The sequence below is a fragment of the Pseudomonas sp. RC4D1 genome, assembly GCF_018390395.1.
Taxonomy (GTDB): Bacteria; Pseudomonadota; Gammaproteobacteria; order Pseudomonadales; family Pseudomonadaceae; genus Aquipseudomonas; species Aquipseudomonas danubii.
In genome coordinates this window covers 3278629-3334226 of the sequence record NZ_JAHBAW010000001.1, presented here as the reverse complement: position 1 = coordinate 3334226, position 55598 = coordinate 3278629, and the positions used below count along the sequence as shown (strand labels likewise).

Sequence of the window (55598 nt, the reverse complement as noted above, 5' to 3'; positions counted from 1 at the left end):
GCCCTGGGCGTTAGGCAGGCTGAGGCTGTGCTCGCCCTGCTTGAGACGCAGGCGGGCGACCTGGGTGTTGTCCGGCAGGGTGCGCCAGGTGCGGGTATCGGCCCCTTCGGTCACCGCCGAAGCCAGGCCCACGGCCAAGCCGGCCAGGGGATTGACCTCGTTGAGGTTCTTTTGCGCCACGCCACGGGTCACTGCACGCACGGTGGTGCGCAGGATGATCCCCGGCATGTCGTCACGCAGGGCGCGGCGGGACATGGCGGTGGTGCTGTTGAGCAGAGTCAGGTTCTGCTGCTGACCATCGATGCCGATCTGGGTGAAGGTCTGGGTCGAGGTATCGGCCTTGATCACCGGGAACGACAGTGGGGTGATGACCAGGTTGCCGTTGATCGGCAGCGGTAGGGGAATGCGCACCGAGTCCCGTGCTGGGGCCAGGCCGCTTTGCACCACGATCAGCACGTCGCTCTCATCGGCCGCCAGGGCCGCTACCACCGGAGCCTTGACCGGAGCCTTGGCTGCTGCCTTGCGTTTGGACTTGGCCGAGGATTTGCCCGGGGCTTCGACTTTCACCGGTTCCACGGGGGCGTCCAGGTTCAGCAGGGCCTGTTCCAGCAAGGGCGTGTTGGGACGCAGTTCCGCAGCCTTGCGGTAGCCGGGAGCCGCCAGGTCCTTCTCGCCCAGGGCTTCATAGACGAAGCCGGCCAGGTAGTGGCTGAACGCACTCTGGTAGCTGTTCTTCAGGTTGACCACATCGGGAGCATCAAGGGCTTCCACGGGATAGCCCTTGAGGTCCTTGTACTCGGTTTTAACCCCTTGCTTCTCGGCTTCGTCCTCGCGCTTGAGGTATTCCTTGTCCCGCAGTTCGGCGATCACCGCTTCGCGTTCGTGGGTCTTCTTGATCGCCATGCGGGCGCCGTCGAAGTCGTTGCTGGCCAGCAGGTTCATGGCCATCTGGGTCGTCAGCATGACCTTTTCGTAGTCATAGCCTTCGTAGCGACGGACTTTGTCGTTGACCAAGAAACTGCCGAACTGGGCCAGGTACTTGTCGGTGTCGAGCTTGACCGAGTCTTCCCAGTTGCCCACGACCTGATCGGCATGGCCCCAGGCGGCCTGGCTGCCATTGAGGTCGCCCTTGGCCCGCAGCAACTCGCCCTTTTCGAAGTAATAGAGCAGGTCCTTGTCTTCACCCTTGTTGTTTTTTTCCAGCAGGGTCAGGGCGGCATCGAGGTTGCCGGCACGCAGTTGCTGGTTGGTTTCCTGAAGCTCGTTGTCGTAGCTGCGAAAGGCCGAACAGCCTGCGAGCAGGGTGACTGCGCCGAGCGCAATCGAGGTGAGGACGCGGGATGCCATGGGTACTTCTTCTTCCCTGAATGAGACAGCCTGGCGTGCGGGTCGGGCTGGACGAACCCATTGGCAGGAACTGCGGCTACGCTGCCAATTCCTCATAAAAAGAGGAGCTTAAATGCCGTCTCGCTATAACGAGGGCGCGGCATTATAAACGTGGATTCTGGCGCTGTAATGGCTTTTTAACTTCAATTTGATTGGTGTTTGCCACTATGTGAGCGGCTGCTCATTGGTGGTCGAACCAGGCCGCCAGCGGGTTCTTTTCCAGGGGCGCGGGGGCGATGACGAACAGCTGATCGCCCACGCGCCGCAGGCTGATGACCTGGTAGCGCTGGTCCAGCTTGAAGCGCAGTTCGCCGGTCTTGCCCAGGGTCAGTCGGTGTGGGCCTTTTTTCAGGCGCAGGCGAGTTACCTGGGTGGTGTCGGGGAGGGTGCGCCAGGTGCGGGTGTCGGCATCTTCTATCAGCACGTTGAGACGCTGACGTTCCTTGGCCCGTTCCGGGTCCTTTTTAAGTTGCTGTGCTTGGAAGGAGGCGTAGGACTGGGCGCGATAGGTGGTACGCAGGATGATCCCCGGCATATCGTCACGCAGGGCGCGGCGGGACATGGCGCTGACACTGTTGAGGGCGGTCAGCTTCTGTTTGCGGCCATCCACGCTGATCTGGTTCAGGGCGCTGGTGGAGTGATCGGCCACCATGATCGGAAAGGACATCAGTGTGGGGATCGGCTGACCCTCGATGTCCACGGTCACCGGCAATTGCACCGAGCCGCGGGCGGGTGCCAGGCCGTTTTGCACGATGATCAGCAGGTCGCTTTCGTCGGCCTTAGCGGATGCCCGATCGAGGCTGCCCAGGGCCTGCTCCAGCAGCGGGGTATGGGGACGCAGCTCGATGGCCTGGCGATAACCGGCGGCGGCCAGGGCCTTTTCCCCCAGGGCTTCGTAGAGGTAGCCGGCCAGGTAATGGCTGAAGGCGCTCTGGTAGCTGTTTTTCAGCGCCAGCACTTCGGGAGCGTCCAGGGTGGCGACCGGATAGCCCTGCAGATCCTGGTAGCGCACGTTGATGCCCTGGTTGCGGGCCTGCTCTTCGAGCTGCAGGTATTGCTTGTCCCGCAGCTCGGCGATCAACGCTTCGCGTTCATGGGTTTTCTTGATCTCTATGCGCGCGCCGTCGAAGTCCTGCAGGGCCAGGTGGTTGATCGCCATCTGGGTGGTCAGCATGACCTTTTCGTAGTCATAGCCTTCGTAGCGCCGGACCTTGTCGTTGATCAGGTAGCTGCCGAACTGGGCCAGGTACTTGGCGCTGTCGAACTTCACCGATTCTTCCCAGGTGAACACCACTCGGTCAGCCCGGCGCCAGGCCAGCTGGCTGCCAATCAGGTCGCCCTTGGCCCGCAGGAGCTCGCCTTTCTCGAAGTAGTAGAGCAGGTCCTTGTCCTGCCAGGGATTGTGCTGCTCCAGCAGGTCCAGGGCGCCGTCGACATTGCCTGCTTGCAGTTGCTGGTTGGTCTGTTGCAGCTCCAGGTCGTAGTTGCGAAAGATCGAACAGCCGCTCAACAGCAGCAGGATCGACAGCAGCATGGGTATGAGGCAGCAGGTCATAGATGGTGTTTCTTCCCTGAACGAGACCTGCAAGAGGTGGCGCATTATCAGTGGCAGGCATTGGGCAGGGAAGGGCTATCGGGTCGTGGCGGCGGGCTTGAGCGCTTGTCGCACGGTTGGCGGGCGAGTGCCGTTGGGCAGGCACTGGTCGGCGCAAGTGTTGCAACAGGCGGATAAGCCTTGAGTGAAACTCATTGGGAGTGAACAATATGTTACTTCGTATTTCCGTTTGAGATTCGTTCATGACTGGCCCTTCCCGTTTACTGGCATTGCTGGTGCTGCCGCTGCTCGCGCTCTGCAGCTTCAACCTGCTGGCCGATACCGTCGATGGCGCGCCCAAGGCCCTGCATCTGCTGGATTACATTGGCGCCGATTACCCGCCCACGGTTGAAGCCGGCAAGGTCATCGACGAGTCCGAATACCGCGAGCAGGTGGAGTTTCTCGGGGTCCTGCAGGGGCTGATCGCCGACCTGCCGGCCAAGCCGGAGAAAGCCGAGCTGGAGCAGGGCATCGTCAGCTTGCGCAAGGCGGTGGACGACCGCGTCGAGGGCAGCCAGGTGGCACGCCTGGCGCGGCAGATGGGGGCCAAGCTGGCGGTGGCCTATGAGGTCAGCCAGGCGCCGGTCATCACCCCGGACCCTGCTCGCGGTGCGCCGCTGTATGCCCAGCATTGCTCGGTCTGCCATGGGGAGAAAGGCGCAGGCGATGGTCCGGCAGGTGTGGGCATGACCCCGCCGCCGGCCAATCTGCGGGATGCCGAGCGCCTTGATCGCCTGAGCCTGTACGCGGTCTACAACACCCTGGGGCTGGGGGTCGAAGGCACCGACATGCCGGCCTTCGCCGATCAGTTGGATGACCGGCAGCGCTGGGACCTGGCCACCTACATCGCCGGGTTCAGCGCCGATCCTGCGGCGGCCAAGGGCGAGCAGAGCTTCAATCTGGCCGACCTGGCCCGGCAGACGCCTGCTGAAGTGCTGGCTGCTCAGGGGCCGCAGGCAGCGGCCACTTTCCGTGCCCAGCGGGCCCAGCCGCCTCAGGTCAAGCGTGGCCCGGCGCAGTTGCTGGACTACACCGCTTCGACCCTGGACAAGAGTCTCGCGGCCTATCGCAACGGCGAGCATGAGCAAGCCTACGATCTTTCGGTAGCGGCTTACCTGGAAGGTTTCGAACTGGTGGAAAGCTCCCTGGACAACGTCGATGCCACGGTGCGCAAGGACACGGAGAAGGCCCTGATGGCCTACCGGCAGTCGTTGCAGGACGGATTGCCGGTGGCCCAGGCCGAACAGCGCCTGGACGCCGCCAAGGCCAAGCTCAAGGCGTCCGCCGAGTTGTTGGGTGGCGACAGCCTGAGCTGGTCCCTGAGTTTTATCTCCGGTTTGCTGATCCTCTTGCGCGAAGGCCTGGAAGCCATTCTGGTGCTGGCGGCGATCCTCGCGTTCCTGCGTAATACCGGCCAGCAATCGGCGGTACGCAGTGTCAACGTCGGCTGGGGCCTGGCGCTGTTGGCCGGCCTGGCCACCTGGGCCCTGGCGGCTTATGTGATCGACGTCAGCGGTTCCCAGCGGGAGCTGCTGGAGGGTGCCACGGCGTTGTTCGCCAGTGTCATGGTGCTGTGGCTCGGGGTATGGATGCACGATCGTCGGCATGCGGCGGCCTGGCAGGATTACATCAAGAGCAGCCTGGTGGGCGGCGGCGGGCGTTTCGGTTTTGCCGTGCTGGCGTTCTTCTCGGTGTACCGCGAGCTGTTCGAGGTGATCCTGTTCTACGAGACCCTGTGGCTGCAGGCAGGCCCAGCCGGGCATAACGCGGTCATGGCTGGTGGTGCCACCGCTCTGGTGTTGCTGGTGGGCCTGGCGTGGGTGATCCTGCGGGGCTCGGCCAAGCTGCCTCTGGCGCTGTTCTTCGGCATCAACGCGGCGCTGCTGTGTGCCTTGTCGGTGGTATTTGCCGGGCACGGGGTCAAGGCCTTGCAGGAAGCGGGCATCTTCGGCACCCGGCCAGTAGCCTTCTTCGATTTCGACTGGCTGGGCATTCATGCCGATGCCTACTCGCTGGGGGCTCAGGCTGTGGCGATCCTGGCGATCGTGGTGCTGTACAGTCGCAGCCGCATGAGTGAGAAGCAGCGACTGCGCGCGTCTTGAGTCGACAGCGTCGCTGATCGCGGGCGAGCCCGCTCCTGCGGGGGCTGGCTTGCCCGTTTTGCATTTTGTGAGGAGAACATCAATGCGTGTCTGGATCGATGCCGACGCTTGCCCCAAGGCGGCCAAGGATCAGGTGGTGCGCTTTGCCTTGAAGCGCCAGTTCGAGGTGGTGCTGGTGGCCGGGCAAGCGCAGATCAAGCCGGCTTTCGCCTGCGTCAAACTGATTGTGGTGCCCAGTGGCCCGGATGCTGCCGACGATTATCTGGTGGAGCATGCCGTGCCCGGTGAGCTGGTGATCTGCAGTGATGTGCCCTTGGCCGACCGCTTGGTGAAAAAGGGTGTGTCGGCCCTGGACCCGCGTGGCAAGGAGTTCGATGCGCAGAACATGGGGGAGCGCCTGGCGGTGCGTAATCTGTTCACCGATCTGCGGGAGCAGGGGCAGGTCAGTGGCGGACAGGCGCCTTATGGCGAGCGGGAGAAGCAGGCCTTCGCCAATGCTCTGGACCGGATTCTGACCCGGCTGGCGCGTCAGGCCTGAAGGAGGAACCAGCGGCTCCTCCTGAAGCGGGGTGTCAGGGAGTCACTGCTCGCCTTCGTGGGTCAGTTCCAGCACCCGGTCTACCAGCTTGTTGATCCCGGAGGCGGCTTCGCTGATGGATTGCGCCAGCATATAGGCCGGGGTGCTCACCAGTTTGCGCGCTTTGTCTTCGACGATGTCGCCTACTGCGCATTCGGTGTGGCTGGCGCCCATTTTGCCCAGGGCCGCTGCGGTATCGGCATCGTTGCCGATGGTGCAGGTCACGCCAGGACCATAGATCTTCGCCGCCAGGGCCGGAGCGATGCACATCAGGCCCACCGGTTTGCCCGCTTCGGCAAAGGCTTCGGCCAGAGCCAGGACGTCCGCCTGGACTGTGCAGTCCGCGCCTTCGGTGGCAAAGCTGGAGAGGTTCTTGGCTGCCCCGAAACCGCCGGGCACGATCAGCGCGTCGAAGTCTTCGACATTGGCCTCGCGCAGGTCCTTGACCTGGCCACGAGCAATGCGCGCCGATTCCACCAGCACGTTGCGGGTCTCGGGCATGGCTTCGCCGGTCAGATGGTTGAGCACATGCATCTGCGGGATGTTCGGGGCAAAGCACTGCACCTGGGCGCCGCGCTGGTCGAGGCGCAGCAGGGTCATCACGCTTTCGTGGATCTCGGCACCGTCGAACACGCCGCAACCGGAAAGGATCACTGCAACTTTTTTGCTCATGGTTTTTCTCCTGGTTCAGGGTGCTGACAGCATGCCAATGACCGGCGAGTTACTCCACTGGTGTCGTCGAAGCCTTGGCCTGTTCGGCGGCTTGTTCGGCATCATAGATCTGCTTGGCCAGACGGGCGTTCTTGAAGCGTCGGCGCAGCCACAGGCCGAAACCCAGTACCAGCAACGCGCCCAGCACCCACAGCTCGTACTTCTTGATGCTGCCGAGCATGCCTTCCATGACCGCGCCGAAATGGTAGGCGGCCTGGGCCAGGGCCACGGCCCAGACGGCCGCGCCGATGCCGTTGAGCAGCAGGTAGCGGCCCGGCGGATAGCCTGACAGACCAATGGCCACTGGCATCACGGTGCGCAGGCCATAGACGAAGCGGAAGCTCAGCACCCAGATATCCGGATGCTTGCGGATATGCTCCAGCGCCCGATCGCCCATCATTTGCCAGCGCGGTTTGCGCGCCAGCAACTTGCGGCCATGCTTGCGCCCCAGGAAGTACCACAGCTGGTCACCGGCGTAGCTGCCGAAGAAGGCAACCACCATCACCAGGTTGATATCCATGTATCCGCGGAACGCTAGAAACCCGGCTAGAACCAGAATGGTTTCGCCTTCGAAAAACGTACCGAGAAAGAGGGCGAAATAGCCGAAATCCTGAAGAAATTGTTGGAGCATTGTCTGGATGCTGGCGAAATGAACGCGCAGCCTACCCCTTCGACGACGTTGGGGAAAGTATCGAAATGTGTCTCGACGTGAACAATTGGGCCAATGACAATGAGTGTTGCTGTCGGTCAACAGCTTGAGCACAACTGTCATCTGTTCGTCATAATGCCCGCTTATAACTGTCACGCTCGCCCGCCAGCGCGGGCCCTGGAGTCCGCCGTGAGCTTTACCCCTGCCAGCCGCCTGTTCCCTGCCACTCGTCTGCGGCGTAACCGCCGTGATGATTTCTCGCGCCGTCTGGTGCGCGAAAACCGGCTGAGCGTGGACGACCTGATCCTGCCGGTGTTTGTGCTCGACGGTGAGAATCGCCGTGAGGCGGTGGCCTCGATGCCGGGCGTGGAGCGCTTGACCATCGACCTGTTGCTGGAAGAGGCGGCGCATTGGGTCGAGCTGGGGATTCCGGCCCTGGCGCTGTTCCCGGTGACGCCGGCCGGGCTCAAGTCCCTGGATGCGGCCGAGGCCTGGAACCCTGAAGGGATTGCCCAGCGTGCCACCCGCGCCTTGCGCGAGCGCTTCCCGGCGCTGGGCGTCATCACCGATGTGGCCCTGGACCCGTTCACCACCCATGGCCAGGACGGCATCCTCGACGAACAAGGTTATGTACAGAACGACATCACCGTCGATGCCCTGGTGCGTCAGGCCCTGTCCCACGCCGAGGCCGGCGCCCAGGTGGTGGCGCCGTCGGACATGATGGACGGGCGGGTCCAGGCGATCCGCGAAGCCCTGGAGCTGGCGGGGCACGTCAACGTGCGGATCATGGCCTACTCGGCCAAGTACGCCAGCGCCTATTACGGCCCCTTCCGCGATGCGGTGGGTTCGGCGCTGAACCTGGGCAAGGCCGACAAGGCCTCGTACCAGATGGACCCGGCCAATGGTGACGAAGCCCTGCATGAAGTGGCGGCGGACCTGGCGGAAGGGGCGGACATGGTCATGGTCAAGCCGGGCATGCCGTACCTGGATATCCTTTTTCGGGTCAAGGATGAATTCAAGGTGCCGACCTTTGTCTATCAGGTCAGCGGCGAATACGCCATGCACATGGCGGCGATCCAGAATGGCTGGTTGGGTGAAGGGGTTATTCTTGAATCCCTGACCGCTTTTAAACGTGCAGGTGCTGATGGCATCCTGACTTACTTTGCCGTTCGTGCTGCTCAATTGTTACGAGAGCAAAAATAGCCCTCCCAGGAACACGCGATGAATACTGAAGGACTCTCAGAAGTTGCCGTAAAAGACGCTCAGCCGGTGGTCGAGCCAGTGGTTGAAACCTCGCCGGAGCTCGAGCCCGTGCCCGTAGTGGCCGAGGCGCAACCGACGCCGGCCATTGTCATCCCCAACCTGGATGACAGCAGCCTGTACATTCACCGCGAACTCTCGCAACTGCAGTTCAATATCCGCGTGCTGGAACAGGCGCTGGACGAATCCTACCCGCTGCTGGAACGCCTGAAGTTCCTGCTGATCTTCTCCAGCAACCTGGACGAGTTCTTCGAGATCCGTGTCGCGGGTCTGAAGAAGCAGATCACCTTTGCCCGGGAACAGGCCGGTGCCGACGGCCTGCAACCGCACCAGGCCCTGGCCCGCATCAGCGAGCTGGTGCATGGTCATGTCGATCGCCAGTACGCGATCCTCAACGACATTCTGCTGCCGGAACTGGAGAAGCATCAGATTCGCTTCATCCGTCGCCGTCACTGGACCACCAAGCTCAAGACCTGGGTCCGGCGCTTCTTCCGCGACGAGATCGCGCCAATCATCACCCCCATCGGCCTCGACCCGACGCACCCGTTCCCGCTGCTGGTGAACAAGAGTCTGAACTTCATCGTCGAGCTGGAAGGCATCGATGCCTTCGGTCGCGATTCGGGCCTTGCGATCATCCCGGCGCCGCGTCTGTTGCCGCGCATCATCAAGGTTCCGGAAGAAGTCGGCGGCCCTGGCGACAACTATGTGTTCCTTTCGTCGATGATCCACGCCCACGCCGATGACCTGTTCCAGGGCATGAAGGTCAAAGGCTGCTATCAATTCCGCCTGACCCGTAACGCCGACCTGGCGGTGGACACCGAAGACGTCGAAGACCTGGCCCGCGCTCTGCGCGGCGAGTTGTTCTCCCGTCGCTACGGTGACGCGGTGCGTCTGGAAGTGGCCGACACCTGTCCGAAACATCTGTCGGACTACCTGCTCAAGCAGTTCAACCTGCACGAGACCGAGCTCTATCAGGTCAACGGTCCGGTGAACCTGACGCGGCTGTTCAGTATCACCGGCCTGGACAGTCATCCGGAGCTGCAATACACCCCGTTCACCCCGCAGATCCCCAAGCTGCTGCAGAACAGCGAGAATATCTTCAGCGTCATCAGCAAGCAGGACATCCTGCTGCTGCACCCGTTTGAGTCCTTCACCCCGGTGGTCGACCTGCTGCGCCAGGCCGCCAAGGACCCGCATGTGCTGGCGGTGCGCCAGACCCTGTACCGCAGTGGCGCCAACTCGGAGATCGTCGACGCCCTGGTGGACGCGGCGCGCAACGGCAAGGAAGTCACCGCGGTGATCGAACTGCGTGCGCGGTTTGACGAAGAGTCCAACCTGCAGATGGCCAGCCGCCTGCAAGCGGCCGGCGCGGTGGTGATCTACGGCGTGGTGGGCTTCAAGACCCACGCCAAGATGATGCTGATCCTGCGTCGCGAGGCCGGCGAGATCGTGCGCTATGCGCATTTGGGCACCGGTAACTACCACGCGGCCAACGCCCGCCTGTACACCGACTACAGCCTGCTGACCTCCGACGATGCCTTGTGCGAAGACGTCGGCAAACTGTTCAGTCAGCTGATCGGCATGGGCAAGACCCTGCGTATGAAGAAACTGCTGCATGCGCCGTTCACCCTGAAAAAGGGCATGCTCGACATGATCGCCCGGGAGACCCAGTTCGCCCTGGACGGCAAGCCGGCGCACATCATCGCCAAGTTCAACTCGCTGACTGATCCGAAAATCATCCGCGCGCTGTACAAGGCCAGCCAGTCCGGCGTGCGCATCGATCTGGTGGTGCGCGGCATGTGCTGCCTGCGTCCCGGGATCGCCGGGGTGTCGCACAACATCCATGTGCGCTCCATCATCGGTCGCTTCCTGGAACACACTCGGGTGTTCTACTTCCTCAACGGCGGCGAGGAGCAGATGTTCCTTTCCAGCGCCGACTGGATGGAGCGCAACCTCGACAAGCGGGTCGAGACTTGCTTCCCGGTGGAAGGCAAGAAGCTGATCCTGCGGGTCAAGAAAGAGCTGGAGAGTTATCTCACCGACAACACCCACAGCTGGAGCCTGCAGTCTGACGGCCGTTACATCCGCAACACGCCGACCGGCAACCAGAACCCGCGCAGTGCCCAGGCGACCTTGCTGGAGCGTCTTGGCAGCCCGGTGTTGCCGGTGCGCTAAGCGCCTCAAGCGTCGTAGCTAATAAAAAGGCCAGCCCGATCATCGGGCTGGCCTTTTTATTGTGGCTTGCAAGAGGCTGTAGGACTGGCTTGCCAGCGAAGGCGTCCCTGCGAGTGATACAAGGTTTCGCGGCCTCTTCGCCGGCAAGCCGGCTCCTACAGGTCCGTGGCAGGGTCAGCGAACGTTGAGCACGATGCCGACCCGGGTCAGCCATTCGGCTTCCAGGGCGAAGTCGGCCTGGGTCAGCTGGTTTTCATCCAGCCAGTGTTCCGGGAACTCCACATCCAGATGGTCGCCTTCGGCGCTCAGGCTCACCTGAGGCATCTGCTGGGTGCCACGGATGTGATGGAACAGGATGGCGAAGCGCAGCAGCACGCACAGGCGGATCAGCTTGATGCCGTCATCGCCGAACTCGGCGAACTTCTCCTTGGGAATGTTGCGGCGGTGGCCGCGCACCAGCAGCGCCAGCATCTGCTGGTCTTCTCGGGAGAAGCCGGCCAGGTCCGAGTGCTCGATCAGGTAGGCGCCATGCTTGTGGTAGTGGTAGTGAGCGATATCCAGCCCCACTTCGTGGACCTTGGCGGCCCAGCCCAGCAGCTCGCGCCAGACACCGTCCTCCAGGTCCCAGTCCGCCGCCACCTGGTCGAAGGCGCGCAGGGCCTTGCCTTCGACTCGCGAGGCTTGCTCCAGGTCCACGTGGTAGCGCTCCATCAGCGAGCTGAGGGTACGTTCACGGACGTCTTCGTGATGATGGCGGCCCAGCAGGTCGTAGAGCACGCCTTCACGCAGGGCGCCTTCGCAGTGGTCCATGCGCTGCAGTTCCAGGGCGTCGAAGATGGCTTCGAGAATCGCCAGGCCCGCCGGAAAGATCGCCCGCCGATCGGGCTTGATGCCTTCGAAGTCGATTTTCTCGGCATCCCCCAGCTTGAACAGCTTGCGCTTGAGCCAGGCCAGGCCTTCGGCGTTGACCTCGCCACTGCCCTGGCCGCCGGCCTTGAGGGCCAGACCGATGGCGCGGATGGTTCCGGAAGAGCCGATGGCTTCGTCCCAGGTCAGGCGATGCAGGGCATGCTCGATGCTCATGATCTCCAGCCGCGCGGCGGTGTAGGCCTGGGCGTAGCGGGCCGGGGTGATCTTGCCATCGCGGAAATAGCGCTGGGTGAAGCTGACACAGCCCATCTGCAGGCTTTCCCGCAGCAGGGGCTCGAAGCGCTGACCGATGATGAACTCGGTACTGCCGCCACCGATGTCGGCCACCAGGCGCTTGCCCGGGGTATCGGCGAGGGTGTGGGACACCCCGAGGTAGATCAGTCGGGCCTCTTCACGGCCGGAGATGACCTCCACCGGGTGGCCGAGGATCTCCTCGGCGCGGCGAATGAACTCGCCACGGTTGCGGGCTTCACGCAGGGCGTTGGTGCCGACGATGCGTACGGTGCCCGGCGGCATGCCGTTGATCAGTTGGGCGAAGCGCTTGAGGCAGTCGAGCCCGCGCTGCATGGATTCTTCGTTGAGCTGGCGTTCTTCGTTGATTCCGGCGGCCAGTTGAACCTTTTCACCGAGCCGCTCGAGAATGCGGATTTCACCGTTCCGGGCCTTGGCCACGACCATGTGAAAGCTGTTGGAGCCCAGATCGATCGCGGCGATCAGGGACAGATTCTTGGCTTGGGATTGGGGCATGGTTGGGGGTCTCGGTCGATAACCTCGCCATCCTGCCACGATCAACGGCTCGCGCCAACGCGCAGTGTCCAATGCGTTGATTCAACGCATAAAACCCTCGGCAGGCTGTGCTGTCGCTGTGCGCCGGCCAGCCGGCTCCTACGACACTGGAGCCTCAAGCCTGCTCGGTGCTGCCAATGAAGTTCGCCAGCTCGGCGGTCTGCGGATGAGCGAACAACTGCTTGGGATCTCCCACTTCATGCACCTTGCCCTGGTGCATGAACACCAGCTTGTCGCCCACTTCCCGGGCAAAGCGCATCTCATGGGTGACCATGATCAGGGTCATGCCGTCCCGGGCCAGCTGGCGCACCACGCTGAGCACTTCATTGACCAGTTCCGGGTCCAGGGCCGAGGTGATCTCATCGCACAACAGCACCTTGGGCGACATCGCCAGGGCTCGGGCAATGGCGACCCGTTGCTGCTGGCCGCCGGACAGTCGATCCGGAAACGCATCTAACTTCTCCGCCAGGCCAACCCTGGCCAGCATCTGCCGCGCCAGTTCGGCAGCCCGGGCCTTGGGCACCTTCTGCACCACTTGCGGGGCCAGCATCACGTTCTCGCCCACGGTCAGGTGAGGGAACAGGTTGAACTGCTGGAACACCATGCCGACCTTCTGTCGCAGGCTGCGCAGATCGGCGCGGGCGGCGTCCAGGTACTCGCCGTCGACCTCGATCACCCCGTCGTTGATCGACTCCAGGCCGTTGAGGGTGCGCAGCAGGGTGCTCTTGCCCGAGCCACTGCGACCGATGATTGCCACTACCTGGCCCTCCTCGATGCTCAGGTCGATGCCTTTGAGCACATGGTGCTCGCCGTAATATTTATGCAGGGCGGAGATTCTAAGCAGAGGCATGCAGTTTCCTTTCCAGGTAGCGCGCGCTGAGGGACAGGGGGTAGCAGAGCAGGAAGTAGCCGAGGGCCACCAGGCCGTAGACCATGAAGGGCTCGAAGGTGGCATTGGCCAACATGCCGCCGGTCTTGGTCAGCTCGGTGAAACCGATGATCGAGGTCACCGCGGTGCCTTTGACCACTTGCACCGAAAAACCCACGGTGGGTGCCACGGCGATACGCAGCGCTTGCGGCAGGATCACGTAGCGCAGCTGTTCATAGGGATTGAGCGCCAGGCTCGACGAGGCTTCCCACTGCCCGTGGGGGATCGACTCGACGCAACCGCGCCAGATCTCCGCCAGGTAGGCGCTGGTGAACAGGGTCAGGGCGATAGCGGCCGCCAGCCAGGGCGAGATATCCACACCCAGCAAGGCAATACCGAAGAACACCAGGAACAACTGCATCAACAGCGGTGTGCCCTGGAACAGTTCTATATAGGTGCGGGCGAAGGCGCGGGCAAAGGTCTTGTCGGAGATCCTCAGGGTCATGACCAGCAGGCCGATCAGGCCGCCGCCAACAAAGGCCACCAGGGACAGCAACAGGGTCCACTGCAGGCCGCTGAGCAGGTTGCGCAGGATGTCCCAGAAGGTGAAGTCGCTCATCGGCCGTTCCTCAGGATGTAGCGTTGGCCGAACCAGTTCAGTAGTTGGCGGATCAGCAGGGCCATGCACAGGTAGATCAGGGTGGTCAGGGCGTAGGTTTCAAAAGCGCGGAAGTTGCGCGACTGGATGAAGTTGGCGGCGAAGCTCAGCTCCTCGGTGGCGATCTGCGAGCACACCGCCGAGCCCAGCATGACGATGATGATCTGGCTGCACAGGGCCGGCCAGACCTTGCCCAGGGCCGGCAGCAGCACCACGTGCCGAAAGGCTTCGAAGCGGCTCATGGCCAGGGCTGCGGCGGCTTCCAGCTGGCCCTTGGGAATGGCCTGGATACCGGCGCGGATGATTTCTGTGGAGTAGGCGCCGAGGTTGATCACCATCGCCAGCACCGCCGCCTGCCACTCGGAGATCTGCAGGCCCAGGGATGGCAGGCCGAAGAAGATGAAAAACAACTGCACCAGGAACGGCGTGTTGCGGATCAGCTCGACGTAGACGCCGAAGATCGCCGCCAGGGGCTGGATCTTCCAGGCCCGCACCAGGGCCCCGGCTATCCCCAGGCTGACCCCCAGCAGGGTGCCTATGGCGGTCAACTCCAGGGTGAACAGGGCGCCGCGTAGCAGCAGGCCGGTATTTTCCAGCACCGGCAGGAAATCGAACTGATAAGCCATGCTCAAGCTCCGGGGCGCCGATCAGAGGTCAGCCGGCAGCGGCTCTTTGAGCCACAACTGGGAATTCTTCTCCAGGGCGCCGTCAGCCTTGGCGGCACTGAGGATCTGGTTGACCTTGTCCAGCAACTCCGGCTGGTTTTTGTTGACGCCGACGTAGACTGGGGAGTCCTTGAGCTTGATCTTCATCGCCGGGATGCGTTTCGGGTTGCGCTGGCTGATGGCGACCATCACCACGTTACCGCTGGCGATCAGGTCGACCTGGCCGGCGAGGTAGGCGGCGATGGTGGAGTTGTTGTCCTCGAAACGCTTGATGGTCGCGCCTTGTGGGGCCACGGCGCTCAGCTCGATGTCCTCGATGGCGCCTCGGGTGACGCTGATGGTCTTGCCCTTGAGGTCGTCAAGGCCGGCGATGGCCGCCTCGGGCGGGCCGAAGACTGCGAGGTAGAAGGGCGCGTAGGCTTTCGAGAAGTCGATGACCTTTTCCCGCTCCGGGTTCTTGCCGAGGCTGGAGATCACCAGATCCACCTTGCCGGTGGTGAGGAACGGAATGCGGTTGGTGCTGTTGACTGGGGTCAGCTCCAGCTTGACCTTGAGCTGCTCGGCCAGCAGGCGCGCGGTGTCGATGTCCAGGCCACGGGGCTGCATGTCCGGGCCTACCGAGCCGAAGGGCGGGAAGTCCTGAGGCACGGCGACCTTGAGGGTGCCGCGGGCCACCACGTCGTCCAGGGCATTGGCCTGGGCTGGGGCCTGGGCCAGCAGCAGGCTGGCAAACAGGGCAGAGAGCAGGGCGCTACAGCGTTTGGTCATGGCGAATCTCCGCAAATCGTGGGAAGTGGTTTCTGTGTGGCGACAGAGCACAGGCCATGCCAACACGCGGAAAAGGCCCTGGAAATAGGGGTTTTACTGGCTTTGGTCGGTCTTACTGGTCTGAACAGTTGTGTGTTTTTTCGCACTCGGATCGGGCATGGGGTCGTACCCTCGAACCCCCTTGGGGCACGACTTGCCGGGCTCGGCGAATAGCTTTACAAGGGAGCTTTTCCTGCACCGGCCAGCCTCAAGCCCATGAATTCGATTACCCGTGCCGTACCCGAAGTGGCGCTGCAAGCCATTCGCCAGTTGATCAGCGAGCAGGGTTTCGGCCCCGGTGATGCGCTGCCTTCGCAGCGGGATCTGGCGCTGCAGTTGGGGGTTAGTCGGGCGTCGCTGCGTGAGGCGCTGTCATCCTTGAGCGCGCTGGGGGTAATCAGTGTGCAGCCGGGCAAGGGAGTGTTCGTCCAGGCTCCCGAGGCAGCGGCAGCCGGTGCCGGCTTGAGTTGGCCGTTCGCCGCTCAGGCTTCGCCTGTGGATATCTTTCAGTTGCGCTATGCCCTGGAGGGGTTTGCCGCGGGGTTGGCGGCGGTGACCCTGACCGCCGATGAGCTGGATGCCCTGGAAGACAATGTCGAGGCCATGCGTCGCCAATTGCGGGTTGGGGATTTCGAGGCAGCGGCGCGGCTGGATTTCGAGTTCCACCAGAAGATCCTCCTGGCCAGTGGCAACCAGGCGATGTTGAGCATCCTCAGCACCAGCGCCGAGATCTTCCTGGAAAGTCAGAAACTACCGTTCATCCGACCCGAGCGGGCCATGGAGACTTGGCAGGAGCACCGCAAGATCCTCCGCGCACTGGCCCGGCACGCTTCGGGGGCGGCACAAAAGGCCATGCAGGAGCATGTGCGCAATGCCGCTCTGCGCACTGGAATCGCCTTTGTCACCCCCACATCTTCGTGAGCTGAGCTATACCCAAACTCATGGGGCACCATAGTTAGAGTTAATCATCTCCGGCTTCCTGAACGCGGGAAGGGCGGATATGATGGGCCACGTTTTTTTGCTTACAACCTGGAGAATTCCATGAGCAGCGATCTTATCAAACACGTCAGCGATGCCAGCTTCGAGGCCGACGTACTCAGAGCCGAAGGCGCTGTACTGGTCGACTACTGGGCTGAGTGGTGCGGCCCATGCAAAATGATCGCTCCGGTTCTGGACGAAATTGCTGAAACCTACAAAGGCAAACTGACCGTTGCCAAGCTGAACATCGACGAAAACTCGGAAACCCCGGCCAAGCATGGCGTGCGTGGTATCCCGACCCTGATGCTGTTCAAGAACGGCAACGTCGAAGCCACCAAGGTCGGCGCACTGTCCAAGTCGCAGTTGGCAGCGTTCCTCGACGCTAACATCTAAGCGTCGATTTTCAGTGCCCTGGAAAAGCCCCGCAAAACGCGGGGCTTTTTCGTAATTGAGGGCTAGACGCTCCGAAACTCAGGTGTTACATTCGGCCCCGCATTGGTTTCTCCAGTGCCCCCTGCAAGCCGTCGCCGACGCTCTCCTTTTCGAATAAGTACGCGATCCTGTCGCCTTCTCTGCGGCGCGGCCTCATTAAGCCAAAAGCTTAATTTCCCCCCTCTATAAATGATTACGTCATTCCTATATGAATCTGACTGAACTCAAGCAAAAGCCGATTACCGAACTGCTCGAATTGGCCGAACAGATGGGCATAGAAAATATGGCCCGTTCGCGCAAGCAGGACGTGATTTTCTCCCTGCTGAAAAAGCACGCGAAAAGCGGTGAGGAAATCTCCGGTGATGGCGTGCTGGAGATCCTCCAGGACGGCTTCGGCTTCCTCCGCTCCTCCGACGCCTCCTACCTGGCCGGCCCGGACGATATTTACGTCTCGCCAAGCCAGATCCGTCGCTTCAACTTGCGTACCGGTGACACCATCGTTGGCAAGATCCGCCCTCCGAAGGAAGGCGAGCGGTACTTCGCGCTGCTCAAGGTCGATACCATCAACTACGACCGTCCCGAGAACGCCAAGAACAAGATTCTGTTCGAGAACCTGACGCCGCTGTTCCCGACCGTGCGCATGAAGATGGAAGCCGGCAACGGTTCCACCGAAGACTTGACCGGTCGTGTCATCGACCTGTGCGCTCCGATCGGTAAAGGCCAGCGTGGTCTGATCGTTGCTCCGCCAAAGGCGGGCAAGACCATCATGCTGCAGAACATTGCTGCGAACATCACCCGCAACAACCCTGAAGTTCATCTGATCGTGTTGCTGATCGACGAGCGTCCGGAAGAAGTGACCGAGATGCAGCGCACTGTGCGCGGCGAAGTGGTTGCCTCCACCTTCGACGAGCCGCCAACCCGTCACGTGCAAGTGGCCGAGATGGTGATCGAGAAGGCCAAGCGTCTGGTCGAACACAAGAAGGATGTGGTGATCCTGCTGGACTCCATCACCCGTCTGGCCCGTGCCTACAACACCGTGATCCCGAGCTCCGGCAAGGTCCTGACTGGTGGTGTGGATGCCCACGCCCTGGAGAAACCGAAGCGTTTCTTCGGCGCCGCGCGGAACATCGAAGAAGGCGGCTCGCTGACCATCATCGCCACCGCGCTGGTTGAAACCGGCTCGAAGATGGACGAAGTGATCTACGAAGAGTTCAAGGGTACCGGCAACATGGAACTGCCCCTGGATCGCAAGATCGCTGAAAAGCGCGTCTTCCCGGCGATCAACATCAACCGCTCCGGCACCCGCCGTGAAGAGTTGCTGACGGCCGACGACGAGTTGCAGCGCATGTGGATCCTGCGCAAGCTTCTGCATCCTATGGATGAAGTCGCTGCCATCGAGTTCCTGGTCGACAAGCTGAAACAGACCAAGACCAACGATGAGTTCTTCCTGTCGATGAAACGCAAGTAAATCGATCAGGCCAGCAAGAGCCGGGGAAACCCGGCTTTTTGCTATCTGACATTCTCTATTCTGAACCTGTGGGTTCGGCGCTAAACTGCCTGCCCCGAATGCCACGGCGAAAACGAGGCTCACGCATGCAGTATCGCGACTTGCGCGACTTTATCAGCGGCCTGGAACAGCGCTCCGAACTCAAGCGCATCCAGGTTCCGGTGTCCCCAGTGCTGGAAATGACCGAGGTCTGCGATCGCACCTTGCGTGCCAAAGGCCCGGCCCTGTTGTTTGAAAACCCCACCGGTTATGACATCCCCGTGCTCGGAAACCTGTTCGGCACGCCCGAGCGCGTGGCCCTGGGCATGGGCGCCGAAGCCGTCAGCGAACTGCGCGAGATCGGCAAGCTGCTGGCCTTCCTCAAGGAGCCGGAGCCGCCCAAGGGCTTGAAGGATGCCTGGTCCAAGCTGCCGATCTTCCGCAAGATCATTTCCATGGCGCCCAAGGTGGTCAAGGATGCGGTCTGCCAGGAAGTGGTGATCGAAGGCGACGACGTCGACCTCGGCATGCTGCCGGTGCAGACCTGCTGGCCAGGCGACGTCGGTCCGCTGATCACTTGGGGCCTGACGGTGACCAAGGGGCCGAACAAGGACCGGCAAAACCTGGGCATCTATCGTCAGCAGGTAATCGGCCGCAACAAGGTGATCATGCGCTGGTTGAGCCATCGTGGCGGCGCCCTGGATTACCGCGAGTGGTGCGAGAAGCACCCGGGCCAGCCGTTCCCGGTGTCCGTGGCCCTGGGCGCGGACCCGGCAACTATCTTGGGCGCCGTGACCCCGGTGCCGGACAGCCTCTCCGAATACGCTTTCGCCGGCCTGCTGCGGGGCAACCGCACTGAGCTGGTGAAGTGCCGTGGCAACGACCTGCAAGTCCCGGCCACCGCCGAAATCATCCTTGAAGGGGTGATCCATCCCGGCGAGATGGCCGACGAAGGCCCGTACGGCGACCACACTGGCTACTACAACGAAGTCGACAGCTTCCCGGTGTTCACCGTGGAGCGCATCACCCATCGCATCAAGCCGATCTATCACAGCACCTACACCGGCCGGCCGCCGGATGAGCCAGCGATTCTCGGCGTGGCGCTGAACGAAGTCTTCGTGCCGATCCTGCAGAAGCAGTTCCCGGAAATCACCGACTTCTACCTGCCGCCAGAAGGCTGCTCGTACCGCATGGCGGTGGTGACCATGAAGAAGCAGTACCCGGGCCACGCCAAGCGGGTAATGCTGGGTGTCTGGTCGTTTTTGCGACAGTTCATGTACACCAAGTTCGTTATCGTCACCGACGACGATATCAATGCCCGGGACTGGAACGATGTGATCTGGGCCATCACCACGCGCATGGACCCCAAGCGCGATACGGTGATGATCGACAACACCCCGATCGACTACCTCGACTTCGCCTCGCCGGTGTCCGGCCTGGGCTCGAAGATGGGGCTCGATGCCACCCACAAGTGGCCCGGAGAAACCACCCGAGAGTGGGGCCGGGTCATCGTCAAGGATGAGGCGGTCACCCGCCGGATCGATGCCATCTGGAATCAGTTAGGAATAGATTGATGCGTGTAACCTTGCAGCCCTCCGGAGCGGTGCTTGAGACGCTGCCCGGCGAGCGGATTCTCGATGCGGCGCGGCGCCTGGGCTATGAATGCCCGCAGAGCTGCCGCAATGGCAACTGTCACGTGTGCGCGGCCCTGCTGGTGGAGGGCAGTGTGCAGCAAGCCGGCGATGTGCGTGATCATGGTGAGTTCTACACTTGCATTGCAGAGCCGCTGGAAGACTGCATTGTGCTGTGGGATGGCGTCCTTGCGCTGGGAGAGTTGCCGGTGCGCAGCTTGTCGTGTCAGCTCACTGAGTGCCTTGAGGTCGGCGGCGATGTCTGGCGGGTCAGGCTGCGGGCGCCGGCCGGCAAGCCACCCCGCTATCATGCGGGCCAGTACCTGATGCTGGAGCGGGATAACGGCGAGAAGTCGGCCTTCTCCCTGGCTTCAGCGCCCCATTGCGGACGTGATCTGGAGCTGCATGTGCTGGTGCGCGAAAACAGTGCGCAGAGCTTGATGGAGCAGTTGCAGCGCAACCGCATGGCTCGGGTCGAATTGCCTTTTGGCGACACTCACCTGGCCGAGTTGCCGCAGGGCCCGCTGGTGCTGATCGCTGCCGGTACCGGTATGGCGCAGATGCACAGCCTGATCGAGCACTGCCGGGCCAAAGGCTTCAAGTATCCGGTGCACCTGTATTGGGGCGTACGCCGGCCGGAAGATTTCTATCAGTTGGAACACTGGGATGAGTGGCAGCAACTGCCCAATCTCTATCTGCACAAGGTGGTCAGCGACCTGTGCGGTTGGGAGGGGCGCTGCGGCATGCTGCATGAGGCGGTTTGCGAGGACATCACCGACCTGTCGCCGGTGCATGTCTACGCCAGCGGCTCGCCAGCCATGATCTACGCCACCCTGGACGCTCTGGTGAATGCCGGGATGGATGCCCATCAGATGCGTGCGGACGTATTCGCCTACGCCCCGCGGCCCTGACTGCATCGGGTCCGTGCCCTTCGTTATAACTCTGTATATAGCCCATCGGTATTTATCTAATTAAATAAATGCCGGTAGGTTATATATAAGCCTTCAACTTGAGTGCTGCTCTAGTGGCACTTAACTTGCCTTGAAACTTATGTGTCTTGTAGTTACTGCCAAGCGTTCTATTAAGTAACTTCTTTTACGCGGGGAGCCGAACGCTATTCGCCATGACAGCCCTTGAATCCAGTTATCTGAATCTGGCTTACCCTCCGCGGCTCGATCTGGGGCCGCAGCTGACCCACGAACAACTTCTCAGCTCCATGCAGTCCACCATGGCCCGGCACAAGGGCGGCCCGGTCTGGCTGTTCGCCTACGGTTCATTGATCTGGCGCCCGGAGTGTTCGGCGGTCGAGCGCATGCGTGGCCGGGTGCATGGTTATCATCGCGGTCTGTACCTGTGGTCCCACGAGCATCGCGGCACGCCTGAACTGCCGGGGCTGGTGTTTGGCCTGGATCGTGGCGGTTCCTGCAGCGGCTTCGCCTACCGGCTGCCGGAGGAGCATCTGGATGCCTCGTTGTATGCCCTGTGGCAGCGTGAAATGCCTTATCCCTCTTACCGTCCGCACTGGCTCAACTGCCGTCTCGAGGATGGCAGTCAGGTCCAGGCCTTGGGTTTTGTGCTGGAGCGGCACCTGCCCAGCTATGCCGGCAATCTGCCGGATCATGTACTGAGCCAGGTGTTCGAAAGCGCTTGCGGGCGTTATGGCACCACCCGCGATTATGTTGAACAGACCATTCAAGCCCTGCGCAGCCACGCCATGCCGGATCGCAACCTGGAGGCACGGCTCAAGCGCTGCAAGGGTGTTGTGGCCTATTGACGGAAGCTGGCCTCAGCGGACCTGCACCACGACTTTGCCCACCGCTTTGCGCTGACCCAGATCATCGATGGCCCGGGCGGCTGCCGTCAGAGGATAAACCTGGGACACCAGCGGCTTGAGCTTGCCCGCGGCGAACCATTCGAACAACTGCTGGAAATTGGCCGCGTTGTCCTGAGGCTGGCGCTGAGCGAAGGAACCCCAGAACACCCCCACCACCGCCGCGCCCTTGAGCAGCGCCAAGTTCACCGGCAATTCGGGAATGCGTCCGCTGGCAAAGCCCACCACCAGCAAGCGGCCATTCCAGGCAATGGAGCGGATGGCCTGGTCGAACAGATCACCGCCCACCGGATCGTAGATCACGTCGGCGCCGTTGCCATCGGTCAGGCGCTTGATCTCGTCCTTCAGGTTGCTTTCGCTGTAGTTGATCAGCTCATCGGCACCGGCGGCCTTGGCCACGGCGAGCTTTTCTGCGCTGCTGGCGGCGGCGATCACCCGGGCGCCCATGGCCTTGCCGATTTCCACCGCCGCCAGCCCGACCCCGCCCGAGGCACCGAGCACCAGCAGGGTCTCACCGGGCTGCAGGTTGCCCCGTTGCCTGAGGGCGTGCATCGAGGTGCCGTAGGTCATGCTGAAGGCGGCAGCGGTGTTGAAGTCCATGGCGGCGGGAATCGGCAATACGTTGTAGCCCGGCACCGCCACCTGTTCGGCAAAACTGCCCCAGCCGGTCAGGGCCATGACCCGATCGCCGACCTTGAGATGGCTGACTTTCTCGCCCACTGCGCTGATGACACCGGCCGCTTCGCCGCCCGGGGAGAAGGGGAAGGGTGGCTTGAACTGGTATTTGCCCTCGATGATCAGGGTGTCCGGAAAATTCACCCCTGCGGCATGCACGTCCAGCAGGACCTCGTTCTTCTTCGGCACGGGACTTGCGACCTCTTCCAGCACCAGCGTTTCGGCGGGGCCGAAGGCTTTGCACAGCACGGCTTTCATCAGGGCTATTCCTTTGGGAGTGGTGGCCGATAAGTGTAGGAGTGTGAATCAGGCGGTCAACGAGCATGCCCGGCCCTGATGGGCAGCCATAAGCTTGTGCTTGGGCTCAGGCGGGCGGGCCTTTATGCTAGGCCGCAAACCGGATTAAGGAGCGAATTGTGAAAGCGTGGATCATGTTGCTGCTGGCCCTCTCCCTGCCGATGGCAGCCGGGGCTGAAGAGGCTAAAGAAGGCGAAGCACCGAAAGTCAGTTACATCAGCCTGAGCCCGCCCTTTGTCGGTAACTACGGCCTGGATGGCGGCCCCAAGCTCAAGGTCTACAAGGCTGACGTGGCCCTGCGGGTGACCGGCGACGCTTCGGCCCAGGCGGTCAAGGCCAATGAGCCGCTGATCCGCAACCAGTTGGTGGCGCTGTTTGCCCAGCAGACCGTCGACACCATGAACAACGTCGAGGCCAAGGAAAAGCTGCGCCAGGAAGCCCTCAAGCAGGTGCAGCAAGTCATGAATGACGAAACCGGCAAGCCGGTGGTGGAAGACCTGTTGTTCAACAACCTGATCATCCAGTAACGCTCAGCTGTTGGAGCTGGCTGGCCAGCGAAGGCGCCCGAGAGGGCGACGTGGGGCTTGAGGGCCCTTTCGCCGGCCAGTCGGCTCCTACAGCGTGTGGCTCATGAGGCGAGGCTTTTGCGAAAGCGCGCCAGGGCAATGGCGAAGAACAGCAGACCGATCGTCGCCAGGGCCAGCAGGTCGGGCCAGACCACACTGACGCCCGCATCACGAAACAGGATCGCTGCGCTGAGGCTGACGAAGTGCGTTGATGGCGAGCCCTGCATCACCCATTGCAGCCATTGCGGCATGCTGTCCAGCGGTGTGCTGCCACCGGACAGTAGCAGCATCGGAATGATCACCGGGATCGCCAGCAGGCCGAACTGCGGGGTGGAGCGGGCCAGGGTGGCAAGGAAGATCCCCAGTGCGGTGCTGGCGAACAGATACAACGCGGTGACCATCAGGAACAGCCCCATCGAGCCCGCCAGCGGCACGCCCAGCACGCCTTTGACTATCACCTCCAGCGATATCCAGGTGCACAGCACCACCACCAGCATATTGCTCCAGATTTTCGCCAGCATGATCTCCAGGGCCGTCAGCGGCAGTACCAGCAAGTGGTCGAGGGTACCGTGCTCGCGCTCGCGCAGCAGCGCGGTTCCGGTGAGCACGATGGCCAGGATGGTGATGTTGTTGACGATCTGGATCACCGCCAGAAACCAGCCTCCCTCCAGGTTGGTATTGAACAGCGCGCGGGTGGTCAGCAGGGCCGGGGTCTTGCTCGCGGCATCCGCCTGGTTGGCATAGTTGAGCAACTCGCGCTGGAAGATTCGACCAATGTAGCCGGCGCCCATGAACGCCTGGCTCATGGCGGTGGCGTCGACGTTGACCTGCACCGCCGGCTGACGGCCGGCCAGCAGGTCGCTCTGGAAGTTGGCAGGGATGTTGATCACGAAGGTGTACTGGCCGCTGTCCATCACCTTGTCCAGTTGGTCGTAGGGCAGGGCGACCGGGTTCTGGAACTCCGGCGGTTGCAGGGCCTCTGCCAATTGTCGTGACAGTGCGCTGTGGTCTTCATCCACCAGGGCCACGCTGGCGTTGTGTACGCCAATGACCGAGCCGGCTGCCGGCAGGTAGATGGCCACGGTGAAGGCGTAGAACAGGAACAACAGCAAGACACTGTCGTGACGCAGGCTGGTGAGCTCCTTCAGACCCAGGCGCAGGATATGGGCGAGCCTGTTCATCAGACCTCCTGCTTTTTCAACATGACCAGGCTAAGCCCGGTGAAACCGAGGAAGAACCCGATCAGTGCCAGGCACTGAGGCCACAGCTCCCGCAGGTCCAGGGCCTTGGTGAAGGTGCCGACGGCGATGTCGAGGAAGTGCCCGGCGGGGAACAATTGCCCCATGATCGCCGCCGAGCCTTCCAGGGACGAGCGCGGCACGATCAACCCGGAGAACTGGATGGTCGGCAGGCTGGTGATGATCATGGTGCCGAGGATCGCCGCGATCTGGGTGCGGGTGAAGGCCGAGATCAGCAGGCCCATGCTGGTGGTGGCCAGCACGTAGAGGACGCCGCCCAGGGCCAGGGTCAGTCCGCTGCCCTTGAAGGGCACGCCGAACAGCCAGCGGTTCATGGCCACCAGCAATCCCAGGTTGATCAGGCTCACGGCCAGGTAGGGCGCCTGCTTGCCCAGGAGGAACTCCAGGCGGGTCAGGGGCGTGGCATAGAAGTTGGTGATAGAGCCCAGTTCCTTCTCGCGAACGATGCCCAGGGCGGTGAGCATGGCCGGAATGAACGCCAGGATCAGCGCCATGACCCCGGGCCCGATGGCGTTGACGCTGACCACGTCCTGGTTGTAGCGAAAGCGTGTTTCCAGCTTGGCGGCGGATCTTGTGTTCAGTGCCGGGCTGCTGTGTTCGGCCAGGAGTTCGAGGTTGGCCTGGTGTACCGCCTCGACATAGTTGCGGCTGGTTTCCGCGCGAAACGGCATGCCGCCGTCCAGCCAGGCGGCCACCGTCGGTTGGCGCCCGGCATACAGGTCGCGGCCGAAGCCGGGCGGGATTTCCAGGGCCAGCTTGATCTCCGAGCGCTGCAGGCGCCGATGCAGTTCGGCGGAGCTGCGGATGGTGGGTTTTTCCTCGAAGTAGCGTGAGCTGCGAAAAGCCTCCAGATAGGCGCGGCTTTGCGGCGTCTGATCCTGGTCGTAGACGGCGAAGGCGAGCTTTTCCACATCCAGGGAAATGCCGTAGCCAAAGATCACCATCATGAAGATCGCCCCCAGCAGGGCAAAGCCCAAGCGCACCTTGTCCCGCAATAGCTCCTTGCCTTCCCGGGTGGCCACCGCCAGCAGCCGGGCCAGGCTCAGGCCCGAGCGCGGAGGCGCGATGGCGTGGCTGGCGGCAGCCGCCGGAGGAGGTGGCGCTGCATCCGCGGCTCCTTGGGCTTCTTCCAGGCAGCGGACGAAGGCGGCTTCCAGGGTGTCGCCGGAAAACTGCTGTTGCAGCGCCGCTGGTGTGTCACAGGCCAGTACCTTGCCGGCGTGCATCAACGAAATGCGGTCGCAGCGCTGGGCTTCGTTCATGAAATGAGTGGACAGGAAGATGGTCACGCCCTGTTCCCGGGACAGTTCGATCAGCAGTCGCCAGAAGTCGTCACGGGCTGCCGGATCCACCCCTGACGTGGGTTCGTCGAGGATCAGCACTTCCGGGCGGTGCAGCACCGCCACGGCCAGGGACAGGCGCTGGCGCAGACCCAGGGGCAGGGCGCCGGATTGCTGCTCGGCGATTGCGCCCAGGTCGAAGCGCTGGATCAGCTCCTCGATGCGTGGGCCGCTCTCGGCTTTCGGCAGGTCGAACAGGCGGGCATGCAGCTCCAGGTTCTGGCGCACGCTGAGTTCGCCATAGAGAGAAAAACTCTGGGACATGAAGCCGACCCGCTTGCGGGTGGCCAGGTCCTTGGCGTCCACCGGATTGCCCAGCAGCTTGGCGCTGCCTTCAGTGGCGGGCATCAGCCCGGTGAGGACTTTCATGGTGGTGGTCTTGCCGCAGCCGTTGGAGCCGAGGAAGCCGAAGATCTCCCCGCGACCGATGGCGAAGCTGACTTTGTTGACGGCGGTGAAGTCGCCGAAGCGCAGGGTCAGCTCGTGGGCCTCGATGGCGATGTCCTGATTACTGCCAGAACGTGGCGGGATCACCAGTGGCTGATTGTCATGGCCGCTGTCGCCCTGGTAGTGAGTGAAGGCATCGTCCAGCTTGCCGCTGCCCGTTACCTGCGCCAGCTCCCGGCTCAGGCCCTGGGCGATCAACTTGCCCTGGTCGAGCATCAGGCAATGCTCGAACTGTTCGGCTTCTTCCATGTAGGCGGTGGCCACCAACAGGGTCAGTTGTGGTCGTTGCTGGCGTACATCCTCCACCAGTTCCCAGAAGCGTCGGCGGGAAAGCGGGTCGACCCCGGTGGTGGGTTCGTCGAGGATCAACAGATCCGGTTCGTGGATCAGCGCGCAGCACAGGCCGAGTTTCTGCTTCATCCCACCGGACAGCTTGCCCGCCGGGCGTTCGGCAAAGCGCAGCAGGTCGGTGGCCAGCAACAGGCTGTGCATGCGCTGGTCGCATTCGTCACGTGGCAGGCCGAACAGGGTGGCGAAGAAGCGGATGTTCTCGCTAATGGACAGGTCGGGATACAGGTTGCCCCCCAGCCCCTGGGGCATGAAGGCGATGCGCGGGTATAGGCTTCTGCGGTGGCGGCGCTGGGAGATGGCTCCGCCGAGTACCTCGAGCTCGCCTTGCTGAAGCTTCTTGACCCCGGCAATCAGCCCGAGAAGGCTCGACTTGCCGGCACCGTCAGGACCGATCAGGCCGCAGCGTGTGCCTGCCGGCAGGCTGAAACTGATGTCGATCAGAGCCTGCTGGGCACCGTAGCGATGGCTGATGCCGGTGGCGTGCAGCGCCAGGGCATTCATTGCAGGTTAGCCGGCCAGTCCACGGTGGCTGTGCGCACATAACCGGCACCGGGCATCCCCGGTTTGGCCTGGGGCACGGCGGCGGGTTGAGTCAGGCGCACCTTGACCCGGAATACCAGTTTCTGGCGTTCGTCACGGGTTTCCACTTCTTTGGGGGTGAATTGCGACTTGGCCGCGACGAAGCTGATCTTCGCTGGCAGTGGCTGGTTGGGCAGGGCGTCGAGAACAATCCGCGATTCATCGCCCACCGTCAGGCGCCCGGTGACCGAGGCTGGCAAGTAGAGGTTCATGTATTGGTCGTTGGGGTCGATCAACAGCAGTACTCGGCCGCCGGCACCCAGGACTTCGCCAGGCTCGGCCAGACGCAGTTGGATGATGCCGTCGATGGGGGCTCGCAGGCTGCTGTCGTCGATCTCGCTAGTGAGCTGCGCAACCTGGGCCAGGGCGGCGCCGATAGCGGCCTTGACCGCCGCAACCTGGGCCTGGGCCGCCAGCACGGCGGCATTGCCGGTGTTCAGCCGTGCCTGTTGCTGATCGATGATCTGCTGGCTGGCGAAGCCGCGCCTGAACAGTTCCTGGGAGCGCTTGAGTTCCTGATTGGCCAGGAGCAATTCGCTCTGGCGCAGTTGCACGTTGGCTTCTGCGGCGGAGAGGTTTTCCCGGGCGCGCAGCACTTCGGCTTCGGCCTGGCTGCGCTGGGCTTCCAGGGTGCGGGTATCCATCCGGGCCAGCAGTTGGCCCTGGAGCACTTTGTCGCCTTCATTGACCCGCACTTCCGCCAGGCGTCCGGGAATCTTGCTGGCGATCTGCACCTCAGTGGCTTCGAGACGGCCATTGCCCATGCTCAGCCCTTCCGGCAGACGATCCTGGAGGGATTTCCAGTAACCGAAGCCACCAGCGGCGAGCAACAGAATCAAGAGGGAGACAGCGAAAAGGCGGGAAGAACGGTGGTTCGTCGACATGTGTTCTGCGTCCTGCGGCTATAGCGTCCTAGTCTGACGTATCAAGGCTTTTACCCGCTTGATGCTCGTCAAATGAAAGGGCCAAGCCTAAACCTATTGTTCGCAGGCTGCATGGCGATCGGGGCAAAAAACTGGTGCCAGTGCCGTTGCGCTTGCCAGGCCACGGCACACCGGGGCGGGTTGCTCAACGTAGAGAGAGCACAGCCGCCCATTGCTCTGCGGTCACTGGCATGACTGACAGGCGACTGCCTTTTTGCACCAGGGGCATTTCAGCGAGGGCAGTCTGCTGCTTGAGATAGTCCAGGCGCAGGACCTTGCTGAAGGTTTCCACGTGGGCTACGTCGATTGCGCTCCAGGCATTTTTCTCGGCGCTGGACTTGGGGTCGAAGTAGACGCTGTCCGGTTCCAGGGCGGTGGGGTCCGGGTAGGCCGCCTTGATGATTTGGCCGATGCCGGCGATGCCAGGCTCCGGACAACTGGAGTGGTAGAAGAAGAACTCATCGCCGACGGCCATGGCGCGCAGGAAGTTGCGTGCCTGGTAGTTGCGCACACCGTCCCAACGGGCCTTTCCAAGCTTGTGCAGGTCCTGAATCGAGAGTTCGTCTGGCTCGGATTTCATCAGCCAATAGGCCATGTTTCTTACCCTCCAAAGGGTGGTTGGGCAGGTTGTCGGAGGATTTTATGACAAACCGACAGTCGGTTGACGCCAGCATTTGCGTGTCGGTTCACGTTATCGCAGAATGCCGGGATTTTAAGCTTGACGCTGCTGCACGGCCTGTTATGGAAACCGTTGCTGTCATCGTGTGTGACTTGCCCGAGGGGGGGCAATCGATGAAACGCCAACCGGATTTACTATGGATTTTGGTTATTTTGTTCGGTTTGGGCGTTGTGACCACCGGTTATGCGCAGAGCTTATGGGCCAACAAGACCGATGCCCCGATCGAGATTGCCCAACAGCCGCAACCCTTCAAGCGTTGAATCCGTCCCGGCGTCGCTGAGCCAGCGCGACGTCTATCGGGCGCAGTACCATCCCTGATCAGTCACGGTGCCCTGTAGCGGCACATCCCAGCTGGCCTGATCCAGTCTCGCGACCTTCTGACATTCATGGGCCAGCCCCAGCAGCTTCGGCTTGCGCCAGCTCTTGCGCCGCGCCAGGTAAGCCAGGCTGCGGTCGTAGAAGCCGCCGCCCATTCCCAGGCGTCCACCGTCTTCGTCGAATCCCACCAAGGGCAGGAGCACCAGATCCAGCGCCCAGACCTTGCGTTGGCGTGCGACGTTGATCCTGGGTTCGAGGATGCGAAAGCGGTTGGGGCGCAGTTTTTCTCCGGGACGCACGCGCTGGAAGACCATCTTGGTCCGTGGCCAGGCACTGAGCACAGGCAGGTACGTGGCCTTGCCCCGGCGTTGCGCGGCACGTAGCAGCAGGCGCGGATCGATCTCTCCGTCAGTGGGCAGGTACAGGGACAGGTGTCGGGCTCGGCGAAACACTGGATTGTGCGCCAGCTGGCGGTACAGTCCGCTGGCGGCCTGGCGTTGCTGGGCAGGTGTCAGGGAGCGACGGGCTTTACGCAGCATGCGTCGAAGTTGCGGGCGGGAAAGCGGCGCAGGTTCGGTCATGGAGGAGGCTATGGAAAGTCGGACATGGCAGAACAGCCTACCCGGAAAAACCAATGCCAGCATGGATAACTGGCATTGGCTGAGAATTCAGGCTCCCCAGGCGAACCGCTGTCGACTTAGCCCTTGAACCCGAAAGTTCAAGGCGGAAGATGCAGCAGGCTTTAAGGCTTTCCGTCTAGCGGACATGCACACCAGCCCAACGTGCAACTTCCAGGGTAGTGCGAATCGGCTCAGGGACATCGCCAACTGGCAAGCACCCCAGGGAGTGGCGGGAGTATACCGCAACCGCTGTCAGGAATCAGCCTTGCTTGCGTCCGAATCGGTGGCCAGGACCAGGTCGACGCGTTCCAGAAGATCGCGCACTTGTTCGCGAGTGGTGGCGCTGGCCTGCACATCCGGACGCTCCTGGCGGTGCAGCAGATCGTGGGTGATGTTCAGCGCGGCCATGACCGCGATGCGATCGGCACCGATGACTTTGCCGCTGCTACGGATCTCGCGCATCTTGCCGTCCAGGTAACGGGCTGCGCTCACCAGATTGCTGCGCTCTTCCTGGGGGCAGATGATCGAATACTCTTTGTCGAGGATCTGCACGGTAACGCTATTGCTTGAACTCATGAGTCTTGCTCCAGGGCCTTGAGGCGCGAAATCATCGATTCGACCTTACGCCGGGCGATTTCGTTTTTTTCAATGAGGTGCGCGCGTTCCTCGCGCCAGGTCTTTTCCTGAGCTAATAAGAGTGCGTTTTGACTCTTTAGTTGCTCGACCCGGGTAATAAGCAGTTCGAGTCTGGTCATCAGTGCGTGCAGGTCGGTGTCTTCCATTGTGTCCCACTGAAGTTGGTCTGATGAGTGGCAACTGGCTGAGCAGCGCCTGGACGGCCCGATCAGTCCTGGCGCATCGGGTGCCGTCGGTCGGCAATCTGTCCGTCGCCCCAGGCCCCGCGGACCGCTGTAACGGGGCGCAAGGCGCAACGCGGCGCTGGCAATGAATGATGACACGCCCTACGATACAAGGCCTTCATTCTAGACATTGCGCCGCTTGGCGCCTAGCTGCCCATGCCCATTCAGAATTCCCCGTACAACGCCTTCGCCACCCTGCTCAGCAGCAGCGGTCATCCTGTTTCTCCTGCCGAATTGCACGGCCTGTTGCTGGGCCGTAGCTGCGCTGGCGCCGGCTTCGAGGTCGACGGCTGGCTGGTGGACGCTTCCGAGTTGCTCGAAGGCGAGCCACAAGAAAATGTGCGCAACGCCCTGATCGGCCTGCAGGAAATGGTCAAGGGCGAGCTCACCAGCGACGACATGACCGTGGTCCTGCTGCTGCCCAGCGACGACGCGCCATTGACCGAACGTGCCGCGGCCCTGGGCCAATGGTGCCAGGGTTTCCTCGCCGGTTTCGGCCTCAACTCCCGTGACAGCAGCGCCCTGAGCGTCGAGGCCACGGAAGTGTTGCAGGACCTTGCAGCCATCGCTCAGGTACAGGATGCGCTGGAAGAGTCCGACGACGGTGAAAGCGACTACATGGAAGTGATGGAGTACCTGCGGGTCGCGCCATTGCTGCTGTTCACCGAAACCAACAAGACCGTTGCACCGGCTGCCAAGCCTTCTCTGCACTGACTGACAGGGAACTGCATCTGCCCATGATTCATATCCCTAGAGCGGAATACAGCCGTCGCCGCAAGGCGCTCATGGCGCAGATGGAGCCCAACAGCATCGCGATCCTGCCGGCGGCGGCCGTGGCCATTCGCAACCGCGATGTGGAGCACGTCTACCGCCAGGACAGCGATTTCCAATACCTCAGCGGTTTTCCCGAGCCCCAGGCCGTGATCGTGCTGATGCCCGGTCGCGAGCATGGCGAGTACGTGCTGTTCTGCCGTGAGCGCAATGCCGAGCGGGAGCTGTGGGATGGCCTGCGGGCTGGCCAGGAAGGCGCGATCCGTGACTACGGTGCGGACGATGCCTTTCCCATCACTGATATCGACGACATTCTCCCGGGGCTGATCGAAGGTCGTGACCGGGTCTATTCGGCCATGGGCAGCAACCCCGAGTTCGATCGCCACCTGATGGACTGGATCAACGTGATCCGCTCTAAAGCGCACCTCGGCGCCCAGCCGCCGAACGAATTCGTTGCCCTGGATCATTTGCTGCACGACATGCGCCTGTATAAATCGGCGGCGGAAGTGAAGGTGATGCGCGAAGCCGCACGGATTTCCGCCCAGGCCCATATCCGGGCCATGCAGGCCAGTCGCCCCGGATTGCACGAGTTCAGTCTGGAAGCCGAGCTGGACTACGAGTTCCGCAAGGGCGGGGCGAAGATGCCGGCTTATGGTTCCATCGTCGCGGCCGGGCGCAACAGCTGCATCCTGCACTACCAACAGAATGACGCCCTGCTCAAGGACTGTGATCTGGTGTTGATCGACGCCGGTTGTGAAATCGACTGCTATGCCAGTGATATCACCCGGACCTGGCCGGTCAACGGTAAGTTCTCGCCCGAGCAGAAGGCGATCTACGAACTGGTGCTGGCGGCCCAGGAAGCGGCGTTTGCCGAGATCGCCCCGAACAAGCACTGGAACCAGGCCCATGAGGCAACGGTCCGGGTGATCACCGCCGGTCTGGTGAAGTTGGGTCTGTTGGAAGGCGCAGTCGACGAGCTGATTGCCAGTGAGGCTTACAAGACGTTTTACATGCACCGCGCCGGGCACTGGCTGGGCATGGATGTACACGATGTCGGCGAATACAAGGTCGGCGGCGAGTGGCGGGTGTTGGAGGTCGGCATGGCGCTGACCGTGGAGCCGGGCATCTACATCTCCCCGGACAACCAGCAAGTGGCGAAGAAGTGGCGCGGCATTGGCGTGCGCATCGAGGACGACGTGGTAGTGACCAAGCAGGGCTGTGAAATTCTGACAAGCGGCGTGCCGAAAAGCGTCGCCGAGATCGAGGCGCTGATGGCAGCAGCCCGAGTTCAGGCCTCATGAGCCGGGTCAATCTGGCCATCATCGGTGGCGGCCTGGTCGGCGCAAGCCTGGCCCTGGCCCTGCAGGCCGGAGCCAAGGCCCGCGGCTGGAAGATCGTGCTGATCGAACCCTTCGCCCCCGGCGACAGCTTCCAGCCCAGCTACGATGCGCGTTCTTCGGCACTGTCCTTTGGTGCCCGACAGATCTACCAGCGCCTGGGCTTGTGGCAAGCGATCTCCCGGCGCGCCGAGCCGATCAAGCAGATTCATGTGTCCGACCGTGGGCGGTTTTCCACTGCGCGCCTGTCGGCCATGGAAGAAGGGGTTCCGGCCCTGGGTTATGTGGTGGAAAACGCCTGGCTCGGTCAATGCCTGTGGCAAGGACTGGACAAGGACGTGATCAGCTGGCGCTGTCCGGCGGAGGTCACTCGCCTGGAGCCTCTGGAAGGCGGCTATCGCCTGACCCTGAATGACGAAACCACATTGGAATGCGACCTCGCGGTGCTCGCCGACGGTGGCCGCTCCGGCCTGCGCGAACAATTGGGTATCGGGGTCAAGAATCGCCCCTATAACCAGAGCGCGCTGATTGCCAACATCACCCCCAGCGAAGCCCACAACGGCATGGCCTTCGAGCGCTTCACCGATGACGGGCCGATGGCGTTGCTGCCATTGCCGGAAAATCGCTGCGCGCTGATCTGGACCCGCCAGGGCATGGACGCTCAGCGTCTGGCCGACCTGGATGACCGGAGTTTCCTCAGTGAGTTGCAGGGCGTGTTCGGTTACCGCCTGGGTACCTTGAAACAAGTGGGGGCGCGGCATTTGTATCCGCTGTCCCTGGTAGAAGCCGAAGAACAGGTGCGCTCCCATCTGGTGGTGCTGGGCAATGCCGCCCACAGCCTGCATCCGATTGCCGGACAGGGCTTCAACCTGTCGCTGCGTGATGCCCAGGCCCTGGCGGATGCCTTGCTGGCCAGCGAGCAGCTGCCGGGCGATTTTGCCGTGCTGCAGGCTTATCGCGAGCGCCAGCGCCTGGACCAGAGCCTGACCGTGGGTTTCTCCGATCAGGTCACGCGGCTGTTCGGCAGCAAGCTGCCGCTGCTGTCGGTGGGGCGCAATCTTGGCTTGCTCGGACTGGACCTGCTGCCCCCGGCCAAGCGCTGGTTCGCGCGCCAGGCCATGGGCCTGGGCACTCGTCCGGATGCGTGAGTGGCTGACTCGACGCGTCGGCAAGGCACGCTTGCTGCGCTGGGTGATGAACCTGTATCCGCCCTATATGGGGGCAGGTGTGCGGATTCGCCAGATCAGCGCGGATTTCCGCGAAGTCCAGGTCTCCATGGGGCTGGGCTGGTACAACCGCAACTATGTCGGCACCCAGTTCGGTGGCAGCCTGTATTCGATGGTGGACCCGTTTTTCATGCTGATGCTGATGGAGAACCTGGGACGCGACTACATCGTCTGGGACAAGGCCGCGGCCATCGACTTCATCGCCCCGGGCAAGGGGCCGGTGTTTGCTCGGTTCAGCATTGACCAGGCGCTGCTCGACGAAGTGCGCCAGCAGACCGCAACGGGCGAGAAGTACCTGCCGCAGTTGCAGGTAGAGATTCATGACGGCTCCGGCACCCTGGTGGCGCGGGTCGATAAAACCCTTTATGTGCGGCTCAAGCCGCAAGCGAGACAGGCCTAAAGCATGGAAATGCGCGCAGATGTGCTGATTGTCGGAGCCGGAATGGTCGGCAGTGCCTTGGCGTTGGCGTTGCAGGGCAGCGGCCTGGAAGTGCTGCTGCTCGATGGCGGCTCCCTGAGTGTCAAACCCTTCGACGCCGAGTCGCCATTCGAACCCCGGGTCAGTGCCTTGTCGGCCGCCAGCCAGCGGATTCTGCAGCGCCTTGGCGCCTGGGACGGTATTGCCGCACGGCGCAGCAGCCCCTACTGCGACATGCAGGTCTGGGATGGCAGCGGCACCGGGCAGATTCACTTCTCGGCCTCCAGCGTGCATGCCGAGGTGTTGGGGCATATCGTCGAGAACCGCGTGGTTCAGGATGCCCTGCTTGAGCGTTTGCACGAGTGCGACATCGGTTTGTTGGCCAATGCCCGCCTTGAGCAGATGCGCCGCTCCGGCGATGACTGGTTGCTGACCCTGGCGGACGGCCGGGTCCTGCGGGCGCCTTTGGTCATCGCCGCCGATGGCGCCAACTCGGCCGTGCGTCGCCTGGCCGGCTGCGCCACCCGGGAATGGGATTACCTGCATCACGCCATCGTCACCAGTGTGCGCAGCAGCCAGCCCCATCAATTGACCGCCTGGCAGCGATTCACCGACACCGGCCCGTTGGCGTTTCTGCCACTGGTACGGGACGGGCAGCACGACTGGTGCTCCATCGTCTGGTCCACCACGCCCACCGAGGCCGAGCGCTTGATGGCCCTGGATGACGCCGCGTTTTGTGCTGAGCTGGAGCGTGCCTTCGAAGGTCGCCTGGGCACAGTGCTCAGCGCCGACCCTCGGCTTTGCGTGCCGCTCCGCCAGCGCCACGCCAAGCGCTACGTGGCCGAAGGCCTGGCCCTGATCGGCGACGCCGCCCATACCATTCATCCGCTGGCGGGACAGGGGGTCAACCTGGGTTTCCTCGATGCCGCGGTGCTGGCCGAAGTGCTGCTGCAAGCGGCCAGCCGTGGCGAGCGCTTGGCCGAGGTCAAGGTGCTGAGCCGTTTCGAGCGTCGGCGCATGCCCCACAACCTGGCGCTGATGGCGGCCATGGAAGGCTTCGAGCGGCTGTTCCAGGCCGATCCGTTGCCGCTGCGCTGGCTGCGCAACACTGGCCTGAAGATGGTCGATCAGATGCCCGAGGCCAAGGCGCTGTTCGTGCGTCAGGCACTGGGCCTGAGCGGCGATCTACCGGAGCTGGCCCAAGCGTAGGCGCCGGCTGGCCGGCGAAGCTTCCTGGCGGACGACCCTACGCAACATCTGGTAACGCCTCGACGCCAGGTTCGGTTGAGAAGGCAAATGGGAGTCCTTATCATTTCGCCTCATTTTATAATCGAGAGACTGCTCCCATGTTGGCACCGAAGCGTCTACTGACCGCCCTGGCACTCACTTTCATCGGCACCGCCGCCCATGCTGCCGATGAAGTCGTGGTCTACTCCTCGCGTATCGATGAGCTGATCAAGCCGGTGTTCGATGCCTACACCCAGAAGACCGGGGTGAAGATCAAGTTCATCACCGACAAGGAAGCGCCGCTGATGCAGCGGATCAAGGCCGAGGGCGAAAACGCCACCGCCGACCTGCTGCTCACCGTAGACGCCGGCAACCTCTGGCAGGCCGAGCAGATGGGCATCCTGCAACCGTTCACCTCCAAGGTCATCGACAGCAACATCCCTCTGCAATACCGCTCTTCCAACCACGCCTGGACCGGCCTGAGCCTGCGGGCGCGGACCCTGGCCTACTCCACCGAGCGGGTCAAACCTTCCGAACTGACCACCTATGAAGCCCTGGCCGACAAGCAGTGGGAAGGCCGTCTGTGCCTGCGTAGCGCGAAGAAGGTCTACAACCAGTCGCTGACTGCCACCCTGATCGAGACCCACGGCGCGGCGAAGACCGAAGAGATCATCAAGGGCTGGGTCAACAACCTGTCCACCGATGTGTTCTCCGATGACATCGCGGTGCTGGATGCGATCAACGCCGGCCAATGCGACGTTGGCATCGTCAACACCTACTATTACGGCCGCCTGCACAAGCAGAAGCCCGACCTGGCGGTAAAACTGTTCTGGCCGAACCAGGGCGATCGCGGGGTGCACGTCAACCTGTCGGGTATTGGCCTGACCAAGTACGCGCCGCATCCGGAGGCGGCCAAGGCGCTGGTGGAGTGGATGACCACGCCTGAAGCGCAGAAGATCTTTGCCGACGTCAACCAGGAGTTCCCGGCCAACCCGGCGGTGGCGCCTTCTGCGGAAGTGGCCAGCTGGGGCAAGTTCGTGGCCGATACCCTGCCGGTTGAGATCGCCGGCAAGCGCCAGGCCGAGGCCATTCGCTTGATGGACCGCGCTGGCTGGAACTGAGACTGCCGTTATACTGCGCCCCGCTTTTGCGGGGCGTTTTGTTTAACGGCCTGCCATAGGAGCGGGCTTGCCCGCGATGGCGCCGCCGCTTCCCCTTGTACGTTCCACCTGCCCGAGAGTTCTTTGTGGCCCATCCTGCCCAACGTCGCTGGTATCCCCTGGTCTTCGCCGTAGCGGCCCTGGTCCTGTTGCCGCTGAGTGTGCTGCTGCTGTCCTGGCAGGCCGTCGACCAGCAGATCTGGTCCCACCTGTGGGACACGCAGATGCCGCGTCTGTTGAGCAACACCCTGACCCTGGTGTTCGGGGTCGGCGTTGGCGTCACGCTGCTGGGGGTGAGCCTGGCCTGGCTCACCAGCCTCTGCGAGTTTCCCGGACGGCGCTGGCTGGATTGGGCGCTGATGCTGCCCTTCGCGATCCCGGCCTATGTACTGGCCTTTGTCTTCGTCGGCCTGCTGGATTTTTCCGGACCGGTGCAAAGTCTGTTGCGGGAATGGTTCGGCACAGGCTTGCGGCTACCGAGAGTGCGCTCCACCGGCGGCGTGATCCTGGTGCTGGTGCTGGTGTTCTATCCCTACGTCTACCTGTTGGCACGCAACGCCTTCCTGGCCCAGGGCAAAGGGTTGATGGAGGCCGCTCGGGTGCTTGGGCAGTCGCCCTGGCAGGCTTTTTGGCGCGTGGCGCTGCCTATGGCGCGGCCGGCCATCGGCGCTGGGGTCGCCCTGGCACTGATGGAGACCCTGGCGGATTTCGGCGCGGTGTCGGTGTTCAACTTCGACACCTTCACTACCGCTATCTACAAGACCTGGTACGGGTTTTTCAGTCTATCCAGTGCCGCGCAACTGGCCAGCCTGTTGCTACTGGCGGTGATGCTGGTGCTGTACGGCGAGCGACGCGCCCGCGGCGCCAGTCGCACCGGCAACGAGCGGCCCCGGGGCAAGGCGCTGTACCACCTGTCTGGGCTCAAGGCCATGGCGGCTACGGGCTGGTGCCTGCTGGTATTTGCCTGTGCCTTCGTGATCCCGCTGCTGCAATTGCTGGTGTGGTTCTGGCAGCGCGGGCGCTTCGACCTGGATGAGCGCTATGCCGGGCTGATTGTCCACACCCTGTACCTGGGAGGCATGGCGGCGCTGATCACCGTCAGCGTGGCTTTGCTGTTGGCATTCGCCCGACGCTTGGCGCCGACCCGAGGCATCCGCGCCGGGGTCAGCCTGGCCAATCTCGGTTACGCCTTGCCCGGCTCGGTGCTGGCGGTATCGATCATGCTGGCCTTCAGCTATCTGGACCGGGAACTGGTGATTCCGTTGTCCGGCTGGTTGGGCGGGGCCGGCAAGCCGCTGTTGCTGGGTAGCCTGTCCGCCTTGTTGCTGGCCTACCTGGTGCGTTTTATCGCGGTGGCCTACGGACCGCTGGAAAACAGCCTGGAGCGGATTCGCCCGTCGCTGCCCGAAGCCGCGCGCAGCCTGGGGGTGGGTGGGCCGCGACTGTTTTTCAAAGTGTATCTACCGCTGTTGCTGCCCGGGACCCTGAGCGCGGCCTTGCTGGTGTTCGTCGATGTGCTCAAGGAAATGCCCGCCACCTTGCTGATGCGCCCGTTCGGCTGGGACACGCTGGCGGTGCGGATCTTCGAAATGACCAGTGAAGGGGAGTGGGCGCGAGCTTCGTTGCCGGCGCTGACCCTGGTACTGGTTGGCCTGCTGCCGGTGATTGGCCTGATTCGTCGCTCGGCCCATCGAATCGGTTAGGTGCCAGCCTTCCACCTTGCGGCTACAATGCGCGGCATTCGGTGCGGCCTGTTGTTTGGCCGGGACGCTGAAATCGGCTGCAAGCCATCTATTTCAAGGCTTTCACCCTAGCAGCGCCAGTCCGCACCCTCGCCACGCCCGGAAGGAGAAACCCATGGGACAGCGTACGCCTCTGTATGACCTGCATCTCGCCCTCGGCGCGAAAATGGTCGATTTTGGCGGTTGGGATATGCCTTTGCATTACGGCTCGCAGGTCGAGGAGCACCATCAGGTGCGACGTGATTGCGGTGTGTTCGATGTATCGCACATGACCGTGATCGATGTCAGCGGCGCCCAGGCCAAGGCCTGGCTCCAGCACTTGCTGGCCAATGATGTCGAACGTTTGCAGCACCCTGGCCAGGCCTTGTACAGCACCATGCTCAATGAGCGCGGCGGCATCGTCGACGACATGATCGTCTACCGCCTCGAGGACGCTTATCGCCTCGCGCTCAACGCCGCCACCCGGGACCAGGACCTGGCCTGGATGCAGGCGCAGTTGGGTGAGTTCCAGGTGCAACTGCGCGAGCGACCGGAGCTGGCCATGCTGGCGATCCAGGGACCTCAGGCACGGCACAAGATCGCCGAGCTGGTGACCCAGTCCCGTGGCGCCCTGATTCAACAGCTCAAGCCTTTCGAAGCTGGCACCGACGGTGACTGGTTCATCGCCCGCACCGGTTACACCGGTGAGGATGGACTGGAAATCGTCCTGCCCGCCGATCAGGCGCCGGCCTTTTTCAACGATCTGGTGGGAGCGGGGATCTCGCCCATCGGCCTGGGCGCCCGGGATACCCTGCGCCTGGAAGCCGGCATGAACCTCTACGGCCAGGATATTCACCAGGATGTTTCGCCCTTGGCGGCGAACATGGCCTGGAGCATTGCCTGGGAGCCGTCGTCACGCAAATTCATCGGTCGTACCGCTCTGGAGGCCGAGCGAGCGTCCGGGGTGAAGCAGAAACTGGTGGGGTTGGTACTGGAAGAGCGTGGGGTTTTGCGCGCGCATCAAGTGGTTCGCATCGCCGATGTTGGCGAAGGTGAGATCACCAGTGGTAGTTTCTCCCCTACGCTGAGTAAATCGATCGCACTGGCGCGGGTGCCGATGGCCACCGCTGACCGTGCCGAAGTGGAAATCCGCGGCAAGTGGTACCCGGTCCGGGTGGTCAAACCGACCTTCGTGCGCCACGGCAAGACCTTGATCTAACTATTTCCAGCCGGCCTTGCGCCGCTGACACTTCTTTTTGAGGACACAGAACATGAGCGATATCCCTGCCCACCTGCGTTTTGCCGATAGTCACGAATGGGCCCGTCTGGAAGCTGACGGCAATGTGACCGTGGGTATTAGCGACCACGCCCAGGAAGCCCTGGGTGATGTGGTATTCGTCGAGCTGACGGAAGTTGGCAACGTGTTTGGCGCAGGGGACCAGGCGGGCGTGGTGGAATCGGTCAAGGCCGCTTCCGACATCTATGCCCCGGTGGCCGGTGAAGTGATCGCCGTCAACGAAGAGCTGAGCGCCAGCCCCGAGCTGCTCAACAGCGACCCCTACGGCGCCTGGATCTTCAAGCTCAAGCCAAGCAACCCGGCCGATCTGGAGAAGCTGCTGGACGCCGCCGGCTACAAGGCCGCTATCGGCGAGTAAGTCGCTCCTGCAAGCAGGCCCGCTCCCGTTGTGCAGGAGCGAGCTTGCTCGCGAAGGCCCTTTAAGCCTGCAACACCTCTTTCACCGCCGCCACCGCACGTTCCACGTCGGCCTTGCTCATGGCAGTGAACATCGGCAACGAGACGATCAGACGACCGACCCGTTCCGCCACCGGGAACATTCCCTCCTTGAAGCCGCGCTCGCGGTACAGGCTCAGCAAGTGAATCGGCGGATAGTGATAGCCGATGCCGATGCCCCGTTCCTGCATCTGCTCCATGAAGACGGCACGAGCCGGCTTGCCGTCCTTGCGCTCCGGCAGTACCAGCTGGAACAGGTGCCAGTTGCTGTTGCTGAAGTCCGCCGGCGGTAGTTGGGCGCCATAGCGAGTTTCGAAGTCGCTGCCAAAGCACTCGAAGTAATGTCGGGCCAGCTCGCGGCGGTGGGCGGTGATTGCCTCGATATGGGCAAACTGCCCCAGGCCGATGGCAGCGGCGATGTCGGTCATGTTGAACTTGCCCCCCAGTACATCCACATCCAGACCGTCGAAGCCGTTGCGGGTGACCCCTTGCAGGCGGTACTTCTCGGCCAGGCGCACTTCTTCAGGGGTATTGAGTACCAGGCAGCCGCCCTCGGAGGAGGTGACGTTCTTGTTGGCCTGGAAGCTGAAGGACACGAAGTCGCCACCGGCGCCGATGCGTTGGCCATTCCAGCTGGAACCCAGGGCCTGGGCGGCGTCCTCCACGACTCGCAGGTTGTGTTGTCGGGCCAGGGCGTACAGCCGAGTCATGTCCACCGGCAAGCCGGCCAGGAACACCGGGATGATGGCTTTGGTGCGTGGCGTAATAGCAGCTTCCACCTGGGCCAGGTCGATGTTGCGGGTGATCGGATCAATGTCGGCGAACACCGGCGTGGCACCCACTTCGAGAATCACGTTGGCGGTGGCCACCCAGGAAATCGGCGTGGTGATGACTTCATCTCCAGGGCCGATGCCGGCGATGCGCAAGGCGATCTCCATGGTGCAGGTGCCGGAGTTGAAGGTACGCACGGTGCGTCCGCCGAAGAACTCCGAGAGCTGGGCTTCGAACGCCTGGACCTTGGGGCCGCTGGTGATCCAGCCCGAACGCAGCACTTCGCCGACGGCGGCGATGGTGGATTCATCGATGGTGGGTTTGGAGAACGGCAGGAAAGGCGGTTGGCTCATGACGATGGGGCACCCGATAAGCGGACGATGAGAGCAGGGGTTGCGGCGCACCGGGGCTGGCGCGCGGACGCCCTGCATGATGGTACCGATTGCCTCGGGATGCCAGCGCGTCGACGCGCAGAATCGGCTGCTATGCTGCTTGGCACCCTGTTGCATCGACGCCGAGCGCCGCTTATCGGAGAGAGCCTGCCATGTCCCCGTCGCCATCCCTGAGCCAGTTACGCGAGCCCAACGCATTTCTCCACCGGCACCTGGGGCCTGATGCCGAGGAGCAGCAGGCGATGCTTGCCAGCCTCGGGCTGGGGAGTCGGATCGAGCTGATCGAGCAGACGGTACCGCCGGGCATCCGCCTCAATCGCGCCCTGGACCTGCCACCGGCACTGGATGAGCAGGCGGCCCTGGCCAAGCTCAAGGGGTATGCCGCGCAGAATCAGGTCTGGACCAGCCTGATCGGCATGGGTTACCACGGCACCCTGACGCCGACGGTGATCCTGCGCAATGTGTTGGAAAACCCCGGTTGGTACACCGCCTACACGCCCTACCAACCGGAAATCGCCCAGGGCCGGCTCGAAGCCCTGCTGAATTTCCAGCAGATGACCATCGACCTCACTGGCCTTGATCTGGCCAACGCCTCCTTGCTGGACGAGGCCACCGCAGCGGCCGAAGCCATGGCCCTGGCCAAGCGCGTGGCCAAGTCCAGGAGCAATCTGTTTTTTGTCGATGAACACTGCCATCCCCAGACCATCTCCGTGGTGCGCACCCGGGCCGAGGGGTTCGGTTTCGAGGTGATCGTCGACGCTGTGGATAACTTGCCCGCGCATCAGGTGTTTGGCGCGCTGTTGCAGTACCCGGATACCCACGGCGAGATCCGCGACCTGCGGCCGTTGATCGATCAGTTGCATGCCCAGCAGGCCCTGGCCTGTGTGGCCACCGATCTGCTCAGCCTGTTGGTACTGACCCCGCCCGGCGAGCTGGGGGCCGATGTGGTCCTGGGCTCCTCCCAGCGCTTCGGCGTGCCCATGGGCTACGGCGGTCCTCATGCAGCGTTTTTCGCTTGTCGCGACGAGTACAAGCGGGCGATGCCCGGGCGCATCATCGGCGTGTCCAAGGATGCCCGGGGGCAGGTGGCCTTGCGCATGGCCCTGCAAACCCGCGAGCAGCATATCCGCCGCGAGAAGGCCAACTCCAACATCTGCACCGCCCAGGTGTTGTTGGCCAACATCGCCAGCTTCTATGCGGTCTATCACGGTCCGGCTGGCCTCAAGCGTATTGCCCAGCGGGTGCATCGATTGACCTGCATCCTCGCTGCGGGCCTTGAGCGCCACGGCATAACGCGGGTCAACCGGCACTTTTTCGACACCCTGACCCTGGAGGTGGGCGGCAGTCAGACCGCGATCATCGAGAGCGCCAAGGCGCTGCAGATCAACCTGCGGATTCTCGGCCGTGGCCAGTTGGGCCTGAGCCTCGATGAGACCTGTGACGAAACCACCGTGGCCCGGCTGCTGGACGTGTTTCTCGGCGCGGACCATGGATTGGACGTCGCCGAACTGGATGCCGAGGTGCTGGCCTCGGGTCTTCCTGACAGCCTGTTGCGCCGCAGCCCCTACCTGACCCATCCGGTGTTCAGCGCCCATCACAGCGAAACCCAGATGCTGCGCTACCTCAAACAACTGGAGAACAAGGACCTGGCGCTCAACCAGTCGATGATCCCCTTGGGCTCCTGCACCATGAAGCTCAATGCCAGCAGCGAGATGATCCCCATCACCTGGCCGGAATTCGCCAACCTGCACCCCTTTGCCCCTCGGGAGCAGGCCGTCGGCTACACCTTGATGATCGAGGAACTGGAGCGTTGGTTATGCGCCATCACCGGCTTCGATGCCATCTGCATGCAGCCCAACTCCGGTGCCCAGGGCGAATACGCGGGGTTGCTGGCCATTCGTCGTTACCACGAGAGCCGCCAGCAAGGCGGGCGGCACATTTGCCTGATACCGGCCTCGGCCCATGGCACCAACCCGGCCTCGGCACAAATGGCCGGGATGCAGGTGGTGATCGTCGAATGCGATGAGGCCGGTAACGTCGACCTGGAGGATCTGACGGCCAAGGCTCAGGCCGCCGGTGATCGGCTGTCCTGCCTGATGGCCACTTACCCCTCGACCCATGGCGTCTATGAAGAGGGCATCAGCCAGATCTGTGAAGTTATCCACAGCCACGGCGGCCAGGTGTACATGGACGGCGCCAACCTCAATGCCCAGGTGGGCCTGACTCGGCCTGCGGACATCGGCGCCGATGTCTCGCACATGAACCTGCACAAGACGTTCTGCATTCCCCATGGCGGCGGTGGGCCGGGGATGGGGCCGATCGGCGTGCGAGCCCATCTGGCGCCCTTTGTCGCCAATCACCCGGTGGTGCCCATCGACGGGCCGCTTGCAGAGAATGGCGCGGTCAGCGCGGCGCCCTGGGGCAGCGCCAGTATCCTGCCCATCAGCTGGATGTACATCGCTCTGATGGGGCCGCACCTGGCGGATGCCAGCGAGGTGGCGATCCTCGCCGCCAACTACCTGGCCGCCCAGCTCAGCGGCGCCTTCCCGGTGCTCTATAGCGGGCGTAATGGCCGAGTGGCCCATGAATGCATCCTCGACCTGCGGCCGCTCAAGGCGCTGACCGGGATTACCGAGGAGGATGTGGCCAAGCGTCTGATGGATTACGGCTTTCATGCCCCGACCATGTCCTTCCCGGTGCCGGGCACGCTGATGGTGGAACCCACCGAAAGCGAGTCCAAGGCTGAGCTGGACCGCTTTGTCGAGGCCATGCTGAGCATTCGTGCCGAGATCGCCCAGGTCCAGGAGGGCAATTGGCCGGCCGAGGACAATCCGCTCAAGGGCGCGCCCCATACCCTGGCGGACATCACCGGGATCTGGGAGCGGCCCTACAGCATCGAGCAGGCGGTGCTGCCCAGTGGTCATGCCCGGGCCCACAAGTACTGGCCTGCGGTGAACCGGGTGGACAACGTCTACGGCGATCGCAACCTGTTCTGCGCCTGCGTCCCGGTGCAGGCCTATCGCTGAACTTGCCTCAGTAGGGGTGGCGTAGCCGCGTCGGACGACTGCCTTGGGTGTTGCGCCGGGATGCTTGAGTGTCCAGGGGATAGAGGTGCAGCAGCTCTTCTTCGATGACCTGGTTGCTCAGGCCCAGTTCCAGTTCCGGGCAGTCCAGGTCCAGCCAGTCGCCGTGTTGCAACTGCAGTTCGCTCTCGCGCCGGCAGGCACTGTGGAACACGTAGTGGACCATGCCCGGTTGCAGGAACTGCTCATGCTGTTCGAGGAAGGCCTGGGAGTACTTGCGGATCGCCCACCAGTTCTGCAGATCGAGGCGATAGCTGAGGTAGGACAACTGCACGCCCTGGCGTTCAACCCGTACATTGAGTGACAGGCTGCTCTGCAGCTCGCCGAGGATCAGCGCCGGAGTGATGGCGCACTGGCGCAGGCGTGATTGTGCGCAGGAACTGGCGTCCTGGCGGCTGAGCAGCGGGTCATGGATGTCATGACCCAGGCTGAAGCCGACAAAGCGCAGTTGCTTGAAGTGGTCCACCAGATACACGCAAAACACGCCTGGCTGACTGCAAATGCTCAGGGCGTGATACGGGATCATCAGCGCCTCGCCGTCGGTCTTGAGCAGGCTGCCGTTGCCCTTGTAGAACCAGCCCTGGCGGGTGTTCGGGGTGTTCAGGCTGACCTCGCTGACCTGGGCCAGGAGGCTGTCGCTGGGTTTGAGTGGTGGACGCAGCGGCCCTTGCGGGTGTCCCTCGGAAGGCTGTTGCGGATGGGCTGGCAGGCTGCGCAGGTACTCGCTCCAATCCAGGTGCCGGCGGGCGCAGAAATGCAGGGTTTCGTATAACCCACCGTGTTCGGACAGGGCATGCATGCTGCGACCATTGTGAAAGTCGAACAGCCCGATGGCGCGCTGTTCCTTGTGGCAGACATCCAGCAACAGCAGGTAATCGTCCATGATTCTCTAGTCCTTCAGGGGCAAGGGGGCGGGGAGGATGGGCAGCGGCTCGGGGGCTCGCGTCCGGCGAGGTTCGAGGGCACTTTCCTTGAGCAGAAATGACATCAGCAAGCCGATCAGGCTGCCGCTCAGGGCCACGTACAGGATCGACGGCAGGCCGAAATGGCTGGCGGCAAACCCGGCCACGGCCGGGGACAGCCCGCCCCCGAGAATTTCGCCGAAACCCACGACAATCCCGGTCGCCGTCGGCAGCAGGGCCGGGGCCACGGATTCACTGGTCAGCGGGCCGACCGTCATGCAGATCAGGCTGAAATTGAAAAACGACAGCAGGAACAACAGCAGAAACAGCAGCCAGGGAATCGCCGGGCTGACGATCAGCAGGCCCACCAGGGTGCTGCTGGTCATGAAGCAGGCCGATACCACCGGTTTGCGTCCGAGGCGGTCGGACATTCCGGGAATGATCAATTGGCCGATGAAACCGCCCAGGCCGATGGCCGAGATGACAAAGGCCATGGACAGGGTTTCCAGGTGCAGGTGGTCGGTCAGGTAACTGGGCAGCATGGCGCAGAGCACGAACTGACAGGTGAGGATGCAGAACATGATCAGGATGTTCAGGCTGACGTTGCCGCTCTTGAACGCCGCCAGCCAGTTGCGCCCGGCGCTGCCGGGCAGGCCCGCGGTGGAGGGCGCCGGCAACGGCCGGTAGACCTTCCACAGGTAGCCGGCCAGTAGCAGGCCCGGCAGGGAAATGATGGCGAACACCGCCCGCCACGAGCCGGAAAGCTGCAGCAGGTAGGCGGCGATCAGTGGCCCCAGGCACAGGCCGAGAATCGGGAACAGCGCCTGCTGGATACCCAGGTTCAGCCCGCGTCGGTCAGGGCGCGAGACTTCGTTGGTGACAATGATGCTGGTCGGGGTGAAGGCGCCTTCGCAGATGCCCATCAACCCGCGCAGGATCACCAGCCCCAGCACACCGGTGGCCAGCGCGGAGAAGCCGGACAGCAGCGACAGCACGGCAATCGAGGCCACCAGCACGCGGCGGGTGCCCAGGCGTTCGATCACGCCGCCCATGCCCAGGGCGGACAGCCCCCAGGTGAAGGCCAGCGCGGCGGACAGGTAGCCCAGGTCCTGATAGTCCAGTTGCAGGTCGTGCATGATCACCGGAAACAGCGGCAGGATGATGAAGCGATCCAGCCCCACCAGCCCGAAACTCAGTGACAGCAACAGCACCATGGATCTTTCGTAACGGCTGTCTGCAGCCGTGGTTGGTATTCCAGCGTTCATCGCTCTGCTTCCTTGAAAACCATGAACCCGGCGCGGCGCGCCGTGAGGGTGCGGCCTGACGTTGCCTTACAGCCCGGCAACGTCAGGTCGGACAGACGCAGGTTTTCCCGTCAGGCGGTCCACTCACCGACGGCCATTTCCGCAGTGAAGCCTGGGCCGAAGGCTGCCAGCAGGCCGATATCGCCTCGATTCAGGTTGGAATCGAACTGCCGCTTGAGCACGTCGAACACCACCACGCTGGCGATGTTGCCGGCTTCCGAGAGGCTGCTGCGCGATTGCGAGACCCGGTTCGAGGCCAGGTCCAGGTGCATCACCAACTCGTCGAGGATCTTGCGTCCCCCGGTGTGGAAGATGAAGAAGTCGTTGTGCGCGCAGTTCTGTTCGAACGTCTCGTAGTTGAGCTTCTCCATCACCGGCGCCACGTCCTTGATGGAATTCATCACCGCCTTGTCCAGGGTGAAGTGGAAGCCGGTGTCCTTCACGTCATATTTGATGTAGTGCTCGCTCTTGGGCAGGAAGAACGACTCGGTCTTCTTGATCTTGAAACCGCCAGCCTGGTCGTCGGCGCGCAGCACGCAGGCCGACACCGCATCGCCGAACAGGGCCGCGGAGATGAAGGCATGCAACTTGGTGTCGTCTGGCTGATAGCACAGCGAAGAGAACTCCAGGGATACGATCAGCACATGGTTGCGAGCATCGAGCCGGGCGAAATCGTTGGCCCGGTTGATGGCCGCGGCACCGGCCACGCAGCCCAGCTGGGCGATGGGCAGTTGCACGGTGGAATTGGGCAGGCCGAGGTCGTTGATCAGGTGCGCGGTCAGCGACGGCATCATGAAACCGGTGCAGGAGGTGACGATCACCATGCGGATGTCGCTGATCTGCAACCCGGCATTCTCGATGGCCTGGCGCGCCGCCGCCGACGACATCTGCCGGGCTTCACGCTCATAGACGATGCTGCGGTGGGTGAAGCCGGTGTGTACCGCCAGTTCGTCGATCGGCAGCACCAGATGGCGCTCGTTGACTTCTGTGTTGGCGATCATGCGCTTGGCCAAGGCCATGCGCGGATGGTCGGCGTGGAGGTTTTCCAGGTGATCAACCATCTGTTGCTGGGTGATCTTGTGTTGCGGAAACATGACGTGTGGGAGGCAAAGAGTAGACATGATGGGTCCTTGGCTCTAAGTAAGCCAATAAGTTAAGGGGTGGGGAAAGTCCCCGTTCATAGGCACAGGAATCTGTAGGCCCTAAAGGAAATCAGGACCTTAAGGCAACTTCGAGGCGCGAAGCGGCCGTTGATGTAACTTTTAAGTTGGATTTTATTTTAATGGCTAACTTCAAGGTGCCTTATATAAAGGCACCTTGAATAACAACTTATATATCCAGCACGAACTTATAAGCGTATTGCCAGGCCAAGTTGCTTTCGCGCACATGCTTGCGAATCACCATGCGCACTGGCGCGCCGACTTTCAGCTGCTGTGGATCGCAGACATCGACAATCTCCGAGGCAATCACCAGGCCGTCATCCAGGCGCACCATGGCCATGACGCGCGGCACGGTTTCGCCATAACCCATGGCGGCCAGGACCGGGTTTTCGGCGTGGGCCATGACTTCGATCTTGCCCGTGCGCTTGCAGCGGTAAGGCTTCACGCTCAGGGAATTGCAGGCGCCGCAGACGGTGCGCCTTGGGAAGAAGATCTCGTTGCACTCTTCGCACTGGCTGCCTTCGAGGCGGTACTTGCCGCCATGCTCGCGCCATTCGCGGAGCATGCTGGCGGTGGTCATTCTGTGGATCTGTTCTGGGTACATGGACATGGTCCGGGCTCCTTAGTCGTTCGAGAGGACAATCACTGAGTTGTGCGCCGCATAACCGCCAAGGTTCTGCGACACGCCGATGCGTGCGCCCTTGACCTGGTTGTCGGATTCGCCCCTCAGTTGCCGGAACAGCTCGGTGATGTGCAGGATGCCGTCGCAGCCCGAGGCGTGGCCGCGGCCGATGTTGCCGCCGTCGGTGTTCAGTGGCAGTTGGCCGTCTAGGGCGATGCCGCCTTCGAGTACGAAGTCGCCGGCCTGGCCCTTGCCGCAGATGCCCATGGATTCCATCTGGATCAGCCCGGCGCCGAGCAGGTCGTAGACCTGTGCCACGTCGATGTCCTTGGCGGTGATCCCGGCTTTCTTGTAGGCAATTTCCGCGCAGGCGATGGAGTTGGCCGAGACGGCCATGCCCACGTCCTTGGGCAGGCCCGGGTGATGCAGGGTCGGATTGTGGAAGCGCGTGCCGAAGTAGTGTGAGACCCCGGTGTAGGCACAGCCGCGCACGAACACCGGCTTGTCGGTGTACTTGTGGGCCAGGTGTTCAGCCACCAGGATGGCGCAGCCACTGGCTTCGCCCCAGGCCAGCATCGAACCGCAGGCTTCGCTGTTCTTCAGCGCTTCCAGGGTGGGAATCGGCTGGCCATAGCGGGTGGCGGTCGGGGTGTTGTGGGCATAGACGCGCATCTGCCGGCCAAATGTGGCCAGTACATCAGCCTCGCGACCGGCGTAGCCGAACTTCTGGAAGTACTCGGCGGTGGCCAGGGCGAAGGCGTCAGTGTGGGAGATGCCGAGGAAGTAATCGTATTCACATTCAGTGCTGGAGCCGATGTACTCGGCGTAGTTGAAGTGATCGGTCATCTTCTCGAAACCGCCGCACAGGACGATGTCGTACTCACCGGACGCGACCATCTGGTGACCCATCTGGAACGACACCGAGCTGCTGGTGCAGTTGGCGGTGCTCATGAAGGTCGGCGCCGGGCTGATGCCCAGGGCGTCGGAAATGGTCGGCCCCAGGCCGCCATATTCGGAAATGCCTTCACCGTGATAACCATAGGCGACCCCCTGGATTTCCCGGGGGTGCATCTTGGCGTCCTTGAGGGCTTTATAGGCGGACTCGACGATCATTTCCTTGAACGTCTGCCGAACTCGTGAACTTCCGGGCTTCGGCGTATAGGCGGCCGAAACGATTGCAACACGACGTGCGCACATGTACATGCTCCTTGCGTAGACAGGCGTAATCAGAGGTAGGCGGTCAGGGCGTAGTCAGCCCGCAGGTACTTGAACTCGTACTTGATGGAGGTGCCGTAATCGACATAGGTCTTGGCTTCGAGCAGTTCGCGCAGGGGCGTGTTGTGCTTCTGGTACTGCTCGATGGCGTCGGTGACGGTCAGGGCAATGGCGTCACTGCCGGCCCCGAAACCATAGGACACCATGAGGATCTTCTGCCCCGGACGGGCCTGGTCCAGCACGTTGATCAGGCCGAGCAGCGGGCTGGCGGCGCCAGTGTCACCCACATCGCCGGCGTAGATCCCCGGTTCGATCTGCTTGGTGTTGAAGCCCAGGTGCTTGCCCAGGGAATAGGGCGTGGACACCAGGTTCTGCTGGAACACCACGTAGTCATAGTCGGCGGCGCTGGTACGCAGCTTGGCCATCAGGCCCTCGGCAGCGCGGCGGGTCTGATCTTCCAGGCCGATGCTGTTCTTGTCCGAGCCCAGGCCCATCCCGGAACGAATGTAGCGATCGCCCTGGGGGCGGATGTTGTCGGCGATATCGGCGGCGCAGGAAAAACTGCCGTCAAACTCGGCGATGACGTTCTGATTGCCGATCAGCAGGGCGGCAGCGCCGGCTCCAGCATAGGACTCGGTCAGGTCGCCCGGCGCGGTGTTGCGGTTGATGGTGTCGGCGCCGATGGCCAGGGCACTGCCGGTCATGCCGGAGGCCACCAGGGCCTGGCAGATCTGCAGGGCGGAGGTGCCGGACTTGCCGGCAAACTGCACGTCGGCGCAATAGGCGTCGTAACCGCTGCCGAGCATTTCCAGGATGATCGAAGCCGAGGCTCGCGAGTCGTAGGGGTTGGTGCAGGTGCCCAGGTACAGGGCTTCGAGCTCATGGCCGGGGACTTTATCCAGGGCCCGTTGCGCCGCCAGCACACCGAGGGTGATGACATCTTCATCCGGCTGCAGCACGGCTCTTTCAGTGACGCCGAGGTTTTCCTCGACCAGCTTGAGCTCGGTGTTTTTCCAGACGTTGATCACGTCCTGGACTTTGAGGCGGCATACCGGAATACCCGCGCCATAGCTGACAATGCCTACTTTTTTCACGTTCATTTTCCTCTTGATTCCATTCTTTTTGAGAAAACTGGGTCGTGCCTGCTCAGAAGCACCCTTGAAACATACGGAAAACAATTTTGCTGCCTGTCTCGTGGCGACACCGCATAAACCGGCGGCCCAGAGGAGGGGGACAGCAGACTCCGAATAGGGGAAAACCCACTCGAAAGCTGTTTTTCTTAACCTCTCTATGCTATGATACGGAACGTTTCGTTTAGTAATAATTTCAGACGATCTAGTCTCTTTTTGGGAAGCGGGCCGCAGCCTCGAATCCGAGGAACTCGCAGTTGCAGGGCCTGATTTACTCAACCCTAATGAGATACTTTAAAAACTAGATAGATCGGTACAAGAAGTTCATGATTCTTTCAAGAATGAAACGAAACGGACCGTTTCATTTCGATTCGGAGGAATCCTATACCCTGCGTTGCGTTTGTCAAGCGCCCTGCCTGGAGATTTTTTATTGTGGCTCGTACCCCATCTCGCAGCTCCATCGGCTCGTTGCGAAGTCCCCATACCCATAAAGCCATCCTCAGTTCCACCATCGAAATCCTTAAGGAATGCGGTTATTCCGGGCTTAGTATCGAGTCCGTCGCACGCCGGGCGGGTGCCAGCAAGCCAACGATCTATCGGTGGTGGTCGAACAAGGCGGCATTGATCGCGGAAGTTTATGAAAACGAGAGTGAACAGGTCAGAAAATTTCCTGATCTCGGCTCGTTCAAGGCTGATCTCGACTTTTTGCTACACAATCTCTGGAAAGTCTGGCGAGAAACCATATGCGGAGAGGCTTTCCGCTGTGTCATCGCTGAAGCGCAGTTGGATCCAGCAACATTGACCCAGCTCAAGGATCAATTCATGGAGCGCAGAAGGGAGTTGCCGAAAAAGCTGGTGGAAAATGCCATCAGCAATGGCGAGCTCCCCAAGGACACCAACCGTGAATTGCTCCTGGATATGATTTTTGGTTTTTGCTGGTATCGGTTGCTGACCGAGCAGTTGACCGCGGAACAGGACATTGAGGAGTTCACTTCTCTGCTGATCAACGGTGTTTGTCCTGATACGCCACGTTGATCCATTGCCAGCCATTAAGCCCTTGAGTTGTGCGGGCTTAATGGCTGTTGTTTCAGGCTGAAGTCGCGCCGAACTCCCGATACAGGTCCGGCAGGAAGCTGGCCAGATGATTGAACTCGCACATATCGTGCACGGCAAATTCATAGGCCAGGGTTTCCAGCTCGGCTTCGCCAAAGCCACTTTCCTTGAGCAGCGCCGATGCTTTTTCAGCTCCGGGAAAGCGGGCCATCGATGGGTGCGATCCGACCCAGTAACGGCTGGTCAGGTACATGCCGCCCGGCACCTCCTTGAACAGATGCACCATCAATGACACCGGTACCTCTGGGTGATCGGCCAGGCTCATCAAGGCACTGACGCTGCCATCGATTTTCGCTTCGCGATACAGATCAGGGTCAAGGCCCAGGCTGGCTGGTTCCTGAAAATCGATGTGCAAGTGCATCAGGCGATCGCCGACATACTCCGATGCGCAGAAAGTGTTGCCATACAGCCGCTCTTCGAAGCTCAAGGATTCGTCGCTCAGGCGCTGATGGTTCACGCAAGGGTTGCTGACATGGGCGTAGGGGAACCACAGGGTATAGCGCTCCGATTCCGCCGGGTGCCACATGAACCACCACTTGAACATCTGTGCGGTGCAGCCGGGGAAGAACTTGCGGCTTTGCACATAAGCCATCGGCCCCGGTAGCAGGGCGTAGCCGGACTCCTCACTGACGAAGTCCGGGTCGAGCAGACGATTGATGTCCTCGACGCTTGGGGTCAGGGTGTCTTTCAGGTCCATCGGGCCTTGTTGGATCTTGCGTACAGCGGACAGCGGCACGCGCATTTCCGAGCGGAAATACTTGGCGTAGGGCTTGTTCCGGATGGCCACCTGGTTACGCAGGAACAGCTTCTGCATGGGCAGTGAGAAGTAGGTGAAGGGAGTCATGATGCGCGCTTCCATGCTGATATCCTTTGGCGTGAATTGACGAGTAGCCGCCACGTTCGTGCAATCCGCTCGCGGAGTTGAACGAGAAACTGGCGCTTTGTAGCTAAGCAGTCCATAAACAAAAGTCAAATTTGAATTTAACTTAGTGAGAGCGTCTATGGTCGTTTCCGCTTCCCCGCCGCCTGCTGCGGCCCGTGCGCCGCGTCAGGATGGCCAGGCAACTCGCCAGCAGATCCTGGAAACGGCTGGCCAGCTCTTTGCCGAGCTGGGGTACGCCAACACCACCAGCAAGCAGATTTGCGAAAACTCCAAGGCCAACAACGCCTCGGTCAACTATCACTTCGAGAACAAGGACGGCCTGTACCGGGCGGTGCTGCGCGAAGCCCACGATCGCCTGGTGCGGATCGAGACCATGATCAGCCTGAGCGAGAGCCAGGACAGTGCCGAAGATAAGCTGCGGGCGATCATCACTGTGCTGATCGAGGGGTTGAACAATCAGCGCGAGGGCTGGGCACTGAAAGTGCTGACCCGCGAGCTGCTGTCGCCCTCGTCGGTGCTGCCGGCGGTCCTGGAGGAGCAGGCGTTCCCCAAGGCGAAGATCGTGCGCACCATTCTCGGCCAAATCATGCACCTGTCGCCGGAAGACCCGGCCACGTTGCGCAGTGCCGTCAGTGTGTTCGCGCCCTGCCTGTTCCTGCTGATCGCCCATCAGCCGCTGGCGCGCAATGTACTGCCCGGCCTGGAGCTGGACCCGCCGGCCCTGATCGAACACATGATGAGCTATGCCCTGGCTGGCCTGGCGGCGGTGGCCCGGGCTTCTGGCAGAGCCTAGCGTGTCATTCGGGCGAAAAAAAACGCCGACCCTGAGGTCGGCGTTTTCTGTCAGCCATCCCTGGGACGATCCTTACTCCTGTGCGACGGCGTTCTTCGCCAGGATCGCGTTGGCCAGTTCCATGTCAGTGGCCTTGAGGCCGGGATTGTCGGCGCGGACTTTCTGCATGGCGGCTTCCAGGTACGGGCCGCGAATGCTGCCTTCGCTGGCGACGAAGCTGCCGGCGTCGTCCTGGGCGGCGACGATCAGCTTGTGATCCTTGAAGGTCAGGTAAGTGGAGCCGGTGGTGGCGCCGGAGGAAATGACGTTACGCCAGAAGGTGTCGGCCATTGCCGAACCAACGGGAAGAGAAAGCAGGGCAAGGGTGGCGACAGCTATTTTCAGACGCATGATGGGTGACTCCAACTGGGGGTTATCTGCACCGTTTGATTCTAGATACCCCAGCGGAGTTCCGTGACCCATCAGTCAAGGTTTTCGACCAGCAGAATGGCGCCTTCCTGGCCAATCACGCGCACCCGGGCGCCCACAGGCGCGTCGGCGCCCTTGGCGATCCACACCCCATCGGCGACCTTGATCCGGCCACGGCCGTCAACGATCGCCTGATGCACCACGAAGGTCTTGCCGACCAGCTCCTGCCCGCGCAGGTTCAGGTTTGGCTGGTCGCTGGGGCGCACCACACTGCGTTGGCGACGCCACCAGTACAGGGCGGTCAGCACCGATAGCAGGCCGAACAGGAGGAACTGCACCTCCCAGGTCAGGCCGGGAATCAGAAAGGTCAGGACTCCTACCGCGGCAGCCGCCAGGCCGATCCACAGCAGGTAGCCGCCGGCACCGAACACTTCGAGAATCAGCAATACGGTACCCAGGGCCAGCCAGTCCCAGAACGATAGGGCGTACAGGAATGCCAACATGGATCGGGCCTCAGACCTTCTTGCCGTCGAACGTGGCCTTGACGATTTCGCCAATGCCGCCCACGGCGCCTATCACCTGGCTGGCCTCCAGTGGCATCAGGATCACCTTGCTGTTGTTGGCCGACGCCAGTTTGCCCAGGGCATCGATGTACTTTTGCGCGACGAAGTAGTTGATCGCCTGGACGTTGCCGCTGGCGATCGCCTCGGATACCACCTGGGTCGCCCGGGCCTCGGCTTCGGCCTGGCGCTCCCTGGCTTCGGACTCAAGGAAGGCTGCCTGACGTTCACCCTCGGCTTCCAGAATCTGCGCCTGCTTCTTGCCTTCGGCGGTCAGAATGGCCGCTGCCCGCAGGCCTTCGGCTTCGAGGATCTGGGCGCGCTTGACCCGTTCGGCCTTCATCTGCCCGGACATGGCCGCCATCAGGTCGGCAGGCGGGCTGATGTCCTTGATCTCGATACGGGTGATCTTGATCCCCCAGGGTGCGGTGGCTTCGTCAACGGTTCGCAGCAGTTTCTCGTTGATGCCGTCACGTTGGCTAAGCATCGCGTCCAGTTCCATGGAACCGAGCACCGTACGGATATTGGTCTGCAGCAGGTTGCGGATGGCGTGCTCAAGGTTGTTGACCTCGTAGGCCGCCTGGGCGGTGTTGACCACCTGGAAGAAGCACACGGCGTCGATCTGCACTGTGGCGTTGTCGGCGGTGATGACTTCCTGAGGGGGAATGTCCAGCACGCTTTCCATGACGTTGATCTTGCGACCGATGCGGTCCATCACCGGAATGATGATGTTCAGCCCCGGCTTGAGGGTGTTGGTGTAGCGACCAAAGCGCTCCACTGTCCACTGGTAGCCTTGGGGCACGACCTTGAAACCCATGAACACCAGGGCCACCGCAAGGCCGACAAAAAGTAACAGTACGCTTCCGATCTGCATAACATTCACCTGTTCAGTCATTGCTCAAGGGCTCGAGGAGCACGAGTGTACGGCGGTGCCCGGCCCGGCGCCGGTATACCTTGGTCCTTGCATCATCAGGACACACATCACCGGCGCGATTCGGGCACGCCGCAAGGTTCAAAGCTGGAAGCGGGTGACCGAGGTTTGCAGGGTCGCCACAGAGTTTTCCATCTGCTCCACCGTTTGGGTCAGCTCACGCATGGCCTGGCTGTTGCGCCGGGCTACCTGACTGATCATCTCCACCCGTTGCGCCACTTCGCTGCTGGCCTTGGACTGCTCGCCGATGGTGTGGGAAATCTCTTCCACCATCAGCGCCGAACGTTGGGCACCCTGGC

53 protein-coding genes and 1 other RNA gene (2 of these 54 only partly in view) are annotated in these 55598 nt (G+C 62.2%); 24 read left to right on the top strand and 30 right to left on the bottom strand.

Going from position 1 to position 55598, the window contains the following annotated elements; translation table 11 throughout:
* Together KHO49_RS15475 and KHO49_RS15470 are read right to left on the bottom strand one after the other, a co-directional pair.
* Positions 1-1347: the 5' portion of a COG3014 family protein gene (locus tag KHO49_RS15475; protein WP_213665234.1), read on the bottom strand. The gene continues 147 nt to the left of window position 1, outside the view; only the first 1347 of its 1494 coding nucleotides appear in the window; its start codon is at positions 1345-1347; the stop codon falls past the left edge of the window.
* A 220-nt stretch (positions 1348-1567) separates the two neighbouring features.
* Positions 1568-2941: a COG3014 family protein gene (locus tag KHO49_RS15470; protein ID WP_213665233.1), complete on the bottom strand. Its 1374-nt coding sequence runs from the start codon at positions 2939-2941 to the stop codon at positions 1568-1570.
* Positions 2942-3183: 242 nt separating this feature from the next.
* Between KHO49_RS15470 and KHO49_RS15465 the strand changes: the two genes are divergently transcribed.
* Together KHO49_RS15465 and KHO49_RS15460 are read left to right on the top strand one after the other, a co-directional pair.
* Positions 3184-5082, top strand: a complete 1899-nt coding sequence (locus KHO49_RS15465) for a cytochrome c/FTR1 family iron permease (protein ID WP_110652925.1) — start codon at positions 3184-3186, stop codon at positions 5080-5082.
* Positions 5083-5164: 82 nt separating this feature from the next.
* Positions 5165-5620 carry a YaiI/YqxD family protein gene (locus KHO49_RS15460; RefSeq protein WP_102881247.1) on the top strand — a complete coding sequence of 152 codons (456 nt, stop codon included), beginning with the start codon at positions 5165-5167 and terminating at the stop codon, positions 5618-5620.
* Positions 5621-5662: 42 nt separating this feature from the next.
* Here KHO49_RS15460 and elbB read toward each other — a convergent pair whose 3' ends face one another.
* Complete coding sequence (gene elbB, locus KHO49_RS15455; RefSeq protein ID WP_213665232.1) at positions 5663-6331, bottom strand: isoprenoid biosynthesis glyoxalase ElbB; 669 nt, start codon at positions 6329-6331, stop codon at positions 5663-5665.
* A 49-nt stretch (positions 6332-6380) separates the two neighbouring features.
* The gene (locus tag KHO49_RS15450; protein ID WP_110652927.1) at positions 6381-7001 is read right to left on the bottom strand and encodes a DedA family protein; all 621 of its coding nucleotides are present in this window, start codon (positions 6999-7001) and stop codon (positions 6381-6383) included.
* A 207-nt stretch (positions 7002-7208) separates the two neighbouring features.
* Between KHO49_RS15450 and hemB the strand changes: the two genes are divergently transcribed.
* Together hemB and ppk1 are read left to right on the top strand one after the other, a co-directional pair.
* Positions 7209-8222 carry a porphobilinogen synthase gene (gene hemB / locus KHO49_RS15445; RefSeq protein WP_060841658.1) on the top strand — a complete coding sequence of 338 codons (1014 nt, stop codon included), beginning with the start codon at positions 7209-7211 and terminating at the stop codon, positions 8220-8222.
* Positions 8223-8240: 18 nt separating this feature from the next.
* Positions 8241-10454: a polyphosphate kinase 1 gene (ppk1, locus tag KHO49_RS15440; protein WP_102881246.1), complete on the top strand. Its 2214-nt coding sequence runs from the start codon at positions 8241-8243 to the stop codon at positions 10452-10454.
* A gap of 174 nt (positions 10455-10628) precedes the next feature.
* Here ppk1 and ppx read toward each other — a convergent pair whose 3' ends face one another.
* The 5 genes from ppx to KHO49_RS15415 form a co-directional block, all read right to left on the bottom strand.
* A complete protein-coding gene (gene ppx / locus KHO49_RS15435; protein WP_110652928.1) occupies positions 10629-12131 on the bottom strand; it encodes an exopolyphosphatase in 1503 nt (500 codons plus the stop codon).
* A gap of 154 nt (positions 12132-12285) precedes the next feature.
* On the bottom strand, positions 12286-13020 hold the full coding sequence (locus KHO49_RS15430) for an amino acid ABC transporter ATP-binding protein (protein ID WP_213665231.1): 735 nt from the start codon (positions 13018-13020) through the stop codon (positions 12286-12288).
* Positions 13007-13657 carry an amino acid ABC transporter permease gene (locus tag KHO49_RS15425; RefSeq protein WP_102881244.1) on the bottom strand — a complete coding sequence of 217 codons (651 nt, stop codon included), beginning with the start codon at positions 13655-13657 and terminating at the stop codon, positions 13007-13009. The genes KHO49_RS15430 and KHO49_RS15425 overlap by 14 nt, the downstream gene beginning before the upstream one ends.
* Positions 13654-14322 (bottom strand): amino acid ABC transporter permease, encoded by a 669-nt coding sequence (locus KHO49_RS15420; protein WP_213665230.1) that lies wholly within the window; start codon positions 14320-14322, stop codon positions 13654-13656. Before KHO49_RS15420 ends, KHO49_RS15425 begins: the two co-directional genes overlap by 4 nt.
* 21 nt (positions 14323-14343) lie before the next feature.
* A complete protein-coding gene (locus tag KHO49_RS15415) occupies positions 14344-15129 on the bottom strand; it encodes a transporter substrate-binding domain-containing protein (protein ID WP_102862198.1) in 786 nt (261 codons plus the stop codon).
* Between the two features lie 255 nt (positions 15130-15384).
* On the opposite strand from KHO49_RS15415, the gene KHO49_RS15410 reads away from it, so the two are divergent.
* The 6 genes from KHO49_RS15410 to KHO49_RS15385 all read left to right on the top strand — a co-directional run bounded on the left by KHO49_RS15410 (position 15385) and on the right by KHO49_RS15385 (position 21469).
* Positions 15385-16089 carry a FadR/GntR family transcriptional regulator gene (locus KHO49_RS15410; protein ID WP_110652930.1) on the top strand — a complete coding sequence of 235 codons (705 nt, stop codon included), beginning with the start codon at positions 15385-15387 and terminating at the stop codon, positions 16087-16089.
* A 120-nt stretch (positions 16090-16209) separates the two neighbouring features.
* Positions 16210-16539, top strand: coding sequence for a thioredoxin TrxA (gene trxA / locus KHO49_RS15405; protein ID WP_102881241.1), 330 nt, complete (start codon positions 16210-16212; stop codon positions 16537-16539).
* Positions 16540-16786: 247 nt separating this feature from the next.
* Complete coding sequence (gene rho / locus KHO49_RS15400; protein WP_017125454.1) at positions 16787-18046, top strand: transcription termination factor Rho; 1260 nt, start codon at positions 16787-16789, stop codon at positions 18044-18046.
* Between the two features lie 125 nt (positions 18047-18171).
* Entirely contained in the window at positions 18172-19638 is a 1467-nt protein-coding gene (gene ubiD / locus KHO49_RS15395; protein WP_011064155.1) for a 4-hydroxy-3-polyprenylbenzoate decarboxylase, read from the top strand.
* Positions 19638-20606: a CDP-6-deoxy-delta-3,4-glucoseen reductase gene (locus KHO49_RS15390; RefSeq protein ID WP_213665229.1), complete on the top strand. Its 969-nt coding sequence runs from the start codon at positions 19638-19640 to the stop codon at positions 20604-20606. The genes ubiD and KHO49_RS15390 overlap by 1 nt, the downstream gene beginning before the upstream one ends.
* Before the next feature lie 212 nt (positions 20607-20818).
* A complete protein-coding gene (locus tag KHO49_RS15385; protein ID WP_102881240.1) occupies positions 20819-21469 on the top strand; it encodes a gamma-glutamylcyclotransferase in 651 nt (216 codons plus the stop codon).
* A 12-nt stretch (positions 21470-21481) separates the two neighbouring features.
* Here KHO49_RS15385 and KHO49_RS15380 read toward each other — a convergent pair whose 3' ends face one another.
* Positions 21482-22459: an NADPH:quinone oxidoreductase family protein gene (locus KHO49_RS15380; protein WP_102881239.1), complete on the bottom strand. Its 978-nt coding sequence runs from the start codon at positions 22457-22459 to the stop codon at positions 21482-21484.
* Between the two features lie 158 nt (positions 22460-22617).
* On the opposite strand from KHO49_RS15380, the gene KHO49_RS15375 reads away from it, so the two are divergent.
* Positions 22618-23025 carry a flagellar basal body-associated protein FliL gene (locus tag KHO49_RS15375; protein ID WP_102862193.1) on the top strand — a complete coding sequence of 136 codons (408 nt, stop codon included), beginning with the start codon at positions 22618-22620 and terminating at the stop codon, positions 23023-23025.
* A 101-nt stretch (positions 23026-23126) separates the two neighbouring features.
* Here KHO49_RS15375 and KHO49_RS15370 read toward each other — a convergent pair whose 3' ends face one another.
* The 4 genes from KHO49_RS15370 to KHO49_RS15355 all read right to left on the bottom strand — a co-directional run bounded on the left by KHO49_RS15370 (position 23127) and on the right by KHO49_RS15355 (position 28558).
* A complete protein-coding gene (locus KHO49_RS15370) occupies positions 23127-24245 on the bottom strand; it encodes an ABC transporter permease (protein WP_102881238.1) in 1119 nt (372 codons plus the stop codon).
* Positions 24245-26962, bottom strand: coding sequence for a ribosome-associated ATPase/putative transporter RbbA (gene rbbA, locus KHO49_RS15365; protein WP_123390014.1), 2718 nt, complete (start codon positions 26960-26962; stop codon positions 24245-24247). The genes KHO49_RS15370 and rbbA overlap by 1 nt, the downstream gene beginning before the upstream one ends.
* The gene (locus tag KHO49_RS15360) at positions 26959-27924 is read right to left on the bottom strand and encodes an HlyD family secretion protein (RefSeq protein WP_102862190.1); all 966 of its coding nucleotides are present in this window, start codon (positions 27922-27924) and stop codon (positions 26959-26961) included. Before KHO49_RS15360 ends, rbbA begins: the two co-directional genes overlap by 4 nt.
* Before the next feature lie 184 nt (positions 27925-28108).
* Positions 28109-28558 carry an EVE domain-containing protein gene (locus KHO49_RS15355; RefSeq protein ID WP_110594258.1) on the bottom strand — a complete coding sequence of 150 codons (450 nt, stop codon included), beginning with the start codon at positions 28556-28558 and terminating at the stop codon, positions 28109-28111.
* Positions 28559-28605: 47 nt separating this feature from the next.
* On the opposite strand from KHO49_RS15355, the gene KHO49_RS15350 reads away from it, so the two are divergent.
* Positions 28606-28902, top strand: a complete 297-nt coding sequence (locus tag KHO49_RS15350) for a hypothetical protein (RefSeq protein WP_102862188.1) — start codon at positions 28606-28608, stop codon at positions 28900-28902.
* A 33-nt stretch (positions 28903-28935) separates the two neighbouring features.
* Here the strand turns inward: KHO49_RS15350 and KHO49_RS15345 are convergent, their stop codons facing one another.
* The 4 genes from KHO49_RS15345 to KHO49_RS15330 all read right to left on the bottom strand — a co-directional run bounded on the left by KHO49_RS15345 (position 28936) and on the right by KHO49_RS15330 (position 30362).
* On the bottom strand, positions 28936-29541 hold the full coding sequence (locus KHO49_RS15345) for a 5-formyltetrahydrofolate cyclo-ligase (protein ID WP_110652934.1): 606 nt from the start codon (positions 29539-29541) through the stop codon (positions 28936-28938).
* A gap of 89 nt (positions 29542-29630) precedes the next feature.
* Positions 29631-29809: non-coding RNA, 6S RNA (gene ssrS, locus KHO49_RS15340), on the bottom strand.
* Between the two features lie 23 nt (positions 29810-29832).
* On the bottom strand, positions 29833-30156 hold the full coding sequence (locus KHO49_RS15335) for a cell division protein ZapA (RefSeq protein WP_016962902.1): 324 nt from the start codon (positions 30154-30156) through the stop codon (positions 29833-29835).
* Complete coding sequence (locus KHO49_RS15330) at positions 30153-30362, bottom strand: TIGR02449 family protein (protein ID WP_213665228.1); 210 nt, start codon at positions 30360-30362, stop codon at positions 30153-30155. The genes KHO49_RS15335 and KHO49_RS15330 overlap by 4 nt, the downstream gene beginning before the upstream one ends.
* 234 nt (positions 30363-30596) lie before the next feature.
* On the opposite strand from KHO49_RS15330, the gene KHO49_RS15325 reads away from it, so the two are divergent.
* From KHO49_RS15325 to gcvH, 9 genes are all read left to right on the top strand, one after another.
* Positions 30597-31154: a YecA/YgfB family protein gene (locus tag KHO49_RS15325; RefSeq protein WP_102862186.1), complete on the top strand. Its 558-nt coding sequence runs from the start codon at positions 30597-30599 to the stop codon at positions 31152-31154.
* Between the two features lie 23 nt (positions 31155-31177).
* Positions 31178-32512 carry a Xaa-Pro aminopeptidase gene (gene pepP, locus KHO49_RS15320; RefSeq protein ID WP_213665227.1) on the top strand — a complete coding sequence of 445 codons (1335 nt, stop codon included), beginning with the start codon at positions 31178-31180 and terminating at the stop codon, positions 32510-32512.
* Positions 32509-33696: a 2-octaprenyl-6-methoxyphenyl hydroxylase gene (ubiH, locus tag KHO49_RS15315; protein ID WP_102862184.1), complete on the top strand. Its 1188-nt coding sequence runs from the start codon at positions 32509-32511 to the stop codon at positions 33694-33696. The genes pepP and ubiH overlap by 4 nt, the downstream gene beginning before the upstream one ends.
* A complete protein-coding gene (locus KHO49_RS15310; RefSeq protein WP_213665226.1) occupies positions 33689-34174 on the top strand; it encodes a DUF4442 domain-containing protein in 486 nt (161 codons plus the stop codon). Before ubiH ends, KHO49_RS15310 begins: the two co-directional genes overlap by 8 nt.
* 9 nt (positions 34175-34183) lie before the next feature.
* Entirely contained in the window at positions 34184-35401 is a 1218-nt protein-coding gene (locus KHO49_RS15305; protein ID WP_170001849.1) for a 2-octaprenyl-3-methyl-6-methoxy-1,4-benzoquinol hydroxylase, read from the top strand.
* Positions 35402-35538: 137 nt separating this feature from the next.
* Entirely contained in the window at positions 35539-36540 is a 1002-nt protein-coding gene (locus KHO49_RS15300) for an extracellular solute-binding protein (protein ID WP_102862181.1), read from the top strand.
* Positions 36541-36665: 125 nt separating this feature from the next.
* Positions 36666-38282 carry an ABC transporter permease gene (locus KHO49_RS15295; RefSeq protein WP_102881231.1) on the top strand — a complete coding sequence of 539 codons (1617 nt, stop codon included), beginning with the start codon at positions 36666-36668 and terminating at the stop codon, positions 38280-38282.
* A 154-nt stretch (positions 38283-38436) separates the two neighbouring features.
* Complete coding sequence (gcvT, locus tag KHO49_RS15290) at positions 38437-39519, top strand: glycine cleavage system aminomethyltransferase GcvT (protein WP_102862179.1); 1083 nt, start codon at positions 38437-38439, stop codon at positions 39517-39519.
* Positions 39520-39571: 52 nt separating this feature from the next.
* Entirely contained in the window at positions 39572-39955 is a 384-nt protein-coding gene (gcvH, locus tag KHO49_RS15285; protein ID WP_213665225.1) for a glycine cleavage system protein GcvH, read from the top strand.
* A gap of 61 nt (positions 39956-40016) precedes the next feature.
* Here gcvH and KHO49_RS15280 read toward each other — a convergent pair whose 3' ends face one another.
* On the bottom strand, positions 40017-41156 hold the full coding sequence (locus KHO49_RS15280; RefSeq protein WP_213665224.1) for a DegT/DnrJ/EryC1/StrS family aminotransferase: 1140 nt from the start codon (positions 41154-41156) through the stop codon (positions 40017-40019).
* Positions 41157-41347: 191 nt separating this feature from the next.
* On the opposite strand from KHO49_RS15280, the gene gcvP reads away from it, so the two are divergent.
* Positions 41348-44221 carry an aminomethyl-transferring glycine dehydrogenase gene (gcvP, locus tag KHO49_RS15275; protein ID WP_110652935.1) on the top strand — a complete coding sequence of 958 codons (2874 nt, stop codon included), beginning with the start codon at positions 41348-41350 and terminating at the stop codon, positions 44219-44221.
* A gap of 7 nt (positions 44222-44228) precedes the next feature.
* On the opposite strand, the gene KHO49_RS15270 is transcribed toward gcvP, so the two are convergent.
* From KHO49_RS15270 to KHO49_RS15245, 6 genes are all read right to left on the bottom strand, one after another.
* Positions 44229-45161: a fumarylacetoacetate hydrolase gene (locus KHO49_RS15270; RefSeq protein WP_213665223.1), complete on the bottom strand. Its 933-nt coding sequence runs from the start codon at positions 45159-45161 to the stop codon at positions 44229-44231.
* A gap of 6 nt (positions 45162-45167) precedes the next feature.
* Entirely contained in the window at positions 45168-46445 is a 1278-nt protein-coding gene (locus KHO49_RS15265) for an MFS transporter (protein WP_102881226.1), read from the bottom strand.
* A 110-nt stretch (positions 46446-46555) separates the two neighbouring features.
* Complete coding sequence (locus tag KHO49_RS15260; protein WP_102862173.1) at positions 46556-47605, bottom strand: type III polyketide synthase; 1050 nt, start codon at positions 47603-47605, stop codon at positions 46556-46558.
* Between the two features lie 208 nt (positions 47606-47813).
* Positions 47814-48254, bottom strand: a complete 441-nt coding sequence (locus KHO49_RS15255; RefSeq protein WP_102862172.1) for a Zn-ribbon domain-containing OB-fold protein — start codon at positions 48252-48254, stop codon at positions 47814-47816.
* A gap of 12 nt (positions 48255-48266) precedes the next feature.
* The gene (locus KHO49_RS15250) at positions 48267-49463 is read right to left on the bottom strand and encodes a thiolase family protein (protein ID WP_016966051.1); all 1197 of its coding nucleotides are present in this window, start codon (positions 49461-49463) and stop codon (positions 48267-48269) included.
* Positions 49464-49492: 29 nt separating this feature from the next.
* Positions 49493-50581 (bottom strand): hydroxymethylglutaryl-CoA synthase, encoded by a 1089-nt coding sequence (locus KHO49_RS15245; protein ID WP_102862170.1) that lies wholly within the window; start codon positions 50579-50581, stop codon positions 49493-49495.
* A 462-nt stretch (positions 50582-51043) separates the two neighbouring features.
* Here KHO49_RS15245 and KHO49_RS15240 point away from each other — a divergent pair, with 462 nt between their 5' ends.
* Positions 51044-51646: a TetR/AcrR family transcriptional regulator gene (locus tag KHO49_RS15240; RefSeq protein WP_102881225.1), complete on the top strand. Its 603-nt coding sequence runs from the start codon at positions 51044-51046 to the stop codon at positions 51644-51646.
* A 52-nt stretch (positions 51647-51698) separates the two neighbouring features.
* Here the strand turns inward: KHO49_RS15240 and phlG are convergent, their stop codons facing one another.
* Entirely contained in the window at positions 51699-52583 is an 885-nt protein-coding gene (gene phlG / locus KHO49_RS15235) for a 2,4-diacetylphloroglucinol hydrolase (protein WP_102862168.1), read from the bottom strand.
* Positions 52584-52725: 142 nt separating this feature from the next.
* On the opposite strand from phlG, the gene KHO49_RS15230 reads away from it, so the two are divergent.
* Positions 52726-53400, top strand: a complete 675-nt coding sequence (locus KHO49_RS15230) for a TetR/AcrR family transcriptional regulator (protein ID WP_102862167.1) — start codon at positions 52726-52728, stop codon at positions 53398-53400.
* Between the two features lie 72 nt (positions 53401-53472).
* Here KHO49_RS15230 and KHO49_RS15225 read toward each other — a convergent pair whose 3' ends face one another.
* The 4 genes from KHO49_RS15225 to KHO49_RS15210 all read right to left on the bottom strand — a co-directional run.
* Positions 53473-53790 (bottom strand): DUF2388 domain-containing protein, encoded by a 318-nt coding sequence (locus KHO49_RS15225; RefSeq protein WP_016966055.1) that lies wholly within the window; start codon positions 53788-53790, stop codon positions 53473-53475.
* A gap of 71 nt (positions 53791-53861) precedes the next feature.
* A complete protein-coding gene (locus tag KHO49_RS15220) occupies positions 53862-54311 on the bottom strand; it encodes an NfeD family protein (protein ID WP_110652466.1) in 450 nt (149 codons plus the stop codon).
* Positions 54312-54321: 10 nt separating this feature from the next.
* Positions 54322-55242 (bottom strand): SPFH domain-containing protein, encoded by a 921-nt coding sequence (locus KHO49_RS15215; RefSeq protein WP_102862164.1) that lies wholly within the window; start codon positions 55240-55242, stop codon positions 54322-54324.
* Between the two features lie 138 nt (positions 55243-55380).
* A protein-coding gene (locus tag KHO49_RS15210; RefSeq protein WP_123389995.1) for a methyl-accepting chemotaxis protein crosses the window boundary here: on the bottom strand, positions 55381-55598 show its 3' portion. The gene runs 1390 nt beyond the window's last position; only the last 218 of its 1608 coding nucleotides appear in the window; its start codon lies beyond the right edge, outside the window — the gene reads right to left on this strand; its stop codon occupies positions 55381-55383.

Bases quoted from the DNA above. Each gene is read 5' to 3' on its own strand.
- pepP (WP_213665227.1), top strand. From the start codon at position 31,178: ATGATTCATATCCCTAGAGCGGAATACAGCCGTCGCCGCAAGGCGCTC.
- KHO49_RS15420 (WP_213665230.1), bottom strand. From the start codon at position 14,322: ATGGCTTATCAGTTCGATTTCCTGCCGGTGCTGGAAAATACCGGCCTG.
- ppx (WP_110652928.1), bottom strand. From the start codon at position 12,131: ATGCCCCAATCCCAAGCCAAGAATCTGTCCCTGATCGCCGCGATCGAT.
- KHO49_RS15370 (WP_102881238.1), bottom strand. From the start codon at position 24,245: ATGAACAGGCTCGCCCATATCCTGCGCCTGGGTCTGAAGGAGCTCACC.
- KHO49_RS15465 (WP_110652925.1), top strand. From the start codon at position 3,184: ATGACTGGCCCTTCCCGTTTACTGGCATTGCTGGTGCTGCCGCTGCTC.
- KHO49_RS15310 (WP_213665226.1), top strand. From the start codon at position 33,689: ATGCGTGAGTGGCTGACTCGACGCGTCGGCAAGGCACGCTTGCTGCGC.
- KHO49_RS15470 (WP_213665233.1), bottom strand. From the start codon at position 2,941: ATGACCTGCTGCCTCATACCCATGCTGCTGTCGATCCTGCTGCTGTTG.
- KHO49_RS15265 (WP_102881226.1), bottom strand. From the start codon at position 46,445: ATGAACGCTGGAATACCAACCACGGCTGCAGACAGCCGTTACGAAAGA.
- KHO49_RS15415 (WP_102862198.1), bottom strand. From the start codon at position 15,129: ATGACCAAACGCTGTAGCGCCCTGCTCTCTGCCCTGTTTGCCAGCCTG.
- gcvT (WP_102862179.1), top strand. From the start codon at position 38,437: ATGGGACAGCGTACGCCTCTGTATGACCTGCATCTCGCCCTCGGCGCG.
- KHO49_RS15330 (WP_213665228.1), bottom strand. From the start codon at position 30,362: ATGGAAGACACCGACCTGCACGCACTGATGACCAGACTCGAACTGCTT.
- KHO49_RS15335 (WP_016962902.1), bottom strand. From the start codon at position 30,156: ATGAGTTCAAGCAATAGCGTTACCGTGCAGATCCTCGACAAAGAGTAT.
- KHO49_RS15460 (WP_102881247.1), top strand. From the start codon at position 5,165: ATGCGTGTCTGGATCGATGCCGACGCTTGCCCCAAGGCGGCCAAGGAT.
- KHO49_RS15350 (WP_102862188.1), top strand. From the start codon at position 28,606: ATGACAAACCGACAGTCGGTTGACGCCAGCATTTGCGTGTCGGTTCAC.
- elbB (WP_213665232.1), bottom strand. From the start codon at position 6,331: ATGAGCAAAAAAGTTGCAGTGATCCTTTCCGGTTGCGGCGTGTTCGAC.
- KHO49_RS15220 (WP_110652466.1), bottom strand. From the start codon at position 54,311: ATGTTGGCATTCCTGTACGCCCTATCGTTCTGGGACTGGCTGGCCCTG.
- trxA (WP_102881241.1), top strand. From the start codon at position 16,210: ATGAGCAGCGATCTTATCAAACACGTCAGCGATGCCAGCTTCGAGGCC.
- rbbA (WP_123390014.1), bottom strand. From the start codon at position 26,962: ATGAATGCCCTGGCGCTGCACGCCACCGGCATCAGCCATCGCTACGGT.
- KHO49_RS15230 (WP_102862167.1), top strand. From the start codon at position 52,726: ATGGTCGTTTCCGCTTCCCCGCCGCCTGCTGCGGCCCGTGCGCCGCGT.
- KHO49_RS15255 (WP_102862172.1), bottom strand. From the start codon at position 48,254: ATGTCCATGTACCCAGAACAGATCCACAGAATGACCACCGCCAGCATG.
- phlG (WP_102862168.1), bottom strand. From the start codon at position 52,583: ATGGAAGCGCGCATCATGACTCCCTTCACCTACTTCTCACTGCCCATG.
- KHO49_RS15385 (WP_102881240.1), top strand. From the start codon at position 20,819: ATGACAGCCCTTGAATCCAGTTATCTGAATCTGGCTTACCCTCCGCGG.
- KHO49_RS15270 (WP_213665223.1), bottom strand. From the start codon at position 45,161: ATGGACGATTACCTGCTGTTGCTGGATGTCTGCCACAAGGAACAGCGC.
- KHO49_RS15280 (WP_213665224.1), bottom strand. From the start codon at position 41,156: ATGAGCCAACCGCCTTTCCTGCCGTTCTCCAAACCCACCATCGATGAA.
- KHO49_RS15410 (WP_110652930.1), top strand. From the start codon at position 15,385: ATGAATTCGATTACCCGTGCCGTACCCGAAGTGGCGCTGCAAGCCATT.
- gcvP (WP_110652935.1), top strand. From the start codon at position 41,348: ATGTCCCCGTCGCCATCCCTGAGCCAGTTACGCGAGCCCAACGCATTT.
- KHO49_RS15380 (WP_102881239.1), bottom strand. From the start codon at position 22,459: ATGAAAGCCGTGCTGTGCAAAGCCTTCGGCCCCGCCGAAACGCTGGTG.
- KHO49_RS15250 (WP_016966051.1), bottom strand. From the start codon at position 49,463: ATGTGCGCACGTCGTGTTGCAATCGTTTCGGCCGCCTATACGCCGAAG.
- gcvH (WP_213665225.1), top strand. From the start codon at position 39,572: ATGAGCGATATCCCTGCCCACCTGCGTTTTGCCGATAGTCACGAATGG.
- KHO49_RS15425 (WP_102881244.1), bottom strand. From the start codon at position 13,657: ATGAGCGACTTCACCTTCTGGGACATCCTGCGCAACCTGCTCAGCGGC.
- KHO49_RS15325 (WP_102862186.1), top strand. From the start codon at position 30,597: ATGCCCATTCAGAATTCCCCGTACAACGCCTTCGCCACCCTGCTCAGC.
- KHO49_RS15390 (WP_213665229.1), top strand. From the start codon at position 19,638: ATGCGTGTAACCTTGCAGCCCTCCGGAGCGGTGCTTGAGACGCTGCCC.
- KHO49_RS15225 (WP_016966055.1), bottom strand. From the start codon at position 53,790: ATGCGTCTGAAAATAGCTGTCGCCACCCTTGCCCTGCTTTCTCTTCCC.
- KHO49_RS15360 (WP_102862190.1), bottom strand. From the start codon at position 27,924: ATGTCGACGAACCACCGTTCTTCCCGCCTTTTCGCTGTCTCCCTCTTG.
- ubiH (WP_102862184.1), top strand. From the start codon at position 32,509: ATGAGCCGGGTCAATCTGGCCATCATCGGTGGCGGCCTGGTCGGCGCA.
- KHO49_RS15305 (WP_170001849.1), top strand. From the start codon at position 34,184: ATGCGCGCAGATGTGCTGATTGTCGGAGCCGGAATGGTCGGCAGTGCC.
- KHO49_RS15345 (WP_110652934.1), bottom strand. From the start codon at position 29,541: ATGACCGAACCTGCGCCGCTTTCCCGCCCGCAACTTCGACGCATGCTG.
- KHO49_RS15355 (WP_110594258.1), bottom strand. From the start codon at position 28,558: ATGGCCTATTGGCTGATGAAATCCGAGCCAGACGAACTCTCGATTCAG.
- ppk1 (WP_102881246.1), top strand. From the start codon at position 8,241: ATGAATACTGAAGGACTCTCAGAAGTTGCCGTAAAAGACGCTCAGCCG.
- KHO49_RS15300 (WP_102862181.1), top strand. From the start codon at position 35,539: ATGTTGGCACCGAAGCGTCTACTGACCGCCCTGGCACTCACTTTCATC.
- KHO49_RS15450 (WP_110652927.1), bottom strand. From the start codon at position 7,001: ATGCTCCAACAATTTCTTCAGGATTTCGGCTATTTCGCCCTCTTTCTC.
- ubiD (WP_011064155.1), top strand. From the start codon at position 18,172: ATGCAGTATCGCGACTTGCGCGACTTTATCAGCGGCCTGGAACAGCGC.
- KHO49_RS15245 (WP_102862170.1), bottom strand. From the start codon at position 50,581: ATGAACGTGAAAAAAGTAGGCATTGTCAGCTATGGCGCGGGTATTCCG.
- KHO49_RS15215 (WP_102862164.1), bottom strand. From the start codon at position 55,242: ATGCAGATCGGAAGCGTACTGTTACTTTTTGTCGGCCTTGCGGTGGCC.
- rho (WP_017125454.1), top strand. From the start codon at position 16,787: ATGAATCTGACTGAACTCAAGCAAAAGCCGATTACCGAACTGCTCGAA.
- KHO49_RS15260 (WP_102862173.1), bottom strand. From the start codon at position 47,605: ATGTCTACTCTTTGCCTCCCACACGTCATGTTTCCGCAACACAAGATC.
- KHO49_RS15430 (WP_213665231.1), bottom strand. From the start codon at position 13,020: ATGCCTCTGCTTAGAATCTCCGCCCTGCATAAATATTACGGCGAGCAC.